Origin of the sequence: Rhizobium oryzihabitans (assembly GCF_010669145.1) — a bacterium.
Lineage (GTDB): Bacteria > Pseudomonadota > Alphaproteobacteria > Rhizobiales > Rhizobiaceae > Agrobacterium > Agrobacterium oryzihabitans.
Genome location: NZ_CP048635.1, coordinates 1 through 57,671, shown reverse-complemented (window position 1 = coordinate 57,671; position 57,671 = coordinate 1). Strand labels below are relative to the sequence as shown.

At 59.0% G+C, this 57,671-nt stretch carries 49 protein-coding genes and 3 pseudogenes; 22 read left to right on the top strand and 30 right to left on the bottom strand.

Going from position 1 to position 57,671, the window contains the following annotated elements; all coding sequences use genetic code 11:
* Positions 1-52 precede the first annotated feature (52 nt).
* Entirely contained in the window at positions 53-340 is a 288-nt protein-coding gene (locus G3A56_RS17115) for a hypothetical protein (protein ID WP_139786444.1), read from the top strand.
* 220 nt (positions 341-560) lie between these two features.
* On the opposite strand, the gene G3A56_RS17110 is transcribed toward G3A56_RS17115, so the two are convergent.
* The 7 genes from G3A56_RS17110 to G3A56_RS17080 form a co-directional block, all read right to left on the bottom strand.
* Positions 561-1,682, bottom strand: a complete 1,122-nt coding sequence (locus tag G3A56_RS17110; RefSeq protein ID WP_082185922.1) for a sn-glycerol-3-phosphate import ATP-binding protein UgpC — start codon at positions 1,680-1,682, stop codon at positions 561-563.
* A gap of 40 nt (positions 1,683-1,722) precedes the next feature.
* On the bottom strand, positions 1,723-2,607 hold the full coding sequence (locus G3A56_RS17105) for an ABC transporter permease subunit (RefSeq protein WP_003499752.1): 885 nt from the start codon (positions 2,605-2,607) through the stop codon (positions 1,723-1,725).
* A 7-nt stretch (positions 2,608-2,614) separates the two neighbouring features.
* Positions 2,615-3,505: a carbohydrate ABC transporter permease gene (locus G3A56_RS17100; protein ID WP_082185923.1), complete on the bottom strand. Its 891-nt coding sequence runs from the start codon at positions 3,503-3,505 to the stop codon at positions 2,615-2,617.
* Between the two features lie 86 nt (positions 3,506-3,591).
* A complete protein-coding gene (locus tag G3A56_RS17095) occupies positions 3,592-4,935 on the bottom strand; it encodes an extracellular solute-binding protein (RefSeq protein WP_082185924.1) in 1,344 nt (447 codons plus the stop codon).
* A gap of 260 nt (positions 4,936-5,195) precedes the next feature.
* Positions 5,196-5,669, bottom strand: coding sequence for a VOC family protein (locus G3A56_RS17090; RefSeq protein WP_164056751.1), 474 nt, complete (start codon positions 5,667-5,669; stop codon positions 5,196-5,198).
* A 165-nt stretch (positions 5,670-5,834) separates the two neighbouring features.
* Positions 5,835-6,182, bottom strand: a complete 348-nt coding sequence (locus tag G3A56_RS17085) for a methyltransferase family protein (RefSeq protein WP_164056750.1) — start codon at positions 6,180-6,182, stop codon at positions 5,835-5,837.
* A 17-nt stretch (positions 6,183-6,199) separates the two neighbouring features.
* On the bottom strand, positions 6,200-6,424 hold the full coding sequence (locus G3A56_RS17080; protein ID WP_164056749.1) for a hypothetical protein: 225 nt from the start codon (positions 6,422-6,424) through the stop codon (positions 6,200-6,202).
* 293 nt (positions 6,425-6,717) lie between these two features.
* On the opposite strand from G3A56_RS17080, the gene G3A56_RS17075 reads away from it, so the two are divergent.
* From G3A56_RS17075 to G3A56_RS17065, 3 genes are all read left to right on the top strand, one after another.
* Positions 6,718-8,502: a methyl-accepting chemotaxis protein gene (locus G3A56_RS17075; protein ID WP_082185927.1), complete on the top strand. Its 1,785-nt coding sequence runs from the start codon at positions 6,718-6,720 to the stop codon at positions 8,500-8,502.
* Between the two features lie 240 nt (positions 8,503-8,742).
* Positions 8,743-9,636 carry a transglycosylase SLT domain-containing protein gene (locus G3A56_RS17070; protein ID WP_082186095.1) on the top strand — a complete coding sequence of 298 codons (894 nt, stop codon included), beginning with the start codon at positions 8,743-8,745 and terminating at the stop codon, positions 9,634-9,636.
* 149 nt (positions 9,637-9,785) lie between these two features.
* Entirely contained in the window at positions 9,786-10,199 is a 414-nt protein-coding gene (locus G3A56_RS17065; RefSeq protein ID WP_137067584.1) for a hypothetical protein, read from the top strand.
* Positions 10,200-10,244: 45 nt separating this feature from the next.
* On the opposite strand, the gene G3A56_RS17060 is transcribed toward G3A56_RS17065, so the two are convergent.
* The 3 genes from G3A56_RS17060 to G3A56_RS17050 all read right to left on the bottom strand — a co-directional run bounded on the left by G3A56_RS17060 (position 10,245) and on the right by G3A56_RS17050 (position 15,503).
* The gene (locus G3A56_RS17060; RefSeq protein ID WP_246231379.1) at positions 10,245-13,670 is read right to left on the bottom strand and encodes a TonB-dependent receptor domain-containing protein; all 3,426 of its coding nucleotides are present in this window, start codon (positions 13,668-13,670) and stop codon (positions 10,245-10,247) included.
* A gap of 313 nt (positions 13,671-13,983) precedes the next feature.
* Positions 13,984-14,907: a FecR family protein gene (locus G3A56_RS17055; RefSeq protein ID WP_082185929.1), complete on the bottom strand. Its 924-nt coding sequence runs from the start codon at positions 14,905-14,907 to the stop codon at positions 13,984-13,986.
* An 86-nt stretch (positions 14,908-14,993) separates the two neighbouring features.
* A complete protein-coding gene (locus G3A56_RS17050) occupies positions 14,994-15,503 on the bottom strand; it encodes an RNA polymerase sigma factor (protein ID WP_082185930.1) in 510 nt (169 codons plus the stop codon).
* Positions 15,504-15,756: 253 nt separating this feature from the next.
* Here G3A56_RS17050 and G3A56_RS17045 point away from each other — a divergent pair, with 253 nt between their 5' ends.
* The 6 genes from G3A56_RS17045 to G3A56_RS17020 all read left to right on the top strand — a co-directional run bounded on the left by G3A56_RS17045 (position 15,757) and on the right by G3A56_RS17020 (position 22,150).
* Positions 15,757-16,737: a 3'-5' exonuclease gene (locus G3A56_RS17045; protein WP_082185931.1), complete on the top strand. Its 981-nt coding sequence runs from the start codon at positions 15,757-15,759 to the stop codon at positions 16,735-16,737.
* A gap of 213 nt (positions 16,738-16,950) precedes the next feature.
* Positions 16,951-18,036: an ABC transporter ATP-binding protein gene (locus G3A56_RS17040; protein WP_082185932.1), complete on the top strand. Its 1,086-nt coding sequence runs from the start codon at positions 16,951-16,953 to the stop codon at positions 18,034-18,036.
* A gap of 30 nt (positions 18,037-18,066) precedes the next feature.
* Entirely contained in the window at positions 18,067-19,356 is a 1,290-nt protein-coding gene (locus tag G3A56_RS17035) for an ABC transporter substrate-binding protein (protein ID WP_082185933.1), read from the top strand.
* A gap of 239 nt (positions 19,357-19,595) precedes the next feature.
* Positions 19,596-20,507, top strand: coding sequence for an ABC transporter permease (locus G3A56_RS17030; RefSeq protein ID WP_082186096.1), 912 nt, complete (start codon positions 19,596-19,598; stop codon positions 20,505-20,507).
* A gap of 3 nt (positions 20,508-20,510) precedes the next feature.
* Positions 20,511-21,329, top strand: coding sequence for an ABC transporter permease (locus tag G3A56_RS17025; protein WP_082185934.1), 819 nt, complete (start codon positions 20,511-20,513; stop codon positions 21,327-21,329).
* Positions 21,330-21,340: 11 nt separating this feature from the next.
* Positions 21,341-22,150: an aspartate/glutamate racemase family protein gene (locus tag G3A56_RS17020; RefSeq protein ID WP_082185935.1), complete on the top strand. Its 810-nt coding sequence runs from the start codon at positions 21,341-21,343 to the stop codon at positions 22,148-22,150.
* Here G3A56_RS17020 and G3A56_RS17015 read toward each other — a convergent pair.
* A complete protein-coding gene (locus G3A56_RS17015) occupies positions 22,105-22,917 on the bottom strand; it encodes a hypothetical protein (RefSeq protein WP_139786445.1) in 813 nt (270 codons plus the stop codon). The genes G3A56_RS17020 and G3A56_RS17015 overlap by 46 nt on opposite strands.
* A 341-nt stretch (positions 22,918-23,258) precedes the next feature.
* Between G3A56_RS17015 and G3A56_RS17010 the strand changes: the two genes are divergently transcribed.
* The 5 genes from G3A56_RS17010 to chrA all read left to right on the top strand — a co-directional run bounded on the left by G3A56_RS17010 (position 23,259) and on the right by chrA (position 29,111).
* The gene (locus tag G3A56_RS17010) at positions 23,259-24,410 is read left to right on the top strand and encodes a hypothetical protein (protein WP_246231378.1); all 1,152 of its coding nucleotides are present in this window, start codon (positions 23,259-23,261) and stop codon (positions 24,408-24,410) included.
* A gap of 50 nt (positions 24,411-24,460) precedes the next feature.
* The gene (locus G3A56_RS17005) at positions 24,461-26,329 is read left to right on the top strand and encodes a tyrosyl-tRNA deacylase (RefSeq protein WP_167373939.1); all 1,869 of its coding nucleotides are present in this window, start codon (positions 24,461-24,463) and stop codon (positions 26,327-26,329) included.
* 231 nt (positions 26,330-26,560) lie between these two features.
* Positions 26,561-27,103: a hypothetical protein gene (locus G3A56_RS17000; RefSeq protein WP_082185939.1), complete on the top strand. Its 543-nt coding sequence runs from the start codon at positions 26,561-26,563 to the stop codon at positions 27,101-27,103.
* Between the two features lie 132 nt (positions 27,104-27,235).
* A complete protein-coding gene (locus G3A56_RS16995) occupies positions 27,236-27,718 on the top strand; it encodes a hypothetical protein (RefSeq protein ID WP_082186097.1) in 483 nt (160 codons plus the stop codon).
* Between the two features lie 184 nt (positions 27,719-27,902).
* Positions 27,903-29,111, top strand: a complete 1,209-nt coding sequence (gene chrA, locus G3A56_RS16990) for a chromate efflux transporter (protein WP_082185940.1) — start codon at positions 27,903-27,905, stop codon at positions 29,109-29,111.
* On the opposite strand, the gene G3A56_RS16985 is transcribed toward chrA, so the two are convergent.
* Positions 29,106-29,996 carry a LysR family transcriptional regulator gene (locus G3A56_RS16985; RefSeq protein WP_035243394.1) on the bottom strand — a complete coding sequence of 297 codons (891 nt, stop codon included), beginning with the start codon at positions 29,994-29,996 and terminating at the stop codon, positions 29,106-29,108. The two genes, chrA and G3A56_RS16985, sit on opposite strands and share 6 nt — an antisense overlap.
* Positions 29,997-30,128: 132 nt before the next feature.
* On the opposite strand from G3A56_RS16985, the gene ampC reads away from it, so the two are divergent.
* From ampC to G3A56_RS16970, 3 genes are all read left to right on the top strand, one after another.
* Positions 30,129-31,286: a class C beta-lactamase gene (gene ampC, locus G3A56_RS16980; protein ID WP_082185941.1), complete on the top strand. Its 1,158-nt coding sequence runs from the start codon at positions 30,129-30,131 to the stop codon at positions 31,284-31,286.
* 252 nt (positions 31,287-31,538) lie between these two features.
* Complete coding sequence (locus G3A56_RS16975; RefSeq protein ID WP_035243439.1) at positions 31,539-32,861, top strand: solute carrier family 23 protein; 1,323 nt, start codon at positions 31,539-31,541, stop codon at positions 32,859-32,861.
* Positions 32,862-33,054: 193 nt separating this feature from the next.
* Positions 33,055-34,641 carry an ABC-F family ATP-binding cassette domain-containing protein gene (locus G3A56_RS16970; protein WP_082185942.1) on the top strand — a complete coding sequence of 529 codons (1,587 nt, stop codon included), beginning with the start codon at positions 33,055-33,057 and terminating at the stop codon, positions 34,639-34,641.
* Between the two features lie 163 nt (positions 34,642-34,804).
* On the opposite strand, the gene ehuA is transcribed toward G3A56_RS16970, so the two are convergent.
* The 11 genes from ehuA to G3A56_RS16915 form a co-directional block, all read right to left on the bottom strand.
* A complete protein-coding gene (gene ehuA / locus G3A56_RS16965) occupies positions 34,805-35,584 on the bottom strand; it encodes an ectoine/hydroxyectoine ABC transporter ATP-binding protein EhuA (RefSeq protein WP_082185943.1) in 780 nt (259 codons plus the stop codon).
* Entirely contained in the window at positions 35,581-36,273 is a 693-nt protein-coding gene (ehuD, locus tag G3A56_RS16960; RefSeq protein ID WP_035243392.1) for an ectoine/hydroxyectoine ABC transporter permease subunit EhuD, read from the bottom strand. The genes ehuA and ehuD overlap by 4 nt, the downstream gene beginning before the upstream one ends.
* 13 nt (positions 36,274-36,286) lie before the next feature.
* Positions 36,287-36,952 (bottom strand): ectoine/hydroxyectoine ABC transporter permease subunit EhuC, encoded by a 666-nt coding sequence (gene ehuC / locus G3A56_RS16955; RefSeq protein WP_082185944.1) that lies wholly within the window; start codon positions 36,950-36,952, stop codon positions 36,287-36,289.
* Between the two features lie 60 nt (positions 36,953-37,012).
* The gene (gene ehuB, locus G3A56_RS16950) at positions 37,013-37,864 is read right to left on the bottom strand and encodes an ectoine/hydroxyectoine ABC transporter substrate-binding protein EhuB (protein ID WP_003499676.1); all 852 of its coding nucleotides are present in this window, start codon (positions 37,862-37,864) and stop codon (positions 37,013-37,015) included.
* 61 nt (positions 37,865-37,925) lie between these two features.
* Positions 37,926-38,939 carry a N(2)-acetyl-L-2,4-diaminobutanoate deacetylase DoeB gene (gene doeB / locus G3A56_RS16945; protein ID WP_082185945.1) on the bottom strand — a complete coding sequence of 338 codons (1,014 nt, stop codon included), beginning with the start codon at positions 38,937-38,939 and terminating at the stop codon, positions 37,926-37,928.
* A gap of 4 nt (positions 38,940-38,943) precedes the next feature.
* A complete protein-coding gene (doeA, locus tag G3A56_RS16940; RefSeq protein ID WP_082185946.1) occupies positions 38,944-40,122 on the bottom strand; it encodes an ectoine hydrolase DoeA in 1,179 nt (392 codons plus the stop codon).
* Entirely contained in the window at positions 40,119-41,132 is a 1,014-nt protein-coding gene (eutC, locus tag G3A56_RS16935) for an ectoine utilization protein EutC (protein ID WP_082185947.1), read from the bottom strand. Before eutC ends, doeA begins: the two co-directional genes overlap by 4 nt.
* Positions 41,129-42,148 (bottom strand): hydroxyectoine utilization dehydratase EutB, encoded by a 1,020-nt coding sequence (eutB, locus tag G3A56_RS16930; protein ID WP_164056747.1) that lies wholly within the window; start codon positions 42,146-42,148, stop codon positions 41,129-41,131. The genes eutC and eutB overlap by 4 nt, the downstream gene beginning before the upstream one ends.
* 67 nt (positions 42,149-42,215) lie before the next feature.
* On the bottom strand, positions 42,216-43,664 hold the full coding sequence (gene ehuR / locus G3A56_RS16925; protein ID WP_082185948.1) for a MocR-like ectoine utilization transcription factor EhuR: 1,449 nt from the start codon (positions 43,662-43,664) through the stop codon (positions 42,216-42,218).
* Between the two features lie 176 nt (positions 43,665-43,840).
* Complete coding sequence (locus G3A56_RS16920) at positions 43,841-45,244, bottom strand: aspartate aminotransferase family protein (protein ID WP_082185949.1); 1,404 nt, start codon at positions 45,242-45,244, stop codon at positions 43,841-43,843.
* Positions 45,245-45,258: 14 nt separating this feature from the next.
* Positions 45,259-46,737, bottom strand: a complete 1,479-nt coding sequence (locus tag G3A56_RS16915) for an NAD-dependent succinate-semialdehyde dehydrogenase (protein ID WP_164056746.1) — start codon at positions 46,735-46,737, stop codon at positions 45,259-45,261.
* A 121-nt stretch (positions 46,738-46,858) separates the two neighbouring features.
* Between G3A56_RS16915 and G3A56_RS16910 the strand changes: the two genes are divergently transcribed.
* Positions 46,859-47,326: an Lrp/AsnC family transcriptional regulator gene (locus G3A56_RS16910; RefSeq protein ID WP_003499661.1), complete on the top strand. Its 468-nt coding sequence runs from the start codon at positions 46,859-46,861 to the stop codon at positions 47,324-47,326.
* Positions 47,327-47,359: 33 nt separating this feature from the next.
* On the opposite strand, the gene G3A56_RS16905 is transcribed toward G3A56_RS16910, so the two are convergent.
* Positions 47,360-48,643: a cystathionine gamma-synthase family protein gene (locus G3A56_RS16905; protein ID WP_082185951.1), complete on the bottom strand. Its 1,284-nt coding sequence runs from the start codon at positions 48,641-48,643 to the stop codon at positions 47,360-47,362.
* A gap of 126 nt (positions 48,644-48,769) precedes the next feature.
* Here G3A56_RS16905 and G3A56_RS16900 point away from each other — a divergent pair, with 126 nt between their 5' ends.
* Complete coding sequence (locus G3A56_RS16900) at positions 48,770-49,228, top strand: Lrp/AsnC family transcriptional regulator (RefSeq protein WP_082185952.1); 459 nt, start codon at positions 48,770-48,772, stop codon at positions 49,226-49,228.
* A 55-nt stretch (positions 49,229-49,283) separates the two neighbouring features.
* Here G3A56_RS16900 and G3A56_RS16895 read toward each other — a convergent pair.
* Positions 49,284-50,347: pseudogene (locus G3A56_RS16895) on the bottom strand (class I SAM-dependent methyltransferase).
* A gap of 240 nt (positions 50,348-50,587) precedes the next feature.
* Here G3A56_RS16895 and G3A56_RS16890 point away from each other — a divergent pair.
* The gene (locus tag G3A56_RS16890) at positions 50,588-51,400 is read left to right on the top strand and encodes a nickel-binding protein (RefSeq protein ID WP_003499655.1); all 813 of its coding nucleotides are present in this window, start codon (positions 50,588-50,590) and stop codon (positions 51,398-51,400) included.
* A gap of 150 nt (positions 51,401-51,550) precedes the next feature.
* Here the strand turns inward: G3A56_RS16890 and G3A56_RS16885 are convergent.
* The 3 genes and pseudogenes from G3A56_RS16885 to G3A56_RS16875 form a co-directional block, all read right to left on the bottom strand.
* Positions 51,551-52,758 (bottom strand): annotated as a pseudogene (locus G3A56_RS16885) (MFS transporter).
* A gap of 514 nt (positions 52,759-53,272) precedes the next feature.
* Complete coding sequence (locus tag G3A56_RS16880; RefSeq protein WP_164056745.1) at positions 53,273-54,265, bottom strand: SIR2 family NAD-dependent protein deacylase; 993 nt, start codon at positions 54,263-54,265, stop codon at positions 53,273-53,275.
* Positions 54,262-54,684 carry a hypothetical protein gene (locus tag G3A56_RS16875; RefSeq protein WP_164056744.1) on the bottom strand — a complete coding sequence of 141 codons (423 nt, stop codon included), beginning with the start codon at positions 54,682-54,684 and terminating at the stop codon, positions 54,262-54,264. Before G3A56_RS16875 ends, G3A56_RS16880 begins: the two co-directional genes overlap by 4 nt.
* Before the next feature lie 196 nt (positions 54,685-54,880).
* Between G3A56_RS16875 and G3A56_RS16870 the strand changes: the two are divergent.
* Positions 54,881-55,433, top strand: a pseudogene (locus G3A56_RS16870) (tyrosine-type recombinase/integrase).
* Between the two features lie 557 nt (positions 55,434-55,990).
* Here G3A56_RS16870 and G3A56_RS16865 read toward each other — a convergent pair.
* Complete coding sequence (locus G3A56_RS16865; RefSeq protein ID WP_164056743.1) at positions 55,991-56,746, bottom strand: hypothetical protein; 756 nt, start codon at positions 56,744-56,746, stop codon at positions 55,991-55,993.
* Positions 56,747-56,787: 41 nt separating this feature from the next.
* A complete protein-coding gene (locus G3A56_RS16860) occupies positions 56,788-57,012 on the bottom strand; it encodes a hypothetical protein (RefSeq protein ID WP_164056742.1) in 225 nt (74 codons plus the stop codon).
* Positions 57,013-57,671 lie beyond the last annotated feature (659 nt).

Here is a 57,671-nt window from a genome sequence, read left to right as displayed (position 1 = left end):
TTTTGGTTTGGCGATGATCCCGTCACCGTCGCCGAGGTTTGGTTCAGCCTCGGTGAGCGCGGGAATCGACGGGCGGAACTTCACTTCCTGTCGTCCGAGGGCAGAGCATTTCCTTGGAAAATGTCGTGCAAGCGGTGATGGCTGGCACAGCGGATATTGGCGCGATCAGTCGGTCATCTACGCGGTGGAACAGCTGGTGACCACCGCCAGAGGGATCGTGTTGGATATCCCGCAGGCTGTGGTTTTTATGAAATCTTATAAATTCAGTATTTTAATTGAGTTAGTTAATGTAATTTTTATCCGGCGTGACGGGCAGCCGTCATATAAATTTTCCTTCTGAATATCCTCCCAGCCGCCAGTCAAAAGTAGCGTCGGTGCGGCTTTTCGAGATTGAGGGAAAATTTCATGGCGCGGTATGCCCATCGCGGCAATGCGGGAGCGTGGACAGAGGCGTCCCGGAGAAACTTCATTCAGTGGGCTGATGAGGTTGCTCCTCTTGTAGGAGCGTAGAGCGAAAAAAGAGGCGGGCCGGCGATATCCGACCCGCTCTCACTCTGCTTTCAAACCGCCAGCAGCTTCTCGGTGCCGATGCGGGTGGTCTCGATCGCTCCTTCCGTCTCGATCCGTTTGCCGGTGGCCGGGTCGAAGAAGTGGAGGTGGGCGGCGGGCAGGTCGAGGTGGATGCGCTGGCCGGGTTTTACCGAGAGATCCTCGCCGATGGCAGCGGAGAAGGTCTCGCCGGCGATATCGGCATGCACGATGCGGCCGGAGCCCAGTTCTTCGACGAAATCGACCGTTGCCGGCACGCCGGCGCCATCCGTGCTGACCAGGCATTGTTCCGGGCGGATGCCCACGATCACATCACGGCCGCGCAGTTCGAGGCTGGTTTCAGGAAACAGTTTCACCGGCGTGCCCGCCAGCATCACGGAAGGAGATTCGACCTCTACCCGGGTTGTGAAGAGGTTCATGGCCGGTGAGCCGATGAAGGAGGCGACGAAGGTGCTGGCCGGGCGATGATAGATATCGAGCGGATGGCCGACCTGTTCGACATTGCCCTTGTTCATCACCACCAGCCGGTCGGCCAGCGTCATCGCTTCCACCTGGTCGTGGGTGACGAAGACAGAGGTGGCGGACAGGCGCTGGTGCAGCTTGCGGATTTCGGCGCGCATGGTCACGCGCAGCTTGGCGTCGAGGTTGGACAGCGGCTCGTCGAACAGGAATACCTGTGGTTCGCGGATGATCGCGCGGGCCATGGCGACACGCTGGCGCTGGCCGCCGGAAAGCGCGGCAGGCTTGCGCTCAAGATAATCGGAAAGGCCGACGATCTTTGCCGTCTCTTCGATGCGGCGCAGGCGCTCGGCTTTGGGCACGCCTGCGACCTTCAGCGCATAACCGATATTGCCGGCCACCGACATATGCGGATAAAGCGCATAATTCTGGAACACCATGGCGCAACCGCGCTCGCGCGGCTCCAGCGTGTTGACGACACGGCCGCCAATGGCGATTTCACCTGACGTGATCTCCTCCAGCCCGGCGATCATCCGCAAAAGAGTGGATTTGCCGCAGCCCGAGGGGCCGAGGATGACGACGAACTCGCCGGATTGGAAAGAAAGATCCACGCCGTGCAGGGTCGGGGTCTTGCCGTAGGATTTGCGGACCTGGCGAATATCGATCTGAGCCATGATAGGAGAACCTTGTTGTTGAAAGCCACGCGACCCGTCGTCACTTGTCGGACGAGACGAGGCCGCGGACGAACCAGCGTTGCAGGAAGGCCACGACGAGAAGCGGCGGCAGAATGATGATGAGGGAACCGGCAAGCGTGACGTTCCAGTCCGGTATGCCGTCCTCGGCGGGCAGAAGCGCGCGCAGCGACATCATCACCGTCTTGTAGGAAGGGTCGGTGATCATCAGCAGCGGCCACAGATACTGGTTCCAGGCATAAACGAACATGATGGTGGTGAGCGCCGCCATGTTGGTGCGCGACAGCGGCAGCAGCATTTCCACGAAGAAACGCACCGGGCCCGAGCCATCCATGCGGGCGGCTTCGGCCAGTTCGTCGGGGATCGTCATGAAGAACTGCCGGTAGAGAAACGTGCCGGTCGCCGTGGCGACCAGCGGCAAGGTGAGGCCGGAATAGGAGTTGAGAAGGTTCCACTCGACCGAGACCTCGATGCCGAACAGCCCAAGAATGGAGCGGAACGGCTGGAATAGATCGGCGGCCACCGAATAGGTCGGCACCACGCGCACTTCGAGCGGCAGCATCAGGGTGATGAAGACCGTCCAGAAGAAGAAGTGTTTCAGCGGCGAGCGAAAGAACACGATGGCAAAGGCGGTGCAGGCCGAAAGGGCCACCTTGCCGATCGTGACCAGCGTGGCCATGATCATGCTGTTCAGGAGGGCATTGCCGAGATTGGCGCGTTCCCAGGCCGTGGCGGCATTGGTGAAAAGTTCGCCCTGCGGCATGAAGCTGAACGGCACGCTGTTGACCTGCTGCACCGACTGGCTGGCGCCGGAAATGACGACGATGAAGGGGCCTATGAGCAAAAAGAAGCCGGCGACCATGAGAACATAGGTCAGGGCATCGGCAAAGGGGGTACGCTGGATCATCGCGGCCTCACTTGTAATGAACCTGCCGCTCGACGAAGCGGAACTGGATGAAGGTGAAAACCATGATGAGGCCGATGAGAACGATGCTCTGCGCCGAGGCGCCGGAGTAATTCAGTCCCTCGAAGGCTTCACTGACGATACGGTAAACCATCACCTCGGTGGCGCGGTTGGGGCCGCCTTCGGTGGTGGTGGCGACGATGCCGAACGTATCGGCCCCGACGAAACCCTCGGTCATCATGATGACGGTGAGGAAGAACAAAGTGGGGGCAAGCAGCGGTACCTGAATGTCGATCGCACGGCGAACGGGGCCGGAGCCGTCCATGGCGGCCGCCTCCGTCAGCGAGCGCGGCACCGATTGCAGGCCGGCGAGCACGAAGATGAAGGTGTAGCCCGCCCATTTCCAGATGAAGATGACGATGACGAGGATCAGCGCGTGTTCACCGTATTTGGCCGGGTTCCAGATGTCCGGCCACCAGGCGTTGAGCGAGGCGGCAAGACCGCGTTCCGGCGACAGGATGAAGCGGAAGGCCATGCCCGCGGCGGGTCCGGCAATGGCGTAGGGGAGGATGTATAGAACCCTGAAAAAGCCGGAACCGGGCAGCGCGCGATCGACACAAAGCGCCAGAACGAGGCCGATCAGGATGGTGAAGACAGGCCCGGCAATGGCAAAGACCATGCTGACGAGCACCGAATGCCAGTAAAGCGGATCGAGAAAGGTTTCCTCGAAATTGGCGAGGCCGACGAACTCCGCCGCGCCACCGAAAGGTGGTTCGAGCGTGAAGGCCCAGTTGATGACCGCTGCCACGGGCCAGTAGAAGAACAGGAAGATCAGCAGAAGCTGCGGCAGGGCGAACAGCACGGGCAACCACGTGCTTTTGAAGACGGCGCGCTTTTCCATGAAAAAACCGGCATTACTGGAGAAATGGGCGGACTTGCCCGTGAAGCGAGGCGTCGCGGGCAAGTCCTTCGAAGTAGGGCAGAAGCTTAGTTCAGCTTGGAGCCGGCATAGGTCTTTTCAAAGCGGCGAAGAGCAGCATTCGAGCGCTCGACAGCCTTGTCGAGTTCGGCCTGGATGTCGGCGTTCTGCATGAAGATGGCTTCGAGCGAGGTGGCGACTTCCTTGCGGATCTGCGTGAAACCGCCAAGGCGGATGCCGCGGGTATATTCGGACGGCGGCGTAAACGTCAGGCTTTCGATCGCCTTTTCACGGCCCTTATACGGAGCCTTGTCGTAGAAGCCGTTGGCCTTCATGGCGTCGAAGCCGGTCTTGGTGACCGGGATGTAGCCGGTGACCGTGGACCACCATTCAACCATGCCCGGCTGGGCGATGAAGTTCAGGAATGCGGCTGCACCCTTGTATTCGGCATCCGGACGACCGGCCATGACCCAGAGCGAAGCGCCGCCGACGAGCGAATTGTGACGTTCGGTGCCCTTCCAGACCGGCAGCATGGCGACGTCCCACTTTGCGCCTTCCGGCATGGTCTTGCCGACGGTGCCGTGGTTGGCGATGGAGGTCATGAACATCTGGCAGGTCTGCGAGGTGAAGGCGGGCAGGATGTCCATGCCGAGCTGCTTCGTCTTGACGACGAACAGCTTCTCGTCCTGCATCTTCTTGAAGAACTTGACGTGATCCACGAACTTCGTCTTGTTGATCGTCAGTTCGGCATCAAGGCCCTGATAGCCGTTGCCCTTGGTGGCGATCGGCTGGTTGTGGATGGCGGAGAACTGCTCCATCAGCATCCAGGTGTCGAAGTTGAAGGCCAGCGGGCATTCGAAACCGGCGGTCTTCAGCTTTCTGGCGGCTTCTTCAACCTGTTCCCACGTGTCGGGCTTGAAGGTGATGCCGGCTTTCTCGAAGGCGTCGACATTGTAATAGAACATCGCCGTGGAGGAGTTGTACGGGAAGGAGTTCAGCTCACCCGAGGCCGTCGCATAATAATTGGCGATGCCGGGGAAATAGTTGTTCCAGTCGATCTTGTAGCCATTGTCGGCCATCAGCTTCTTGGCCGGAACGAAAGCCTTGGACAGCATCATGTCCAGCGTGCCGGCGTCGTAGATCTGGGTGATGGCGGGCTGCTTCTTGGCGCGGTAGGCGGCGATGGTGTTCTGCAGCGTGGCGTCATAGTCGTTCTGCGAGGTGCAGACGATTTCAAATTCAGCCTGCGATTCGTTGAACTTCTTGCAGGTGTCCTGCACGCGGTCGCCGAGATCGCCCGAAAGGCCGTACCAGAATTCGAACTTGGTCTTTTCTGCGTGGGCGGCCGTGGCGCCGAAGGCGGCCGCGATGGCGACGCCGGCCACGAAAGAGGTCAGAGCGGAAGATTTCATGAGTTGAGCCCCGTTGATGGATGGATGGCATGATCGGCAAGAACATCATGTTCCCAGCACGAAGCCACGGGCTCTGCTAACAGCCGTCTTTGACGGATCGCTTACATTTTGTTGAACGTTTTATGATGACTGGCCGCGCAGAGATATCTGCGCGGCAAAACAGGCGCGATAAAAGCCGGTAAAGAGAATTTTCCCTTATTTTTCAGAGGATTCCGGCTTGCAGGTCATTCCGCTACTTGCTGCTGAATAGTCTCTCGGAGTCAACCGCGGCGTGCGGTCTCAATGGCGGCGACATCGATTTTCTTCATATCCATCATCGCGGTGAAGGCTCGTTTAGCCTCCGCACCGCCGGCTGCCATGGCCTCCATCAGCACACGCGGGGTGATCTGCCAGGAAATGCCCCACTTGTCCTTGCACCAGCCGCAGGCGCTTTCCTCACCGCCTTTGCCGACGATGGCGTTCCAGTAGCGGTCGGTCTCTTCCTGGTCTTCGGTCGATATCTGAAACGAGAAGGCCTCGCTATGTTTGAACGTCGGTCCGCCATTCAGGCCAATGCAGGGCACGCCGGCAACGGTGAACTGCACCATCAAAACGTCGCCTTCCTTGCCGGAGGGATAGTCGCTCGGCGCCCGGTACACATGGGTGACGGCGCTGTCGGGAAAGGTCTCGGCATAAAATCTGGCGGCGGCCTCGGCATCCTTGTCGTACCAGATACAGATCACATTCTTCTTCATGGCGTGTTCCTCCAAATTGAAAGCTGATTTTCGCCCTGCCTGTCAGCGGCAAGGACATTGACCGGCCGGTGTCGGCTCCCCCATTCGGCATAGAATGCAGCTGCCGGGCGAACGTTCCCAGGGGTTGGGCAACAACGCCATTTTTCAGGGAACTGCAGGTCGCCGTCACAACCACCGCCTCACCCTTTGGCGGTAGGCGTCATAGGAGGGGCCGAGTTCCTTGCTCAGCACCCGTTCCTCAATCTTCACCTGCAGCATCACGGCGATGACGAGGACAATGGCGATAGCAAGCTGCAGCACCGTTGTGAACACCAGCACCAGCCCAACAAACAGCGCGATCTGCCCGACAAAGACCGGGTTTCTGGAAAGGCTGAACGGGCCGGTATCCACGATCGCGCCAAGGTGACCTTCAGCCGCGCCGATGCGCCATGACTTGCCCATGTAATGCTGCGCATAAAGCGCGATCAGACCTCCGGCCAGAACCATCGCCATACCGGCAATGCGGATTGCCAAACCGAGATCGCAGCGGCTTAGAAGAAAGCCGGATTGCTGCGGCCCCAGCCACAGACTGACGAGGGCAGAATGGCACCCAGAAGAAAGGCAAGACGGAAGAGCATGGCAGGGATAGCCTGCCTTTCGCGGCCTTTTGCAAAAAGCCAGACAGGCTCACCCGTCTGTTTCGCCAGTCGCGCCGTCAAGAGCAGAAACCCGGCGATATATGCCCAGACTGCGAGCACGGCTATGATGTCAATCATGGTTCCCCCAAACATTGGCAAGCTCCACCGTCCCAACGTCAAGGACAGCGTTTTTCGACTCGCTCATATCGGGAGTATAGATACAAATATCCATCATTATTACTTCACTCGCGTGACTTGAAGGCTGTGTAGGATTCCCTCTGAAGAACAGCGGACGACCCGAAGATCGCCGGTAGCAATTAAATCCGCACAGAGAGCATAAACCTTATCATTAAGTATTATTTAATGAGGAAAACGTAGTATTCGATAATTATTTCAGCGGAAACCATTTAGCTGCCATCGGAGGATCGCACGTGAGTTTTCTTGATCGTGGTGCCAATGCTTTCGCGGTTATGGCCGCGCTCTCTAAATCTCAAGCCATCATAGAATTTGATCTGTCCGGAAAGATTCTCACCGCCAATGAGAACTTCTGTCGCGCGCTCGGTTATGAGCTTTCGGAAATCGTCGGCAGGCATCACAGCATGTTTGTCGAGCCCGCTGAGGTGTCTTCGCAGGATTACAAGACCTTCTGGGCAAAGCTTTCGGCAGGCGAGTTCGATCAAAGGCAATATAAGCGTATCGGCAAGGGCGGCAGGGAAATCTGGATCGAGGCCTCCTACAATCCGGTGTTTCGCCGCGGCAAGCCGGTGAAAGTGGTCAAGATTGCCACCGATATTACCGCGCGCGAGCTGAAGGCGGCGGAAGATGCCGGCAAGATCGATGCCCTGTCGCGGGCGCAGGCCATCATCGAATTCTCCCCGAGCGGCGAGGTGCTGGCGGCCAACGAGAATTTTCTGGCCGCCCTCGGTTATTCGCTGGCGGAAGTGCAGGGCAGGCATCATCAGATGTTCTGCGAGCCCGCCTACACGCAATCCGCCGACTATGCGCAATTCTGGAAAAGGCTCGCCGGGGGTGATCTCGTGGCGGATGAATTCATGCGGCTCGGCAAGGGTGGCCGCAGGGTTTTCATTCAGGCCTCCTATAACCCGATCTTCGATCTGAACGGCAAGGTGTTCAAGGTGGTCAAATTTGCGACCGACGTGACCGGCCGCGTGGAAAATGTCGAAACACTCGCACAGTCCCTGACCGAGCTTGCCGAAGGCGATCTCTCGCAGAGCATCGACAAACCCTTCATTCCTTCGCTGGAACGACTGCGGACAGATTTCAACGCGGCCTCGGAAAAGCTGAAGAAGGCCATGACGCTGGTTTCTGAAAATGCCGGCGCCATTTCTTCCGGCTCGAATGAAATACGGTCCGCGGCCGACGATCTTGCCAGACGCACGGAGCAACAGGCCGCCTCCATCGAGGAAACGGCCGCGGCGCTTGAAGAGATCACCACCGCCGTCAATGATTCAAGCCGCCGGGCGGAAGAGGCGGGAAAGATCGTCACCCGTGCCCGCGACCATGCCGAACATTCGGGCGCGGTGGTGCGGGATGCGATCGGGGCGATGGACCAGATCGAAAAATCGTCGCGCGAGATTTCCAATATCATCGGCGTGATTGACGAGATCGCTTTCCAGACCAATCTGCTGGCCCTGAATGCAGGTGTGGAAGCCGCGCGTGCGGGTGAGGCGGGCAAGGGGTTTGCCGTGGTCGCGCAGGAGGTGCGCGAACTCGCGCAACGTTCGGCAACGGCCGCGAAGGAAATCAAGAGCCTTATCAACGCATCCGGCGCGCAGGTGGAAAACGGCGTCGGCCTCGTCACCAGAGCGGGCTCCGCCCTGCAGGAGATTGCGGCGCAGGTACGCGATATCAACACAAACGTCGTGGCGATCGTGGAAGCCGCGCGTGAACAGTCCACTGCTCTTGCCGAAATCAACCAGGCGGTCAACACTGTCGATCAGGGAACGCAGCAGAATGCCGCGATGGTGGAGGAGCAGACGGCCGCCAGCCATAGCCTTGCACTGGAAGCGGCGACCCTGTTCGAGCTTCTCGGGCAATTCCGCTTCGATGACGCGACGCGATCGGCATCGTCTTCGCGCATCAGCTTAGGGCAGCAAACTGCGCCGATCAGTTCGCGACGTCCCGCATCCCGTGCGCTTGCGGCACGCGGTTCGGCTGCAGTCGCTGCCAAACATGAGGAATGGCAGGACTTTTAGAGCGCTTCGCGTATAGGTGGGTCCAGTTTGAGGCCGTGACATTCGTGAACCGACGTCCCGGCCTCCTCATTTTTTGTGAAGGCACAGGAATGAGGAAAGGCCGAGAAAAGACCGAAAAACCGAAACTTCCGTTGAAGAACAGCCGAAGCTCTGGGCATATCGTATCGATTGGCTGATAATCGGCACATCGCGTGTGGAGTTTTCGGGGACGTTCGCTTGGCAGGGATATCGACTGGCCGCCTGGCTTTTGCCTTCTGTCTGCTGGCCATTAGCTCTGGCGTAGCCGGGGCGGAAGAGCCGGCAGAGGAAAAGGCGTCCTGCGCCTACACCCACGACGTTGCGCCGGAATTGTGCATCCGCGTTGGCAGCTACAATACTGATCTGTGTCATGCCATGGAGGTTCTGGCCGGGCGCCATGCCGTTCCGCCGGATTATTTCGCCCGGCTCATCTGGCGGGAAAGCCTGTTCCGGGCCGATGCCGTCAGCCCGAAGGGCGCCGAGGGCATCGCCCAGTTCATGCCGGGAACCGCCAGGCTGCGCGGCCTTGAAGACAGTTTCAACATCATCGCCGCTCTTGAGGCATCCTCGCGTTACCTGTCGGAGCTGAAGACGCAATTCGGGAATTTCGGTCTTGCGGCGGCGGCCTATAATGCGGGCGAGGCGGGACTGCGGACATTCATCGCCACCGGTCGCCTGCCGATGGAAACCCGGGACTATGTCTTTGCGATTACCGGATATCCCGTTGAAAACTGGAAGGACAATCCGCCGGAAAAGGCGGCCCCGGCGCTCGATGACAACAGGTCCTTCATCGATGCCTGTCTGCGTCTGGCCGATACCCGTACCATGAACGATCCTGTGCTGATTTCCTCGGCCGACTGGGCTCCCTGGGGCGTGCAGCTTGCCGCGCATTATAACCCGGCGGTGGCAAACCGGCTTTTCACCCGCGCGATAGGCCAGCTTGCGGAACCGCTTAACGCTGAACGCGCCTTGATCGTGCGCCAACGCGGCGGGAATTTCGGTTCGCGCCCGCGTTATGCCGCCCGCATCGGCCGCGAAACACGTGGCGAAGCCAATCAGCTTTGCGGTGCAATCCGGCAGGCCGGCGTTCCCTGCACCGTGTTTCGCAACAGGTAGGCGACTGTCATTTTAAGCCGATCATAACAAGTTGATCGGCATTTCGTTTGCGCCTCCTTCCAGCGGCAAACCATCGACCCTAGATTTGCGCCCGGGCCATGGTCGCGTCTTGTGCGACCACAGGCATTTTACGAGGGGAAGCATTAAAAATGAGATGGCTTGAAACCGGATGCCTTACGGCTGCGCTGGCAATCGTCAGCGCCTGTTCCTCCACCGGGCAGACGGAGATTTCCCGCACCGTCGCAGGCTTTGTGGGACAGCCCCGCGATGCCGCCATCGCCAGACTTGGCCGTCCGAACAAGGTCATCATCGAAAACGGCGCAACCGAATCCTATTGGCTGAAGGTCGATGTCGAGACCTATGCCGGCCTCAGCAACAGGCGCGAATATAAGACCGTCAATGGCCAGGCGCAGATATCGGAAACCGAGGGCATGAAGATCAAGGAGCACCGCCGCGACTGCATCATCAAGATCACTGCGGACGCCGCCTCCACCATCAGGACGAGCGAGATCATCGGCAATCCCGCCAGTTGCGAAAATATTCTAAATCGTCCGGCCTCCTGAACCGCGCTCCGGGGCGGAACGCAGCTCAGGAGGTTGCAAGGGGGCTCAGAAGCGATAGTTCAGCCCGACCTTGATGGCATGCATGTTCAGCGAATTCGAGGCATTGCGGCCGTTTGCTATTCCCGAAGTGCCGGCGTGGTCGACATATTCGTAAACCGGCGATTCATAGGGAGCGCAAACTTCCGGATAGATGGCGCAAAGCCAGGCCATATTGGGATCATTGGCCAAACCGGGGTCGATCATCTCGGTGCCGGTCTGCTCGCTCGTCTGGTAGTCCTTGCCGGTGCCGGCGCGGGCATTCTTGAACTTGAAGGACTTGGCGCGGAAATGGCTGTAGCTGTAATCCGCCCTGATCGACCAGTTTTCGTTCAAGGCATATTCCGCGCCGAGCCCGATGGTGAAGCCGGTTCGCGTGCCCGAAGCCTTCTCTACGAAGAATGCCGTTGTTTCGGAACCCATGGGGTTGGTAGCGCTCGCACTGTCTGAGACATACTGGTCGCGCCATTGGGTTTCCCGGGCAAGCGCCAGACCGGCGGTCGAATAAACCAGCAGCCTGTCGTTGACGGCATATCCGAGTTTTGCGCGCAGCCCGGCAGTCCAGTCGATGTCGTAGCTGGTGGTTGCGTCCACATGCCCGTTTTTCGCCAGTGTGGCATCGGTGGAGGCGAACTTTTCGATGCCGCGAAGATAGGTTTTGGTGTAATCGGCCTCGACGCCGACGACAAAGCCGTTTTCGAGCTGCCGGTCATAACCCGCATGCAGCCCGAATGCGCCGCCGCGCATGTTGAAATCGGCAGATTCCCGCGCGGCTGCATCGCTGAACGTTCCATCCAGAGAGGTCGTATTTCCTGCGATATTCAGGAAATCGCCGCCCGCATGAGCACCCACATTAAAGCCGGTCCAGTCGCGAACGAAGGCGCTGTCCGTCGGGCTGCTGAAGGGGGAGAGGCCGGGCAGGGCTTCGCCGCCGCCAATGGTTGCCGTGAGGCTGGCATAGATCGTCCGGCCCGGTCCCGGCTGTGTGACAAGGCCGAGAGGATCGACATAGAAACGATCGAACAGGTTTTCCACGCGCAGGCTCGCGGTCATGTTGTCGTTGATCTTGTATTCGGTAAACAGGTCGACCAGCGTATAGGGTTCCCAGTCCACGAGAGCGATGAATTCGGAGGCGCCCTGCGCCGTGACATCGCCATGTCCGATGGCGCGCGGCCCGACATAAGAGATGCGGCCGCCGACCGTCAGCCGGTCCTCGAGGAATTTCTGCGAGAGCGTCAGGTCCACCGTATATTCCGGCTGAACATGGTTGGTCGCATAGTCGCCGTAGAGGGACTTGCTGTCGCAGGTCTGGGTCGTGCGGCAATATTCGACGTTCAGGAAATAATTGGCCGAAAGGTCCGCCGAAAAGCCGCCATTGGTGTAACGGCCGGAGAGTTCGAGACCTGAAAATTTAGCCCGGGGAATGTTGCCGATATTGAGGGTCAGCACCGGTTCGGTCACCACCGTGCGCGATATGTAATTCTTCACGTCCCAATTGAAATAACCGAACTTGATCATGGCGGTATCGTCGTCGGACAGAATGCCGTCGCGAATGATGTTGGTGCCGATTTCCCAGTTGCTGGACCGTTCCGGCTGGACGCCGGCATTGGCGATCACGCTGTTGAAGGCGGAGACGGATTCGATGATGGATGGCGATCTGAGCGTATTCGAATAGTTGGCGTAGAACTGCGTATTGTCGAACGGTTCCACCGTCACGCCGGCAGACGGGCTGAAACCCCCGTCATCCACCGTCAGGCCGATGGGTTTGCCCTGGGCCTGATATTTTTCGTAAGGATCAAATCGATCCTTGAGCCAATAATGCGAGTATCGCAGGCCGCCATTCAGGGTCAGCCAGTCAACGGGCTTGTAGGCTGCCTTTGCGAAAGCGGCACCTTCATGACGAATGGCATCGCGCGGCGTCAGCCACCCCTCGAGAACAGCGGCGTGCTCGCTGCCATTGGTGTCCTCGGCCCGGTAGGAAATGCCGTAGTTCAGATCGAGGTCACCGTAATCCGAGCTGAATTGCGAGCGGTTGGTAATTTCCGCTCCCCACATATTGGTGTCGGTGCCGACCCGGAAACCGGATGGCAGGCCGATTTTTTCGGGCGTCAGTCCTCGCCCGCCGCGCACGGGATTTCGGACTTCGAGATGGTTGAAGTAGAAATTCGACTTGAAGTCGATGAGATCATTATCCTCGGGGTTCCAGTTGTATCTCGCCGTGAACGTGTCGAGGCTGGTGCTGACCGTCTGCTCCTGTTGCTGCGCCTGTCCGGTATTCGAGGTCAGCCGCGAGGCAAGCCGGTCCCCGGCCTCGCTTCTATATCCCATATAACCGATCTGGAATGTCTGGTCGTCCGAAAGGCGCGCGGTCACTTTTGCCAGAAGAGATTGCGTTTCCAGCTCGGTGTTGAGGACTTCCTCGCCCCCTCGGTAGTTGACCAGGCCTTCATTGATCATCGTGTTGGGAAGAATGCCGCCCCAATATTTCGTATTGCCGATGTTTTTCGGGGAGGCGACGGGGCCGTGGCTGCCGGCGTGATAATTGCCCTGGCGACGATGCGCATAACCCGCAACGACATCGATGTCCTCGCCCTTATAGGCGCCGATCACACTGCCCGAGCCGGTCGTTGGCTTGAGGAAGGCGGGGCGATCCATCCCGTCGGCAGATGGTGTCGCGGTGCCCACGCCGGACTGATAGCTGTAGCCGCCCAGCGCGCCATCCTTCGGGCTTGAAGAATTGGTGCCAAAACCGCCCTTGACCTTGAGGCCCCATTTTTCACCGTCCTTGACGATGTCATCGGCACTGACCGTCCTCATCGCGACCGAGCCGGCATTGCCGAAGGAAGCGGCGTCTGCCCCCTTGGTAATGTCGACGCCGGCGATGAAATCGGGATCGACATAGGTGCGGTTCGAGACGCCCTGATAGCCCTGATAGACCGTCACGGAATTCTCGGCGCCGTCTATCGTGGTGGCGACGCGGCCCATTCCCTGCATGCCGCGAATATTGACGTCGATGGCGCCCGCGCCGTTGCGCGCCTCGCCAGACATGACGCCAGCCGTGCCGCGAAACATGTCGGCAGGGCTTGAGCCGCGGAAGCGGTCGATATCCTCGCCCGAAATATAGGCCGTCGGCGCGTCGGTTCCGTAGGGTGCGTCGGGGCTGCCGTATCGCCCGCTTTTGCCGGTGACGGTGATTGTTTCCAGCACGAGCGAACCGTCCGCCGAGGTCGCCTCCTGCGCCTGCGATGCGTTGGAGACCGTCACGCGATCGGGTGCCGTGAAGCGGAAGCTCAGGCCGGTGCCGTCCAGAAGCTTGCCGAGCGCATCGCGCGGCTGAAGGGCACCGGCTGCGCCGGAGGTTTTCAGCCCCTTCGTCAAAGACGCATCGTAGAGAATCTGTATGCCGCTCGCCGCGCCAAATCGCGTCAGGGCCACGTCGAGAGGGCCCGCGGGAATGGAAAACTGGCGCAGCTCCTGCGCATGAGCCTGGGTGTGAGCCTGGAAAGAGACGGAGCATGCCAGCGATGCGCAGAATGCCGCCAGCCTCAAGCGTGCTGCGTGACTACCGGATTTTTGTCCCGCCGCCAATAAAGTCATCCCCGTAACCCCTTCAGTTTCGCCGCGACGATGCGGCCTCTGATAGGGAGGACGACCGAGGCGCAGAAACCCGAAAAGATTTCTGGAGTTTTTTGGTAATATTTTTCGAATCCTACGAAATCTCTTGCAGCGAAGCGGTTCTGAACCGGTTTCAGACGAGAAGAAGTATCCCGCCGGCACCGATTGCCCGCAGATGCAGGGTCTCTTCAAGATGGGCGATAATGTCCTGTGGCCGGTTGAGCTGGAAAACGCCCGAGACATGCAGGGACCGAAGGCTTTCGCGTGTGATGATGATCTTGCCGCGCCGGTGCCGGTTCAGGCTGGCGACGATGTCTTCGAGGGGGCGGTTGTTGAAAACCAGCAGGCCTTCGCGCCAGGCGGAGGCGGTTTCAAGGTCGATTGCGGATTTTTCCCTGAGACCCGAACTCGCATAGGCGATTGCCTCGCCGAGAAGGAGCTGCGCATTGCCGAGACAGTGCACGGTAAGCGGGCCGGACAGGCATTCCACCGTTACGCCGCTGGCGTTGTGTGTCACGCTGAACGAGCCGCCGGAGGCCTCGACATAACCGGCACCGGCATTCACGACAAATGGCATGTCGGATGCCTGCCTGACGGTGAAGACCGCAGCGCCCGCCGTCAGATCGAACCGCCGTTCACCGTCGAGAGACAGGGCCGTGCCACCATCGAGAAAGGCGGTCGACCCGTCCGGCAGGGTCACATTCTGCTGCTCGCCAACCCCCGTTGAAAAATCTGCAAGCAGTGCGCCCATGGACGGCATGTAACCAAGTTCCGGCAGCGCGACGGCGACGCCGGCAAGGCCGGCTACCAGGCTGCCGCCAATCATGAAAGACCGTCTGGAGGTGACAGCTACACGCGTGCGCGTTTCGGCTTGCAGAGCCGGACCGAGATTGCGCCAGAGCGCCGATGCCTCGATAAAGGCGCGTTCGTGGTCAGCACTGAGGTTGCGCCAATGGCTGAGCGCCTCCGTATCCTCAACCGTTGCCGCGCCGGAGTGCAGCCTGACGATAAAGGATGTGGCCTTCCTTCTGAGCGCATCGGATCCGTCGTTCAACACTCAACCCCTATCAAAAGCGCGCCTTGGTGCAGGAATTTCACATGAACCTCATTAGCTCTAACGATTGGCAACCGGAAATCCGAAAATTATCTGCGTCGCTCATGTCCCATTTTCTCCATGCAGTAATTGATCGCGCGGTTGATTTCCATTTCCACCGTGCGGGTCGAGACATGGAATTCCTCCGCGATCTCGGCATGGGGGCGAAACTCCAGCCGGGCTGCGACAAGCATTTTTCGCTGGCGATCCGGCAACTCGCCGATGACGCGCATGAGTTCCCGGATCTGGTCGCGATCGATCACCTGCTGGTCCGGTCCCGGCCGTTCGTCGCGAATTGAAAGGGCATCCTCGATCTGTTCGGTCGTTGCGCGGTGCTTGCGGCCCCGCCCGTGATCGATTGCAAGCGACCTTGCAATCCGCTTGAGATAGGGCACGGGGGCTTCGGACGCATTCGAACTGTTCCTCGCCAGCTTGATCCAGGCTTCGTGGGCAAGATCCTCGGCATCCTCCCGGGAACCCGTCATCCGCGTCAGATATCGCTTGATGTCCGACTGCGTTTTCAGGAATGCCGAAAGGAATTTGTCGTCGCGTTGCGTCATGACCGACCTGAGGATTGCGTTTGAGGCGATACCCCGCACGGCGCGTCATTTCAATACTTAACTGAAATAATCATGTTAAAATGGTTTGGCTGATTGCCGTGGTGCTGCGCCATTGACCGTGCTTTGGCCACGCCCTTCCAGCAGATGTGACCCGGTTTCTGTGGATGACGGTAACCGCTGTTGTGACGTTAAGCCTCTGCGCATATGCTGGACTACTCAATCTCGATTTCCGGCCAAGGCGGACAGGACCATAATGACCTCCCAGTTGGATTTTTTCGCTCCCGCAGCCGCGCGGCTTCCAAAGGCCGAAAAAGAGCGAAAAGCGGCTGGACGGGAAACGACACAGAAGGCGGTTTCTGACGATGAGGCTCTGGCCGGATATCTCGAATCCACCGGCAACTACCGTATCCTGCGCAGGCTGCAGCCCCGCGCGGTCATCGAGCGGCCGCGGCCGGGTTTCCCCCGCCGAGGCGTGATCCTCGATACCGAGACGACGGGCCTCAACCATCGAACCGATGAGATCATCGAAATCGGCGTCATCGCCTTCACATTCGATGATCAGGGTACAATCGGCGATGTCACCGGCATCTATGGCGGTCTGCACCAGCCGGGCGTTGCCATTCCCGAAGAGATCACGCGCCTGACAGGTATTACCGATGCAATGGTTGCCGGACAGACGATAGACATCGACCGGCTGACCTCGCTTGTCACAGATGCCGATCTGATCATTGCCCACAATGCCGGCTTCGACCGTCCCTTTTGCGAGACCTTCTCGCCGATCTTCCGCGACAAGGCCTGGGCCTGTTCCGTAAAGGAGATAGACTGGCGGGCGCGGGGCTTTGAAGGCACCAAGCTTGGATATCTGATTGGACAATCCGGTTATTTCCACGATGGCCACCGCGCCGTCGACGATTGTTTTGCGCTGCTGGAAGTGCTGGAACAGGAGCGGCCCGGCCAAACCGGAACGCCATTTTCGGAACTCCATGAGGCAAGCCGGTTGTCGCGGGTCCGCATTTACGCGGAAAACAGCCCGTTTGACATGAAGGATCACCTGAAAAAGCGCGGCTACCGCTGGTCGGACGGTTCCGACGGCCGGCCTAAATCCTGGTGGGTGGAACTGCCGGAGGAAAGGCTCGAAGAAGAGCTGCATTTCCTCCGGACTGAAATCTACCGCTGGGATGCCGATCCGACGGTCAAATATCTGACGGCGTTCGATCGGTTCAAGACCGGGTAGGATAGCGGCAACTTGGCGTATGCCGATCAGCCTCGCCGCGTAAATCCCCCGGCAAGATCGCATACAATTTCTACAGTCAATCGAAAACAATCGCTGCAAATTTGAGCAGCCGAGCGGTCGGGTCCGCAAGCCGTTCTGAAATCGCCTTTTAGATCAATGGCAAAGCGGATTGGCACGCCTCCTGCATGACAAGGTTGTCGCAGGAGAGTGTTCATGAGCAAAGCCGCAGCAATCGACATCGCTTCCGTTTCCAAGATCTACGGCAACACCACTGCCGTGCATGCGATAAGTCTCAAGATTCCGGCGGGAAGCTATTGCTGCCTGCTTGGCCCCTCCGGCTGCGGAAAGACCTCGACGCTGCGAATGATTGCCGGCCATGAAAGCATTTCCAGTGGTGATGTCCGGCTGGGCAATGTGGTGGTCACCGATCTGCCGCCCGCCCGGCGCGGCACGGCGATGATGTTCCAGTCTTATGCGCTGTTTCCGCATCTCGATCTCGTCGACAATGTCGCCTTCAGCCTCAAGATGAAGGGTGTGGACAGGGAGACGCGCCGCACCAAGGCGCTCGATATGCTGCGGCTGATGCAGCTTGAACCCTATGCCAGCCGGCGGCCGGCCCAGCTTTCCGGCGGGCAGCAGCAGCGCGTGGCGCTGGCGCGCGCGCTCATCACCGATCCCGAGGCGTTGCTGCTGGATGAGCCGCTGTCGGCACTCGATCCTTTCCTCAAAATTCGCATGCGCGCCGAGTTGAAGAAGCTGCAGACCTCGCTTGGCATCACCTTTGTTCACGTCACGCACAGCCAGGAAGAGGCCATGGCGCTGGCAGATGTCATCGTCGTCATGAATGATGGCCGTATCGAGCAGGCGGCGACGCCACGCGAGGTGTTCGAGCGCCCGGCGACCGCTTTCGTCGCCCGTTTCATGGGCGACCACAATGTCATTTCCGGGCGTTTCAAACAGAAGGCCGACGAATTCGTCACGCTGGAGGTGGCTGGCGGCGGCGCATTCACGGCCAGCGGCACCGCCCCTGATGACGGCGCGGTCGATATCGCCATCCGTACCGACCGCGTGCGCGTGGGGGAGGCGGATCAGCCGGGCTTCGGTTTTACCGGCATCGTCTCGAATGTCGAATATCGCGGTGCGAGCGTGAAGATCGCCGTCAGCGGCGCGGGTATCGAGGATTTCAACGTCATCCTCAGCGATGCCGCCTTTTTTGAAAAGCCGGTCAGGACCGGCGACGCCATACCGCTTTCATGGAATGCGGCCGATGCCATCGTGCTCGGCCGGGTAGAGAAGTGACCCCAAAAATAACCAGAGGAGAACTTTGAAATGACCGATACCTCCAAGATCAAGACCGGCCTTTCCCGCCGTGGCCTTCTCAAGGCGGGTGCTGCCGCCACGGGTGCGGCGATCGGCTCCGGCCTCATCACCGGCTTCCCGACCATCTGGGCGCAGAACCCGATCACCATCCGCCAGTTCGGCACTGGTGTGTCGAACCTCAATGCCATTGCCGAAAAGTGCAAGGCCGATCTCGGCATCACGCTCGAAATGACGGCGACGGATTCCGATGCCGCCGCCCAGCGCGCCGTGACCCAGCCGAATTCCTACGACATTGCCGATATCGAATACTGGATCCTGAAGAAGGTCTATCCGGCGGGTGTCATCCAGCCGATGGAAATCAAGAAGCTGAAATATTACGACAAGATCGTGCCGCTATTCAAAAACGGCAAGCTGAAGCCGGATAGTGTCGTGGCGCAGGGCACGGCCCCGCACACCGTCGGTTTCGTCGAAAAGCCCGGCGACAAGACGTTCGCCAAGGGCGAGACCGATTATTTCACCATGGTTCCGACGATCTACAATGCCGATACGCTCGGCATTCGCCCCGATCTCGTTGGCCGCGACATCACCAGCTGGGCCGATATCATGGACCCGAAGTTCAAGGGCAAGACCTCCATCCTCAACATCCCCTCCATCGGCATCATGGATGCGGCGATGATCATGGAGGCCATGGGCAACATCAAATATGCCGACAAGGGCAACATGACCAAGGAGGAGATCGACAAGACCATCGACTTTCTCATCAAGGCGAAGAAGGACGGCCAGTTCCGCGCTTTCTGGAAGAGCTTCGATGAAAGCGTGAACCTCATGTCATCAGGCGAAGTCATCATCCAGTCCATGTGGTCGCCCGCCGTCGCCGCGGTCCGCTCCAAGGGTATCGCCTGCAAATACCAGCCGCTGAAGGAAGGTTATCGCTCCTGGGGCGGCGGTCTTGGCCTTGCCAAGCACCTTTCGGGCGCAAAACTCGATGCGGCCTATGAATACATCAACTGGTACACGTCCGGCTGGGTCGGCGCTTATCTCAACCGTCAGGGCTATTACTCTGCCGCCATGGAAACGGCAAAAGAGCATATGTCCGCCGACGAGTGGGGTTACTGGGTCGAAGGCAAGCCGGCGCAGGGCGACATCATCGCCCCGGACGGCAAGGTCATGGAAAAGGCGGGCGCCGTGCGCGATGGCGGATCCTTCGAGGAGCGCATGGGCAAGGTCGCCTGCTGGAACTCGGTGATGGACGAGGACCGCTACATGGTCCGCCGCTGGAACGAATTCATCGCGGCCTGATGTAAAAGACAGAGGACTGGTGGCGGCTTGTCGTCACCAGTCCTGAAAGCGGCAGGCACCCCAACCTCTCCTCCGTCATCCTCGGGCTTGACCCGAGGATCTAACGAACCACCACATCGGACGTGGTTAGATCCTCGGGTCAAGCCCGAGGATGACGTCGAGAGTGCGGAGGACTTGTCAACATGCTCGCTGGCGACATCGCCGCCGGTGCTTCAGCAAATCCAGCGAAAGGCTTCATGATGGTGACGGTCAGACTCATCGGCGTCAGCGACAAAAAGGACAGGCCGCCCCGCAGCTTGGCGCTTCCGCAAAAGCTCGTGTCCTATATTCAGGCCACGCCGCTTTTCCTGATCCTCGGCTTCTTTCTGCTTCTGCCGATCCTCATGATCGCCCTCGTCAGCTTCTGGGACTATGACTTCGCCCAGATGTATCCCGATTTCGTGACCTTCAACTATCTGGAAACGCTGGGCTCCTGGGTCACCTGGCAGACCTATCTCAATACCCTGAAATATGCCGCCATCGTCTGGGCCATCACGCTGTTCTGCGGTTTCTGGATCGCTTATTTCCTCGCTTTTCACATTCGCACCACCACCATGCAGATGGTGCTCTTCCTTATCTGCACCGTGCCGTTCCTGACGTCGAACATCATCCGCATGATTTCGTGGATACCCGTTCTAGGGCGCAACGGGCTGGTCAACAGCACGCTGGTCAGCGCCGGCATCGTGCCCGCGCCGATTGAGTGGCTGCTTTATTCGGATTTCGCCGTGGTGCTGGCCATGGTGCATCTTTATACGCTGTTCATGGTCACGCCGATCTTCAATACGCTGATGCGCATCGACAAAGCGCTGATTGAAGCGGCGCGCGATGCCGGCGCGACGGGCTGGCAGACGCTCTGGAACGTCATCATTCCGCTTGCCAAACCCGGCATGGCGATTGGCAGCATCTTCGTCGTGACGCTGGTGATGGCCGATTTCTCCACGGTTCAGGTCATGTCCGGCGGGCAGAGCGCGTCGGTGGCGCTGATGATGAAGAACCAGATGTCGCTACTGCAATATCCGGCCGCCGCCGCCAACGCCGTCATCCTGCTCATCCTCGTTCTCCTGATGGTCGCGGGCATCCTGCGCATCGTCGATATCCGCAAGGAGCTGTGACCCATGCATTCGGAAAAACGTGGACGCGAATTTTACATCCTCGCCTTCTTTTTCACCCTCTTCGTGCTGTTCCTTTACGGCCCGCTGTCAGCAATCCTCATCCTTGCCTTTCAGGGGCCGAATGGCGGACTGACCTTTCCGCTGAACGGTGTTTCGCTGCACTGGTTCGCCAATCTCTTCGAACAGCAGGCGGTCGGTGATTTCGGCGGCTCGTTCCGCCGCTCCTTCGGGCTTGGGCTGATGGTCATGATCGTCACCGTCATCGTTTCGCTTCTGGCCGGCCTTGCCTTCCGGCGAAAATTCATCGGCGCGACACCGCTTTTTTATCTCTCCGTTGCCAGCCTGGTGGTTCCGTCAATCATCATTTCGCTTGGTATTGGTGTTCTTTTCCAGCAGCTTGGGCTGGAACCTTCATGGTATACATCAGCTTTCGGCGCGCATCTCACCTGGACGCTGCCATTTGGGGTGCTCATCATGCTGGCCGTGTTCAACCGCTTCTCGCCATCCTATGAGGAGGCAGCCCGTGACCTTGGCGCGTCCTCCTGGCAAACATTTGCCCATGTGGTGCTGCCGATGATCGCGCCGAGCCTGATCGGCGTCGGCCTGTTCGGTTTCACGCTCTCCTATGACGAGTTCGCCCGCACGCTGATGACATCGGGCACCTACAATACCCTGCCGCTGGAAATTTACGGCATGACCACCAATGTCACGACGCCGGTGCTTTATGCGCTTGGCGCTGTCACGACCCTGTTTTCCTTCCTGGTGATTGCGGGCACGCTCGGCCTGATCGTCACCCTGAACCGCCGCCATTTGCGTGGATGAAAAAACACACCATGCGCATCCTCGTCATCAATCCGAACACGACGCAATCCATGACCGAGACGATCGCCGATGCGGCGGTGCGTGTATCCAATCCGGGAACGGAAATCCTGGCCGTCACCTCATCCATGGGGCCTGTTTCCATCGAGGGATATTATGACGAGGTTTTCGCCGTGCCCGGCCTGCTGCTGGAGATTGCAAAGGCTCCGGCGCTCGGTGCGGATGCCGCCATCATTGCCTGTTTCGATGATACGGGGCTCGATGCGGCCCGTGCACTTGCCGATATACCGGTCATCGGCATTTGCGAGGCGGCGGTTTCCGCCACCGTCTTCATCGCACAAAGGTTCACCATCGTGACAACGATGGAGCGGTCACGGCTGCCGCTCGAACATCTCGTCCATCGCTACGGCATGTCTTCCCGTTGCAATGTGCGTGCCGCCGATATTCCCGTCCTGTCATTGGAAGAGCCCGGCTCGAATGCCCGCGAAAGGCTGCGCGAAGAGATTTCGCTGGCGCTGAAGAATGACCGTGCGGAGGCGATCGTGCTCGGCTGTGCCGGCATGGCCGACCTTACCGCCGAATTGCGCAGCGAATTCGGCGTGCCCGTCATCGATGGCGTCGCCGCCGCCGTCAAGCAGGCGGAAGCGCTGGTGGCAATGGGGCTTTCGACGGCCAAACGCGGCGCTTATGCCACGCCGGTCCTCAAGCCCTATCGCGGATTGCTGGAAACATTCCAGCCGGACAGAATGGTTGCTTCCTCAGGGAGCCATGGAGACCGTCAAGGTTTGGAACTCGCCGACCATAAAACAACGAAGGCGAGCTGATAGGCCAGATCGCGTTGCACATTTCGCAATGTCTGATCGCCCAGAACTATTCTGGAGCCGTTTCTCCGCAGGAAATTCAGTCGCTCTGCCCTCGCCAGGAGCGCCGTGACGTGGGCGCGGCTGATACCGTAGGCGCGTGCTGCCGCCTTGCGGGAAAACTCGCAGCCCGTTGCATCAAATGCGCTGGTTTTGGTGGCAAATACAAGGTCCAGCAGGATGGGGAACCCGGGCGCGTGCCCCATAAACATCCGTGTTTCCTCCGAGACCGGATGCAGTTCGTCCGTGTGCCTCAAAAGCCAGCTCACCCCCTCGATAAGGGCGCTTGCTCCGGCCGACATCATCCCGGGCGTCTCCGCCCTATGTTCGACCCAGGGCGAGGCTGCCGCGAGATAGGCCGTTGCCAGCGTCTGCACCGCGAGAACCAGCCAGCCATTCAACGACCATGGGCGCTCGCGGTTATCGTGGCTCGGCGGATGCCGCTGTGCCGTGCCCTCAAGCTCAAGCCAGTCGATCAACGCCCGTGTCCTGCGGCTGGAGACCCACCCTCTCGGGACGACGATCGCCTGAACCGCGGCCAATGTGAACTGTCGGCCATGGATAGACCCCAGCCCGAGAGCGCACACAACGGTGGCGAATGCGCCGAAATCGCCGATCGCACGAACAAGGCGTCGTTCCCGCCGAAACACGATCGATATCTGCGCGCAAAGGTGGGTGACCGCCTCATCAAAAGCCTCGTCGTTCAGAATCCGGTTCGCAAGTGGGGTCAACCTCTCGAGAAGCATGTCCGGCGGCGGCCGAACGGAATTCCCCTGCGGGAGCGGTTTTGAAACTTGCGAAATCTCTCTTCGAGATGCCTTTCTCCCGTAGGCTTCTAGGTCGTCACTACTTTATGGCGAAATCCAAGGCGTGAGTTTCATGCGCCGGCTACGCCCATTCATTGAAGGCGGGACAGCCCAGAATTTGCGGTCATGGGGATATGTGCAATTTGTTGCACTCCCCCGCCGTCTCATTGAACGGTATTAAAAAATACTCTCATAAATTGAATGTTAAAGGGCGCGTTAAAATATGTGTTCTTTTGAAACGGTTTATGGAAGTCGCGCTAACGAGAATGTTATCGCCTGTTTTTATTGCCTATTTTTATATGTCCGTGGATGCGAAATCTTTCGTTGGGTATCTGGAAACACAATCTTTGATGGTTGTTTTTTTGGGCTTGACGACGTTGCAGAGGATGCATCCCGGGCTAGCTGACATCCAGATGTTTCTACCGGGTTCACGGCGCGGTCGGCAGCGATGCCGGACGGCCACCGGCTTCGCAATGCCTTTTTATCCACCCCCCCAATTCTCCAAGGAGGATGAAGCGATGCAACTTCGACATGTTATTTTTGCCGGCCTCGTCGCAATCGCGGCGCAGTTCGATTTGCCGGCGATGCGCTATGTGGCACCTGCCGATGCGGCCACCCTGTCTGCCGAGCAGCTGGCCGTCTTTCAATCGAAACTGGAGCAGGCGGAAGCAAGCCGGGAGCTGCTCGGCCGTCGATCCGTGTGCCTGATGGAGCATCTGACGGCGCAGCAGCAGCTCAGCGCCGACCGCGAAAAGGCGCTGGGGCAGGCCAAGTATCTGCAGATCGAGCTGGAACGGCAGGTGGTGCAGTCCGAAAGCAGCGTGAAGGGCTACGAGGATCTCGTTCGATCCGAGAGCGAGAACGTCAGGGCGCGTCAGGCCACCTTCGAAAAAGCCCGAAGGGAAAGGGACGAGCAGGCCAAGAGAGTAAGAATATGCAGCGGGGTCCTCTTCTTCCTGCCGGGCATTTGCCAGGCCGGTGACGCCGCGGTGAAGGCGTTTGGCTGGATGAACGACGCGGAGAGGGACTACCGCACCGCGCTGCCGCGGCTGGACAATGCCCGGTCGGCTCTTGAAGGCGTTCGCAACCAGCTCGATAACAATCGCCGCCAGCTTGCGGCGGCAAAGCAGAGCCACGCGGAAAACGAGAATGCGGTGAAAACTCTGGAAGAGCAGATCACCCGGCTCAAAGCGGCGATTTCCACCATCAATGTCAAGGTGCAGGACTTTAACACTCAGGTCGGCAACTTCACCAATGCTCTCAAGGAAGCGCGCGAGGTCAATCCTGACGACGCGAAAATACGTCAGGTCAACCGGCTGTCCGCCGAGATCGACGGCCTGACCAACGACGTGCCGCAGTTCATTTCCTCCACCGAGGCCGGACTGCCTGATGACGCGAAGAAGCAGTGCGGATCGTAAACGATCAACCCCATGACTCTCCATAACCACCCATCAACAGGAGCATGAAAATGAACAATGTCGTTAATCTCGAAAGCCGGGAAGCCAAACTGAACAGCGCGATCGACGCCGATGTCGAGGCGATCGTGTCGAAGCCGGAATTCAGCCTTCCCAAAGCGGATACGGCGCTCGTCCGGTATTATGTCGACAAGATCCAGGGAACCTATGATGTCGAGCGCGCCAAGCGCGACACCGACAATGCGATCGACCTGCTCTACATCGCCTATAACACCACGCCGCAGGAAGAAGGCAAAATCCGCGGCCGCATCAGCGCCATCATGGACAGCCTGATAAAGGCGCAGCAGAACAGTGAAATCACCATGAGGCATGCGATGGATATTGCCAATCGCGTCCGCATTTCAGTCGACGATCTCTTCCCGGAGTGGCTGGACGTCCGCGAGGGAAATGACCAAAGCGAGATCAAGGCCTTCGTCTCCAACGATTTGATCAAGCTCGCGAAAAGCATCCGCGACAAGGCGTTGGAAGTGCGGGACGATCTCCTTAAGGTCGCCTCCACCTATGACGACATCATCAAGGCAACGGCGCAGATCACCGATGCCAGCGAAATGGTATTGAGCAAGCGTCTGGAAGACAAGGCGACGATGGAGCGGGAGATCCGCGAGGCCGACGCGCGTCGTCAGCAGCTTGAAGCGCTTGTGAATGATCTGAAGGCGCAGGTTGCGGAGTTCGAAAAGAAGGCCCGCGAATATGAAAGGCGGGCCAATACGGCCGAGGAGCGTGCTTTTATCATGTCGATCGTCCGGGTCGGCGCACAGATGATTTCAAGCGCCATCCCCGCAATCGCCATGGTGGCGGGCGGCCCGGCCTCCATGCTGGCCTCTTCGGTCGGCGGCGCGCTTCAAGGGCAGTCCAGGGGTGGCCAGGATGCCGACGGGCAGGGGCAGGGCGGCGGCTCGCGCACACCGACAACCGGCGGCGGAAAGTCGGATGGGGCAGCCACCCAGAGCAAGCTTTCCGAGCAGAAGGCAGAACTGCGCAAGAGCGAGGAAAAACGCGATAGCTTGAAGACGGACATCAAATCGCTGGAGGACAGCAGGTCGGCGCTGGCGAAAGACGCCGACGGCGCTGACCCGAAATCGAGCAAGGCCGTGGAACTTGCCGAACTCGATAAACGTCTGACCGCCCGCGCCGCGGAACTGAAAGCGCAGGAGGAAAAGATTGCAGGTCAGCAGACCCTGATTTCCAGCCTGCAGGCTTCACTCGACGCGCTCGACAAGGGGCTCGGCAAGCTCACCGACGAGCAGCAGCAACAGGCCGCAAGCCTGCGCGACATGCAGATGAAGATGATCGACAAGGCGGAAGCCTATGAGAACGAACGCCGCACCCAGGCCGCCGAACTCATAAAGATCAACGCTCTGCTCAAGGGGAAACAGGCCGAGGACGACAAGATCAAGCTTGCGGTCCAATCCCTCAATGTCAGCATTACGGCGCTGAAACGCATGAAGGAAATCATTGAAGAAATTGCCTTTTTCTTCAAAAGCTTCGCCGATTTCATGCAGGCCGTGGCCGACGATGCCGAGCACCAGATCAAGGCGATCGACAACGTGGCCGAACTGGAGGTCATCCGCAAGAACCGCCTCGCCCAGCTCGTCCGCTCCGTCAACGAGTTCTTCGTCAGGCAGACCGGCCAATGGTATGCGGTCGCGACCGTCAGCGACAGGTTCAACCGCAGCTTTGCGGATGGATGGTCGAAGCTCAACAAGCTGCAGGGGAAATATCTCACCGGCACTGATCTCACGAACTATATGGCGGAAGCCTCGGAAAAGGTCTCGGCCATCGTCGCCGAACGCGAGGCCGCGGCGGACGCAAAAATCGCGTCGTTGCAGGCCTATCGCCAGGATCTGAGCAAAACCGGCTGATCCTGTTCGCGACTGCACTTCCTGTCCCGGCCGGGCAGGAAGCGTATCCGTGGTCTTAAGCGGTACTCGTCCCCTCCGGAAGATCACGGGCAGTGTCCTGCCGGCGCATATGCCGGCAGGACGGCCAGCCTCACCGAAACCTCAACACCCACCCTGTGAAACATCAAAGCGGGTATCCGGTCGCCATCGAAGCGCAATCCGTGCCCCGTCATTTTCAAGAAGGAGAAGACCATGCCAACAGTCAACAACCCTCCCGCCTTGATCGCCCAGGCGACCGCCGCCTGGTGCTTTGCCGCCGTCGAACAGATGGTACGAGCCTATTACGGGCTCGGCCCAGCCACACAATACGAGATTGCGCGGCGCAATACCGCAGCGCTTGCGACCGTCGATCCGCAGGTTCAGGAGCGCTGGGAGCTGGCGCAGGTTCTGGATCAGTCCGCCAGCATCAATGAACTGGGCGGCGCCAATCCGAACAGCAATATCGTCAAGCTGGTTTCCAGCCAGTGGAATGCCTTCGATCACACGACGACCGGCGGCCACTTTGTCGACGGCCTGACGGCCGATATCGCCAGACGCGAAATCGATAACAACCGCGTCTTCGTCATCGGCACGCATATCCACTACTACCTCGTCTATGGCTACACCGTGAATGGCAAGGATCTGGATCTTCATATCCTCGATCCATGGCCGGCCGGACAGGGCGGCACCAGAACACGCATCGGCCTGCGGGAATTCCTGGAAATGCCAGCCCGCGTCGCCATCATCTTCGGCTAAGCGGCAAGCCTACCTTCTTTCCATCTGTCGCCGGAGATATCCCGGCACCCAGATCAACCCACAAATCCTGCCAACCGACCCTGCACATCAATGTCCGGGAACAGGTGGCTCATGCTCAAAAAGGAGATAAAAATGCCAATTCTCAGCAATTTCGTGGTCAAGCATATCCGGCCCTTCGGTGAAGCGGGCTACGATGCCTTCGGCAATGACCAGACCATCGAGTTCCTCTCAAGCCTTGGGCTCGATATGGACGATATCGCCGGTATCTTCGCCGCATGGCGCCGGGCGGCCCTGGCCGATCCCGTGGGTGAGAGCAATCTTCTCGTTGAGGCGGCAAATGCGCTGGCGCAGGCGCGATGGGAGAACCTCTATGAGACCGAGATGAGCACGGTGCTGTTCCTCGACGATGTTCAGCTTGAATCCCTCAGCCACCTCGCACCGGGGGCGAACCGGAACTTTTCGTGGCGATCCCCGACCCCCATCGCCGCCGCGGTGACCATTCACAGCGGCAGCAACAGGCATCACATCATCTGGGATGCCACGGGTTTCTCCGGCGGTACCGATGAAAATGGCTGGATTTCGCACTTCGCCGCATTGTTGCCGACCGAGCGATAGGCCCTTCGCCGGATAATTGCCAAAGACGCCGGAGAGTGAGCGCGACTTTCCGGTGTCGACCCAGCCAGCCCCTTCATATCCCTGTCGTAATAGTGTCTGATACCGAAATCATTTTGAGGCCGACAGTGTTGACGAGCAGCCGTTGCACGCAGGGAGTTCTTTCGTGAAATCGTCAACACAGGCCATGCGCACCGAAGCGGACAGCCATAAGCACGGCACACCCGGCGAGGTTTTCGCAACCTTCCTGAAACTCGGGGTCACCTCCTTCGGCGGTCCCATCGCCCATCTCGGTTATTTCCGCGATGAACTGGTCATCCGGCGCAAATGGATCGATGAGGCGGGTTATGCCGATCTCGTGGCGCTCTGCCAGTTTCTTCCCGGTCCGGCCTCCAGCCAGGTCGGTTTTGCGCTCGGGCTGCTGCGGGCAGGCCCGCTTGGCGCGCTGGCGGCGTGGACGGCGTTTACCCTGCCATCCGCCATCCTCCTCTTTTTCTTCGCCATGGTTGCCGCCTCCATTGAGGGGCCGGTCGGCACCGGCCTGTTGCATGGCCTGAAGATCGTTGCCGTCGCCGTCGTGGCGCAGGCGGTCTGGGGCATGGCGAAAAGCCTCGCCCCGGATCGTGAACGCGCCAGCATTGCGCTGGCAGGCGTCATCTGCGTCGTGTTTCTCGCCGGTGCCTTCGGCCAGATCCTCGCACTTGCCGTCGGGGCTATTGCCGGTCTCGCCTTCTGCCGCACGAATGCCACACGTCAGGCCGCCCATCTCGCATTCCGGGTGCCGAAAAGCATTGGATACATCGCGCTCGCCATTTTCGCGCTTCTGCTGGCTTTCCTGCCGGCTATTGCGGCAATGGCCGGATTGCAGGGCCTATCCCTGTTCGATGCGTTTTATCGTGCCGGCGCGCTCGTCTTCGGTGGTGGCCATGTGGTGCTGCCCTTGCTGCAATCGGAAGTCGTCGCAACGGGCTGGGTCACGGAAGATGCATTTATTGCGGGTTATGGCGCAACCCAGGCCGTTCCCGGCCCGCTTTTCACCTTTGCCGCTTATCTCGGTGCGGTGGTGGGGCCGCAGCCCAACGGCATTGTTGGGGCGGCCATTGCCCTTATCGCGATCTTCCTGCCGGGCATGCTGCTGCTCGTCGGCGCGCTGCCCTTCTGGGAAGGGTTTCGCAGGCATCTTATGGCGCAGGCGGCCATGCGCGGGGCAAACGCCGCCGTTGTCGGCATTCTCGGCGCAGCACTTTACGATCCGGTGTGGACAAGCGCCATCTTCACCCAGAAGGATTTCGCGCTTGCGCTGACCGGCTTCATCCTGTTGACGGTGTGGAAAACGCCGCCATGGATTGTCGTGGTCATCTCCGCCATTGGCGGCGTCCTGCTTGCCCTCTCATAGGCCGTCCTGCGCAGGACCAATATTGGCGAACATCCAGTCGGAAAAGGCCTGCATGGCCGCCGTCTGCGGTTTTGATTGCAACCGCGTCAGCCAGTAGCTGCCAAGCGATATGGTGATGGGAAAGGGCTGCAGGATCTCCCCGGAGGAAAGATGCCGCGAAAACATCGAGGGCGGGGCGAGCGCCACGCCCAGCCCCTGCAAGGCGGCCTCCATCATGCCGAGCGACGTATCGAAAACGATCCCGGCATTCACCTGAGCCACCGGTGCCACGCCAGCTGCCGCAAACCACGTGGCCCATTCGTCGGATCTGTAGCTGCGCAGCAGCGTTGCCTCCGCGAGATCGGCGGGTGATTTCAGCGTTTCCGCCAGTTTCGGCGTGCACAGGGGCGACAGGGGCGCCTCGAAAAGCCGGAAAGCATCCGTGCCGTGCCAGGAGCCCTGACCGAAGCGAATGGCAAAATCCAGCCCTTCGGCGGCCATGTCCACCCGGTTGTTGTTGGTGGAAACCCTGACATCGATGAATGGATGCTGCTTTTGAAATGCCTTCAGGCGGGGCAGCAGCCAGCCCACGGCAAAGGTTCCCACAACTCCCAGAAACAGCAGCTCGCGCACCTGTCCTGCCTCTATCCTGTCAAGCGTGGTCGCCATCTGGTCGAAGGAACTGGTGACCGTCGGCAAAAGGGCCTCGCCTTCGGCGGTGATTTTCAAACCTCTTGGAAGCCGCTGGAAAAGCGAAACCCCAAGCCGCTTTTCCAGCCCTTTCACCTGCTGGCTCACCGCCGCCTGCGTCACACACAGTTCGATGGCCGCGCGGGTGAAGCTGAGGTGCCGGGCTGAGGCCTCAAACGCCCTCAAGCCATTCAGGGGAAGAAATTGCCGAACCATTCGAGACCTAGATTTTATTATGTCTCCTCCGAGATATCATGATTTGTTCGTGCAATGTAGGGCGGTTAAACGTCTTTCGCTGGGGCGGCGCACGCGCCGAAAATCCACCTTAGGTTTTGGAGAAAGCGAAAGATGAAACTGAATCGCAGACATGTCGCACTGACCGCCTTGCTCTCGGCTGGCCTGTTTACGCAGGCACTCGCTGCTGATGATGCCAGGCTGAAGGCGATTGCGGATGCCGCGATCAAGCCGGTCATGGAGAAAAACGGCATTCCGGGTCTGGCCGTCGCCATCAGTGTCGGTGGCGAAAACCACATCTTCACCTATGGCGTCATGTCGAAAAAAACGGGCCAGCCGGTGACCCCGCAAACGCTTTTCGAACTCGGCTCCATCAGCAAGACATTCACGGTGGCACTCAGCACCTATGCGGAGTTGAATGGCCAGCTGTCGCTCTCCGGCAAGGTGGGTGACTATCTGCCGTCCCTGAAGGGCAAGCCCTTCGGCGATGTCGCCCTGATGCATCTTGGCACCCACACGGCCGGCGGCTTCCCCATTCAGGTGCCCGAGAATATCAAGACTGAACAGCAGCTGATGGCCTATCTCAAGGCCTGGAAGCCGTCCTACAAGGCCGGAACCCATAGAAGTTATGCCAATCCCAGCATTGGAATGCTTGGATATGTCACTGCAAAGGCCATGCGCAAAGGTTTTGACAGTGCCATGCAGGACACGCTGTTTCCCGCGCTGGGATTGAAGAACACCTTCACGACCGTGCCCAAGGCGAAGATGGCCGATTATGCGCAGGGCTATAAGAGAACCGGCGAGCCGGCCCGCATGACACCCGCCATTCTTTCTTCAGAGGCTTATGGCGTCAGATCGACAGCCGACGACATGATCCGTTTCGTCAACGCGAATATGGGTCTGGAAAAACTTGACGGGAAAATACAGCGGGCAATCCTCAACACCCACACGGGATATTTCAGCGTCGGCGCCATGACGCAGGATATGATCTGGGAGCAATATGCGTACCCGGCCGCCCTGAAGACGCTCACCGATGCGAACTCCGGCGCCCTGCTCAAGACAGTGCCCGTATCCGAAATCTCACCGCCGATGAAACCGCGGCAGGATGTCTTCATCAACAAGACCGGCTCCACCAATGGTTTCGGCGCTTATGTGGCGTTCATACCTGAACAGAAACGGGGCATCGTCATTCTGGCCAATAAAAACTATCCCAATGAGGAACGGGTTGCTGCGGCTTATGAGATTTTGACGGCGCTCGAGAAGGCGGAATAAGCATCGGTGCAGCGTCCCGGCATCGAAGTTTAAGGCGCGGGAGTTGCTCTCTCCCGCGTCAAAGCGCATTCGGCTGTACCCGACCCGATGACAGCAGCAGGCAATCGCGCTACCGGAGAAAAGATGCGCCGGCCACCGATTCGATCTCGGTCGACGGGCGCATATCATGGAAATACAAATCTTTTTGCCCGGCTGTGGACTGAAACGGAAAAGCCCGTCCAGCGCGCGCCGGCCGGTTCGTGGGGGACGATGATGAGCGATACGGGTGGCTATTTTCCGCGTTGGCGATTGAAAACCGAAGGGCGCATCATGCCGGATGAGCGGCTGCCTGCCGGGCAGACCGCGGTGCTTGGGTTGCAGCACGTCGTCGCGATGTTCGGCTCCACGGTTCTTGCGCCACTGATCATGGGCTTCGATCCGAATGTTTCCATCCTGTTTTCAGGCATCTCGACGCTGATCTTCTTCATCGCCGTTGGCGGCCGGGTGCCGAGCTATCTCGGCTCGTCTTTCGCATTTATCGGTCCCGTGCTGGTGGCGACCGGCGCGGCCGCGGGCGCTGCCAGCCCGAACATCGCGCTTGCACTGGGCGGCATCATTGCTGCCGGCGTGCTTTATGCGCTGATCGGCGTCATCGTCATGATCGTCGGCCATAACTGGATCGAGCGGCTGATGCCGCCCGTTCTGACCGGCGCGATCGTTGCTGCAATCGGTCTCGTGCTGGCACCCATTGCCATCGCCAGCGCCTCCGGCACGGGGCCGGGCAATCCCGATGGCGACCAGCTATCGCGCTGGATTGCGATTTTGACGGTCGCATCCGTCGGTGCAATTGCGGTCTATGCGCCGGGCATGGCGCGCCGGTTGCCCATCCTCATCGGTGGTGCGATTGCCTATATTGCCTATTTGGTTCTGGCCAATGGCTTCGACCTCGGCAAGCCCGTCGATTTTGCGGGCGTTGCGGCGGCATCCTGGTTCGGACTGCCCACATTCACCACGCCGGAATTCTCCGCGCCGGCCATTGCCCTGATCGCGCCGGTCGTTGTCATTCTGGTGGCGGAAAATCTTGGGCACATCAAGGCGATAGGTGCGATGACCGGTCGCAATCTCGACCCTTATCTTGGCCGCGCCTTCATTGGCGACGGCATCGCAACCATCTTCTCCGGCGCCTTCGGCGGAACGGGGATGACGACTTACGCAGAAAACATGGGCGTGATGGCGATAACACGCATTTTTTCGACGCTTGTTTTCCTCGTCGCAGCGCTGGTCGCCATCATTCTCGGTTTCTCGCCAAAATTCGGCGCACTCATCCAGACGATACCCGGACCCGTCATTGGCGGCCTGTCCGTCGTCGTCTTCGGCCTGATCGCGGCGACCGCCGGGCGTATCTGGGTCGAGAACAAGGTCGATTTTTCCGAGCCCCGCAACCTCATTACCGTGGGTATCGCACTGGTATTGGGCGCCGGCAACTTCAAGCTCAATGTCGCCGGCTTCACGCTGGATGGCATCGGCACGGCAACGATCGGCGCAATCGCCTTTTACCATCTGCTGGGTCTCGGCAGGAAGGCGCAAGGCAAGTAATCCAGTGAATACGGGGCAGGGTGGACGAGATATCGTGCACCCTGCAACTCACTAAACCCAGCCTTCTTTGCCACGACCATGCCATTTTTCACGCATAAAGAACTGTCGTCCGCAGCACGAACAGGATGGTGATCCATGGATTTTAACCCGACCGCAAAGCCACAAAGCCTTGTCATTCGGGGAAATAATATCCATGCCGCACGCCATCACTCTTTCGGACCTCTCGTGGTCGACGCCTGACGGTCATCCACTTTTTTCCAATATCAATCTTCGTTTCGGTCTCGAACGTGCCGGTCTGGTCGGGCGCAACGGTGTCGGCAAGACGACATTGTTGAAGCTGATCGCCGGTGAATTGTCGCCTTCCGCCGGCACTGTCGCCGTGTCCGGTCGTATCGGTGTCCTGCGCCAAAGCGTCCAGGTCAGCTGCGACAAAACCGTCGCGGACCTCTTCGATGCGCGCGACGCCCTGCAGGTTCTCGACCGCGCCCAGGCAGGAACGGCGACGCTTGACGAACTCAACGACGTCGACTGGATGCTGGAGGAGAAAATTGTCGATGCGCTGTCACGGGTCGGGCTTGATGCATCACCCTCGACGCCGCTTTCAGCCCTGTCTGGCGGGCAGCGCACAAGGGCCGCACTTGCGGCACAAATAAACGCCGCGCCGGATTTCTTGATCCTCGACGAGCCGACCAACAATCTCGACCGGGCCGGACGTGCCTTTGTCGCGGATTTTCTGGCGGCTTGGCGCGGCGGGGCGATCGTCGTCAGCCATGATCGGGAACTTCTCGAAACCCTTGATGCGATCGTGGAGATGACGACGCTGGGCGTCACGCGTTATGGCGGCAACTGGAGCCATTACCGTGCCCAAAAGGCGCTGGAACTGGCCGCTGCCGAACAGGATTTCGCAAACGCCGAAAAGCGATTGGCCGAGGTGAAACGCAGGTCGCAGGAGGTGGTGGAGCGCAAAGCACGCCGCGACGCCAGGGGTGCTGCAAAAGCTGCGAAGGGAGACATGCCTCGCATTGTGGTCGGCGGGATGAAAAGGCGAGCCGAAAAAACCAGCGGCGACAATGCCAATCTCGCCCACCGTTTGAGCGCAGAAGCGACTGAAGATCTGAAGGCCGCACGCGAGCGTATCGAAATCCTGCAGGGCGTTACCGTCACCTTGCCATCCAGCGGATTGCACACGACCAGAACCGTGCTGAGCCTTCAAAACTTGACCGCGGGGTATTCTCCCGAGCAGCCCGTCCTTCGCGATCTCTCCTTCGAGATCACCGGCCCGCAGCGCGTTGCTCTCAGCGGTCCGAACGGGTCGGGGAAAACCACGCTGCTTTCCGTGATTACGGGTGAGCTTTTGCCGCTTGCCGGGACAGTGCACCTTCCGGTGAAATCCGCATTTCTGGACCAGCAGGTCAGCCTGCTGGATGTGACGCTGTCAATCCGCGACAATTTTCTAAAGCTTAACCCGCAGGCGGGAGAAAATGCCTGCCGGGCAGCGCTCGCACGCTTCATGTTCCGCGCCGATGCCGCGTTGCAGATGGTTGAAACCCTTTCTGGCGGGCAGATGTTGCGGGCCGGTCTCGCCTGTGTTCTGGGTGGTCCTCAGCCTCCGCAATTGTTGATCCTCGATGAACCGACGAACCATCTCGATATCGATTCCATTGCAGCCGTAGAGGCAGGGCTGCGGGCCTATGATGGCGCATTGCTGGTCGTCAGCCATGACGAGGCATTTCTGAAGGGCATCAATATCAACCGGCGACTGGAGCTCGCTACTCCATAAACTGCCGTCCACGTTGCCTCTTGCTGGACACAAGCGCGCAGGACGGCTCAACCGGCCGCAATCCTGCTGCCATAGACCCTTAAACGAGATGAGTTTACGCCGGTGTATCGCACTCAGCCGCGCGCGGCTGGATGTTCCTTTTTCAACCGGAGTGAAGCGTCACTTACCTTAGTACCGAAGAGAGGAATTCGCGCGTCCGCTCCTGTTTCGGCGAGCCGAATATCTCTTCCGGCAGACCCTCCTCGCAGATGCGGCCTTTATCGAAGAAGCAGACCCGGTCCGACACTTCGCGGGCAAACCGCATTTCGTGCGTGACAAGCAACATTGTCAGGTCGTGCTCATGGGCGAGGTCACGAATGACGGAAAGGACTTCGCCCACCAATTGCGGGTCGAGTGCCGAGGTCGGCTCGTCGAAAAGCAGGACACGGGGGCGCATGGCGAGCGAACGGGCAATGGCGACGCGTTGCTGCTGTCCGCCGGAAAGCTGCACCGGATAGTGATCTTTCTTGTCCGCCAGTCCCACCATCTTGAGCAGTTCGATGGCGCGTGCTTCCGCTTCGCCACGGCTGATGCCCAATACGCGCACCGGCGCTTCAACGACGTTGCGCAGAACAGTCATATGCGGAAAGAGATTGAAGCTCTGGAAGACCATGCCGACGTGATTGCGGATCTGGCGAAGGTGCTTTTCCGAAGCCCTGAAAGGGCCTTTGCCTCCGTTTTCGTGATAGGAGATATCGGCCAGGGTAAGCTTGCCCTCCTGAAACGGTTCCAGCGTCATGAGAATGCGCAGGACCGTTGATTTGCCGGATCCGGACGGGCCGATCAGCGTGACTTTTTCACCCTTCGCTACACTGAAATTGAAATGGTCGAGAACCGTCAGAATGCCGAAGCGCTTCGTGACGTCGGAAAATTCGATAAGCGGCTGATTGATGATATTGGTCATCGCAACGGTATTCCTGCTTTCGGGAGCGCCTTCTGCAGGCGGTTGAGGCCTGCTGAGCAGATTAGTGTGAGAAGTAGGAAGATGAGGCCGACAAGCGTCAGCGGCACCAGATATTCGAAGGTGCGCTCGCCGATCATGTTGGCAAGCCCCATCATCTCGAGAACGGTGACGACGGAAAGGACCGGTGTCTCCTTGATCATGGCGACAAGGTAGTTGCCCATCGCCGGAACGATACGCGGGATTGCCTGGGGAATGATGATGTCCCGATAGGTCTGCATCTGCGTCAGATTGAGTGCAGTGGCTGCTTCCCATTGGCCGTGGTGCACTGCTTCGATGCCGCCGCGATAGACCTCGGACGTATAGGCCGCATATTGCAGGCCGAGTGCCAGGGCACCGGTCAGGAAGGCGGGAAGCACGATACCGAAATCGGGAAGCACGTAATAAAGGAAAAACAGCTGCACCAGAAGCGGCGTATCGCGCAGGAATTCGACAATCAGAGCGGTCGGCCAGGAAATCATCCTGACGCGGCTCCTGCGCAGGAGCGCAAAGACCAGCCCCAGCACCAACGCGATTGCGAAGCCGGCCGCGGCGGCCTTCAGGGTCACCGTCAAGCCAATCAGGATGATGGGCAGGATCGACGTTGTGTAGGTGAGCCAGGTGGTCGTGTCCCATTCGTAACCGTACATCATGACAAGAACTTCCTTACGAATGGCGGGTGCGCGGGAAGACGTTGCCACGTCTTACGAAATGCTCGATCACCCGGATGATTGCCATGAGGATGAGTGACATCGCGAAATAGCAGAGGAGCGTGATCGAATAGATGCTGGCGCTATCCAGCGTCAGGTTGCGGATCGACTGCGCCGCGAAGGTCAGGTCGGCGATCGAGATCAGTGATACAAGCGAGGAGAGTTTCAGCGTTTCGATGGCCAGATTGCCGAAAGCCGGCATCATCTCAACGACCGCCTGCGGCAGCGAAATGCGAAACAGCGTCTGCAGCCGCGTAAAGTTGAGCGCGCGGGCGGCTTCCAGCTGCTGCACCGAAACGGAGGACAATGCACCCCGCACGATCTCCGCACCGTAACCGCCGGCGTGGGCCGCCAGCACCAGAACGCCGGTGGTGATCGGATCGAAGCTCAGGCCAACCAGCGGCAGGGCATAATAGAACCAGAAGAGCTGGACCAGCAGCGAGGTGCCGCGAAACACTTCGGTATAACAAAGTGCGATTGCCGACAGGATTGGACCGCCTTCAACGCGTAAAATACCGAAGAAGAAGGCGAGCACCGTTCCGACAACGAGGGCAGCCAGCGTGATCGTCATGGTGACGACGGCGCCTTGCCACATCATCGGCAGGTAAGCTGTCATGTCCATCTCAAGTCTTCCCGAGTTGTTGACGAGCGGCGCCCCGCGAGAGCCGGGCGCCATCTGATGTTATTTGCCGGCGCAGAGATCGGCGACCTTCTTTTCGGCTGCCGCCGCGATGCTCTGTTCGGACAGGCCGTATTTGCTCAGGATTTTCTTGTAGTCGTCCGTCTTGCGAAATTCGACCAGGGCCGCATCGAAGGCATCGCGCAGTTCCTTGTCCTCCGGGCGAAATGCAAAGCCGCCGTAATTACGGACTGGCGCGCCCTTGACGACCGGATCCTCGAACGGCGTAACCTGCTCGACATTGGCCTGACCCTTGGCGAGTTCCGAAACGGTCAGTTCCGTGGCGGCATAGGCGTCAGCACGGCTCTGAACGGTGGGGATGGCATCCGCATTGGCTGGAATGAAGACGATCTGCTCATCCTTGACGCCAACCGCCCGCAGGAAATCGACATTATTGGCGCCGGACACCACGGCCACCTTCAACGATGGATCCTTGGCGATATCGGCATAGGTGGTCAGTTTTTTGGGATTGCCCTTCTTGACCAGCAGGCCTTCGCCATAGGATGAATTCGGTTCGGTGAACGCAACCTGCTTGCAGCGTTCGGGCGAGATATTCTGTTCCGCGGCGGCAAAATCGAAGCGGCGCGCCTTCAGGCCGGGGATCAACGTGCCGAACGGCGTCACGGTCCAGTTGACCTCTTCGATCCCCATGGATTTCAAGACGGCATTTGCCACATCCGGCCCTATGCCGGCAGAGGTGCCATCGGGCTGCATGTAGGAATAGGGTACTTCATTGGCCGTGGCGGCGCGGATGTATCCCTGTTTCTTGACTTCCTCGACGGTCAAAGCGCTGGCCGACGTCACGCCGATGGTGAGGGCAAGGGCAGACAGCCCCGCGAGTTTGTTAATGCGCATGTTCTTACTCCTCTGGTTGGGTTGCGTGGTCCGTTTTCGGATCTCACGTGGGTTCATTTGACTAGGGTTTCTCCGTTATCGTGGCGATGACGGAAAGGCAGTCGCCGGCCTTGATCAGGCCGGGAACGTGGCGCGCCGCAAGCACGCCATCAATGGCCGCGCGGTACTCGACGGGTGCAAGGCCGGTTTTTCCAACCGGATAGATCCGCGCGATCGTCTCACCTGCCGTGACCATATCTCCCAGATCACGGACAAAGGCGACGAGCCCGTCGTCTTCTGCAAAGGTGAAGCAATCGCTTGAGGGCATGTCCAGCCAGCGGCTTGCCAACGGGGCCGCCGCGCCGGTGAGTATGCCGACATGCCGCAGCAGGTTGAGACTGCCTTTTCGGGCGATGTCGATCGATTTTGCGCTGGCGGTTCCCGCCCCGCCGAGCTCGGTCGTGACAAAGACCTTGCCAAGTTCTTCGACGGTCGTGTCGAGCATGCCGACGGCATCGATTTCCAGCATCTTCATCGAATAGGGCGCCGCAAAAGCCGCCACCGCATCAAAGCAGCGGGCTTCCTGTGTCTTGTCGGGCAGTTCGTGGGCGGCGGCATAGGGCAGGAAGTCGAGCGTCTTGCCGCCGGAATGAAAGTCCAGAACGATATCGGCCAGCGGTATCAGGTGGCGGGTGACGTAGTCGGCGATCTTCTCCGTCACCGTTCCGTCGGGGCGGCCGGGAAAGCTGCGGTTGAGGTTTCCCCGGTCGATCGGCGAAGTGCGCGTCCCGGCTCGAAAAGCCGGATAATTCAGCGCCGGTACGATGATGATGCGCCCGCTCACCTCCGCCGGATCAAGGGTGTGGGCGAGTTCGAAGAGTGCGGCCGGGCCCTCATATTCGTCGCCATGATTGGCGCCGGTCAGAAGCGCGGTCGGCCCTTCGCCATTGGCGATAACGCAGATCGGTATCATCACCGAGCCCCAGGCGCTGTCATCGCGGCTGTAGGGCAGTCGCAGATGACCATGCTGCACGCCCTTCGCATCGAAATCGACGGAAGGCATGATCGGCGAGGGGCGAAGCGCGGTACTCAACATTGTCTCAGCCCTTCACGAAGAGTTGCCGCGGCACATTCGACAGGCATTCGACGCCGGTTTCGGTGATCGCGATGCTTTCGGTGATTTCGAGCCCCATATCGTCCAGCCACAGACCGGTCATGAAATGAAACGTCATGCCGGGCTGAAGCTCCGTGCGGTCGCCGGGTCGCAGGCTCATTGTACGCTCGCCCCAGTCCGGCGGGTAGGACAGGCCGATCGGATAGCCGGTACGATTGTCCTTGATGATCCCGTATTTTTTCAGCACGGCGAAAAAGGCGTTGGCGATGTCTTCGCAGCTATTGCCCGGTCTGGCAGCCGAAAGCCCGGCCTCCATGCCTTCGAGCGTCGCCTTTTCCGCGTCGAGAAACGCCTGTGTCGGCTTGCCGAGGAAAACCGTGCGTGATAGCGGGCAATGATAACGCCTGTAGGCGCCGGCGATCTCGAAAAAAGTGCCTTCCCCTGAGCGCATCGGTTTGTCATCCCAGGTCAGGTGCGGCGCGGAAGCGTCCGCTCCGGATGGCAGGAGGGGAACAATGGCGGGATAGTCACCGCCGAATTCGGCGGTGCCGCGAATGCCGGCATCGTAAATCTCGGCAACGAGATCACATTTGCGCATGCCCGGCTCAACGACATCGACGATACGCTTGTGCATCAGCTCGACGATCTTGCCGGCCTTGCGCATATAGTCGAGTTCGGTCGGGCTCTTCACCGCGCGCTGCCAGTTCACGAGACCGGCAGCATCCTTGAAGCGGGCGTTCGGCAGATGTTTCTGCAGCGATGCAAAAGCGGCGGCAGAGAAATAGTAGTTATCCATCTCGACGCCGACCGTCAGGCCGGACCAGCCCCGGTCTTCGATGATCTGCGATAGCAGATCCATCGGGTGCCGCTCGGTCGATTGAACGTAGTGATCGGGATAGCCGATAATCTTGTCATGGGCGAGGTAGGCCGTGCGCTTTGCGCCGTTGGCGTCCTGCTTGCGGCCGTACCAGATCGGCTCGCCATCCGGCGGCACGAGCACGCATTGATGCACATAGAAGGACCAGCCGTCATAACCGGTCAGCCAGTGCATGTTGGATGGGTCGGTGACAACAAGGAGATCGATGCCGGCCTTTTCCATGGCATTTCGGGTTTTGGACAGGCGCGCGGCATATTCCTCGCGCGTAAAATTCAGCGTCACGCTCACGCCGCATCTCCCATTTTGATAGTGTTTTCGATGGTTTTTCCGCTTTTCGCATCTCTTGCGCGGGCGACGGCCAGGTTGGCGATGGCGGTGTCCTGCACGCCCGCGCCGGTGAGATCGGCGAAGGTTATGTCTTCCCGTTGCATGCGGCCCCGCGCCTTGCCGGCAATGATGGCCCCAAGTTCGGCAAATTGCTGATCCGGCATCGCGCGCCCTGCGGTGATGGCATGGTGCAACTCGCCCAGAATGCGGGTCTGGCTGATCCGGTCTGCGACATAGCTTGCCCGGGCAAAAACGGCAGGATCGATCTCGTTCTTGTGTTCGGCGTCCGATCCCATCGCGGTCAGATGCTGGCCCGGTTGCAGCCAGTCCGCAAAGAGGATCGGCTTTTCCGATGGCGTCGTGGTCACGACGATGTCGGCGCCTTGCACGGCTTCTCGCGGATCGGCGACGGCGGTGACGTCAATGCCATGTTCAATGGCGAAATCACCCGCCAGTTTCTGCGCCTTTTCATGGCTTCGTGCCCAGATCCGGGCCGATCTTATCGGACGCACCAGCATCAGGGCTTCCAGCTGCAAGCGGGCCTGCATGCCCGCGCCAAGTATCGCGGCAACGCAAGCATCCTCGCGTGACAGGTGGCGTGCAGCAACAGCGCCGGCTGCGGCGGTACGAACATCGGTGAGATAACCATTGTCGAGAAGAAGCGCTTCCACCACTCCGGTTCGTGCGCTGAAGAGGATCATCAGGCCGTTGAGACTTGGCAATCCAAGCTTCGGATTGTCGAAGAAACCCGGGCTGACCTTGATGGCAAAACCTTCAAAGCCGGGCACATAGGCCGTCTTCACATCCACTTCGCCACGAAATTCGGGAATGTCGAGGCGCAGGATCGGCGGCATGGCGACGGCTTCGGTGGCGAGCGCTGCAAAGGCCCGCTCGACACAATCGACAGAGGACAGATCGAGCTTGATGACAGCGCGAAGATCGCTTTCCGTCAGGATAGTGATGCGGCTCATGCGTCGGCTCCGTCGATGATCAGCCTGTGAATTTTCGGATCTATGTTGCCGCCTGATACGATGATGACGGCAGGGCCGGTGATCTTGACCTTGCCCGACATGATCGCAGCGAACCCGACGGCGCCTGCACCCTCTACCGTCACGCCTTCCACGCTTGCCGCATGGCGAATTCCGGCCGCAATTTCGGCCTCGGAAACCAGCACGATCTCATCAAGGAGCGCACGGCAAAGATCAAACGTTACGCGGTTTGCGAGCCCTATGCCGCCTCCCAGCGAATCCGCCAGTGTTTCCTCTTCGCGCACTGTGACTGGCCTGCCGGCTGAGATCGATGCGTGCATGGCCGCACCCCGCTCCATGGAAATGCCGATTACCCTTGCCTGTGGTTTCAACGTCTTGACCGCAGCGGCGATGCCGCCGGCAAGGCCGCCGCCGGACAGGGGTACGAGCACGGTTTCCAGATCAGGCATATCCTCGACGACTTCAACGCCGATCGTTCCCTGACCGGCAACGACGTTCGGATCGTCAAAGGGCGGAATTGCAGTGAGGCCACGGCTTTCCGTCAAGCGCTCCACTTCTTCCTGCGCATCGTCCTGTGATGTGCCGACGATGCGGATTTCAGCACCAAGGGCGCGAATGGCTTCGACCTTGTTTGTCGGCACGAGCGACGACATGCAGATGGTGGCCGCAATGCCAAGTTCGCGCGCGGCATAGGCCACGGCGCGACCATGATTACCCGTCGAGGCAGTGACCAGACCGCGGTTGCGCGCCCCGCCATCCAGCGACAGGACGGCGTTCATCGCCCCGCGCAGTTTGAAAGCACCAATCGGCTGAAGGGTTTCCAGCTTAAGGTTGACGGGGCTTCCAACGCGTTCAGAGAGGACGAGGGAGTGAACAAGTGGGGTGCGCGCGACGTGTCCGTGGATACGCAACGCTGCCTGCTCGATCTCGGCCAAGGAGACCGGGAGCAGGATTTTGTCGGCAGATGGGGACAGGTTTTCGCTCTTCATGATTGTCATGTTGAGAGCGAAGTAAAATCATGTCAATTATTATATTGTAATGATTCAATGATTTTCGGGCGGCGGCTCAACCGATGGAGCCGATGTCGTAGACGGGCGGTAATTGCTCGAAGGCCTGACGCACGGTGGTCAATGCCTTGACGAGGGTCGGATGATTGAGGCGTCCGCCGAGACATATGCGGATGCCCCCGCCATGCCCCGGACCGGCGACGAAAGGCTCGGACGGCGTGACCGCGACGTTTTGGTTGGTCAGGGAGCGGACCAGTCCGTCCTCCGTCCAGTGTGGCGGAACTCTCAGCCAGGCGCAGAAGGAGAGGGGGTGGCTGGACGCGATATGCTCGCCGAGAATTTCCGCCGCGATTTTCTGTCGCGCGCGGGCTTCCGTACGCTGGACGTCCAGCAACCGGCGTGCGGTGCCGTTTTCGACCCAGCGTGTGGCGATTTCGGCGGTCAGATATGTGCCGCTCCAGCTAGACACACGCAGGATGGAGGCGGCGCGTATGGAATAAGCGGGTGGGACAACGAGATAACCAACGCGCAACCCGGTCAGCACCGTCTTGGTGAAGCTGGTAACGAAAAAGCCGAGATCCGGCAGCATTTCGCTGATCGATGGCAGGTCATCCTCGATCATCGGGCGATAGACTTCGTCTTCAATGACGAAAACACCGTATCGCTCCGCGATCGCGGCGATGTCGCGCCGCCGCTGCGCGCCGGCGACGTGACCGGTGGGATTGTTGAGGGTCGGTATGAGGACAAGTGCGCGCACGCCTCCGGCTTCACAGGCGGCTTCGAGCGCGTCCGGCAGAATGCCCTCATCATCGGTGGGTAGCCCCTTGAGGCTGAACCCCAGAATATTCGAAAGTCCGATAATGCCGTGGTCGGTAAGGTTTTCGCATAGAACAACGTCGCTCGAACGAACGATGCAGCTCAAGGCGAGGAAAATGCCGTGTGCCGCGCCGTTGGTAACGAGGATGCGTTCAGCACCGGCTGTGACACCCAGCATGTGCAGCCATGTGCGCGCTGTCTCGCGGTGGTTTTCCAGGCCTGCGACCGGACGGCAGGGACGCATGAAGCCTGAATTGTCGCCATCTGCCAATTCGCGAAGAATGGCGCGCGAGGCGGTTTCGTGGTCATCGAGATAGACGCCGCGGATAATGGAAAGATCGAGCACTTCTGTCGGGCTGTGATCAAGCATCATACGGCCAGCCCGGTCTGTTACCCGCGCCTTGACGAAGGTCCCACGACCGATTTCGCCGCTCAGATAACCCAGCCGTTCAGCTTCCTTGTAGGAAAGGCTGACCGTCTGGACGGAAAGGCCGAGTTCGCGCGCCAGATCGCGATGTGTCGGCATGCGGTCCATCGGCTTCAGGACGCCGGCGTCAATATCCGCAATGATGCGTTCCGTCAGCACGGAATGTTTCGTCTCGCCTTTTTGCTTGGTCAGGTTCGGTCGCCACGCCACCGGTTTCGTCGCGGGTACCGGGTCGAGGCTGAGCGGATTGGCTTGACGACGCATGAAATTGTCTCGTTTTTGGCGAATGTAATTTCATGACATTATGCACGGTTCTCCAAAAAGATGAAGCTCTATGCAGCGTGCACGACGAATGCACTGTGAATAAGCGCAGTCGTCGTGCCGGTGGCGCGCAAACAGGCAGTGGTGGTACGGCCCAAACGTGCAGGTTGGGAAGCGTATCAGATACTTTCGCCAGCCTGCACCAGGTCATCCATGACGCTGCGAACAGCACTTTCGGCGATGGCGATGATCTCGTCCACTTCCGCCTTCGTGGTGACGAGCGGTGGTGCAAAGCCAAGAATGTCGCCATGCGGCATCGCACGCGCAATGAGTCCGCCATTGCGCGCCGCCTTGGAAACACGCGCACCCACCGTAAGGCCGGGGGCAAAGCGCGTCTTCTTTTCACGATCCGCCACAAATTCGATTGCGCCCATCAGGCCCACGCCGCGCACTTCGCCGACGATTGGAAGCTGTGCGAACTTTGCCTTCAGCTGCTCCTGGAAATAGGTGCCGACGGCCTGTGCATTGCCCGGCAGGTCTTCCTTCTCGACAATGTCGAGCACCGCGTTTGCGGCTGCCGCCCCGATGGGATGACCGGAATAGGTGTAGCCGTGCGAAAAGGCGCCGACGCGATCAGCTCCTTCCTCCATCACCTTGTAAACTTTCTCGCCGACAATTGCGCCCGAGAGCGGGAAATATGCCGAGGTCAGCCCCTTGGCGACGGTAATCAGATCCGGCTCGATGCCATAATGCTGCGAGCCGAACATGGAGCCGGTGCGGCCGAAACCGGTGATCACTTCATCGGCGATCAGCAGGATATCGTATTTCCTGAGGACATTCTGAACGGCCTCCCAATAACCTTCCGGTGGAGGCGTGATGCCACCGGTACCGAGCACAGGTTCTGCAATGAAGGCACCGATTGTGTCAGGATCCTCGCGAAGGATGAGTGCTTCGAGTTCGTCGGCACGTCGTCTTGAAAATTCGAGTTCGGTTTCACCTGCTTCGGCGCCCCAGTAGTGATGCGGAGCGCCGGTGTGCAGGATTCCCGGGCGCGGCAGGTCCATGTGGTCGTGATAAAAACTCATGCCGGTCATGGAGCCAGAGACGACGCTGCAACCGTGATATCCACGCTCGCGAGAGATGATCTTCTTCTTCTTCGGTTTGCCGCGCAGGTTGTTGTAATACCAGACGATCTTGGCCTGGGTCTCGTTGGCGTCGGAACCGGACATGCCATAAAACACCTTGCTCATCTTGCCGGGCGCCATTCTCACCAGCCGATCGGAAAGGATCGCCAGCTCGTCCGTCGTATGCGCGGCATAGGAATGATAATAGGCAAGGCGATAGGCCTGACGGGAAATGGCCTCGGCCACTTCGGTCCGGCCATAGCCGACATTGACGCAATAAAGACCAGCGAAGCCATCGATCAATTGCTTGCCATGCGCATCCTGAATGCGGATGCCCTTGCCGGTTTCAACGATCGTCGGATCGCCGAGCTTGCCGCTGGCGAAATCCTTCAGCTGCGTAAACGGATGCAGAACCGCGTTTCGATCCATTTCCGCGATACGTTTGATGTCGATGGTCATAACGGAGTTTCCTTTCAGGCAGCAAGATTGCCGAAGCAGACATATTTGGGTTCGAGATATTCAAGCAGGCCGTGGCGCGACCCTTCGCGGCCAAGCCCGGATTGCTTCCAGCCACCGAACGGAACGGGTGCGCCGGTAAATTTGGGCGTGTTGACAGCAACCATGCCGTATTCGAGCCGATCGGTCAGGCGCATCGCACGGCCAAGATCGTTGGTGTAGACATAGGCCGCCAGCCCCATCTCTGTCGCATTGGCGCGGCGGATCACTTCCTCCTCGTCATCGAAGGGCAATATTGCGGCCACCGGCCCGAAGGTTTCTTCACGGGCGATCAGCATGTTGTCGGTCACGTCGGCCAGTACGGTCGGCGTGACGAAATTGCCGCCCAACGGGCTGTCCTGTCCGCCGCATACGAGGCGCGCGCCGGCAGAGACGGCCTGCGCAATCTGCTGGCGGCATTTCTCGGCAACCGACGGGCGCGTCATCGGTCCGATGTCGATATCGGGTTCAAGGCCGTGGCCGACGGTGAGTTTGGAGGTTGCGTCGGCAAAACGATCGATGAATCGTTCGTAGAGCGCGCGTTGAACGTAGATCCGGTTTGCCGCGAGGCAGTCCTGTCCCGAGGTGGCGAATTTGGCGCTGAGGCAGCCCTTTACGGCTTGGGAGAGATCGGAGTCCCCGAATACGATGAAGGGCGCATGACCACCAAGCTCCAGCGATGCTTTCTTGATGGTTGCTGCCGATTGCGTGAGGAGGATTCGTCCGACTTCCGTCGAGCCGGTGAAGGAAAAAGCCCGGACATCGGTGTGGTCCAGAAGACGACGTGCGAGTGGCGCGGCTTCGCCGGGAAGCACCTGCAGGACGCCGGCCGGCATGCCCGCTTCTTCCGCAAGTTTTGCCAGAGCCAGCGCCGACAGCGGTGTTTCCGGTGCCGGCTTGACGATCATCGTGCAGCCGGCGGCAAGAGCTGCTCCTGCCTTGCGGGTTATCATCGCCGAGGGGAAGTTCCACGGTGTAATGGCAACGGTCACGCCGATCGGCTGCATCCGGACGGAGAGGCTGCCGCCCTTTAAATGGCTCGGAATCGTCTCACCATAGGATCGTTCGCCTTCGCTCGCGAACCAGTCGAGAAAATTGGCCGCATAGGAAATCTCACCCAGCGACTCCGCCAGCGGCTTTCCCTGTTCAGCGGTGGCAATCGTGGCGAGATCGCCGGCATTTTCGCGCATCAACCTGCTCCATGCGCGCAGGATGTCACCACGTTCGACGGGCAGCTTTTCCCGCCAATGCAGAAAGGCGCGGCTGGCAGCGTCGATTGCATCATCGGCGTCATCGAGTGTACAGGATGTTACGCTGGCAAGGTGGTCGCCGCTCGCCGGATCGATGACGCTCAGCATCTCGTTGCGCGCCACCCATGCCCCGTCGAGAAAGGCACGATGCTCGACCAGATCGGGTCGATGCAGATTTTTCAACGCCGCGCTGGCGATACCTTTCATGAGCAGGCTCCCTTTTTGTTTGTCAGGAGCTTAGCCGCGGGGCATGATTGATCGACAGCGTTTATAATCTCTTGAGCGCAGGAATAATGCTTAATTTGATCAACCAACGCAGGAATTCTGCATGACCAGCATTGATCGAGCCGACAGGGCGCTGCTTGAGGCCGTCCAGAAAAACAACCGCCTGACCTCGGAAGAACTGGCGCAGATCGTCAATCTCTCGCCGACCGCATGTCAACGGCGCCTGAAACGCCTGCGCGAGGAGGGGGTGATAGAGGCGGATGTCGCGATCATCTCGCCCAAAGCCGTGGGGCGCGGCATCACCATGATCGTTCTCGTATCGCTGGAACGCGAGCGCGCTGACATCGTCGATCGATTCAAGGCGGCGATACGGGCAACGCGCGAAGTCATGATCGGCTACTATGTGACAGGAGATGCCGACTTCATCCTGGTGATCACGGCAAAGGATATGGAAGACTACGAGGCTTTCACGCGGAGGTTTTTTTATGAGAACCACGATATCAAAGGGTTCAAGACCATGGTTGTGATGGATCGCGTGAAAGCCGGTTTCGCCTTTCCGATAGAGAACTGACGGTCCTCCGACGGTTTTCTGCCCTCTGGATGCTCAGGCGGCATCCAGGGAAACGGTCAGGTCGGCGATCAGATCGTCGGGATGCTCGATGCCGATGGACAGCCGGATCGTGGAGTCGAGCACACCAATGCGCTGGCGCACATCCGCTGGGACGCCCGAATGCGTCATCGTTGCCGGGTGGGAGGCGAGGGATTCCGTGCCGCCAAGGCTGACCGCGAGTTTGAATATGGTGAGGGCATTGAGGAATTTGAAAGACGCTGCCTGCCCTCCCGTTATGTCGAAGGAGAAGGTCGATCCCGCGCCGGTGCATTGATCTGCAAAGACCTTGCCGACCGGGGAGGCCGGATCGTTGAACGGCAGGTAGTGGATTTTCTCGACCTTGGGATGCGCCTTCAGGAATTCGGCCACCAGTTGGGCATTGCTGTTTGCCCGCTCCATCCGGATCTGCAGCGTCTCAAGCGAGCGCCCCAGCATCCAGCACGAATGCGGATCGAGCTGCGTGCCGATTGCCCCGCGCAACGCCTTCACCTGCTTCATCACATCCTTGCGGCCAAGCGCTGCCCCGGCAATGAGATCGGAGTGGCCGCCAACATATTTTGTCAGTGAATAGAGCGAGATGTCGGCGCCGTGCTCGATGGGCCGCTGGAAGACAGGGCCGAGAAGCGTGTTGTCGCAGGCGATGATCGGCCTGTGCCCCTGCTTCTGGCCGATCATGTCGGCGACACGGCTGATCATCGGGATGTCGACGATGCTGTTCGTCGGATTGGCGGGGGTCTCGATGAGGATAACGGACACCCTGCCTTTCGCCATCGCCTCTTCCGCGGCGGCCACTACCGAGGCTTCGCTGACACCGTCGGCGAAACCCACGGCCGAAACGCCGAAATTGTGGAAGGTCTTTGCCAGCAGCGTCTCCGTGCCACCATAGAGAGGCTGGGAATGGAGCACGGTATCGCCGGGCCGCACGAAAGCGAACAGCGTCGTCGAAATGGCGGACATGCCGGATGAGAACAGCGCACAGCTTTCCGTACGCTCGTAGACGGCGAGACGATCCTCGACGATCTCGCTATTGGGATGGTTGAAGCGGGAATAAACGAGGCCGGCGCCCCGGCCTGCCGGCGGCTCCTTGCGTCCGGAGACATAATCGAAGAAGTCGCGCCCGTCCTCCGCTGACTTGAAGACGAAGGTCGATGTCAGGAATACCGGCGGCTTTACCGCGCCTTCAGACAACTCCGGATCATAGCCGTAATTGAGCATCTGGGTTTCGGGATGCAGGGCGTGGTTGCCGATATGGGTTTTCGACGGATGTGGTGCGGTCATGTCCGGTAGATCCTCCTCGACAGGCTTTGAACTCTCCGCAGCTTACATGCAATCCAGCCGAAATACCTTGCATTCTGAAGCGTATATATGTCTGATAAAGCAATATATTGCGGAGAATTTCCATTTATGTCGCAGAAAATTGCAGATGTGGTCGATAGACGGATTCTGAAAGAATTATCCGCCGATGCGAGGATCACCAACAATGAACTGGCCGAGCGGGTCGGCCTGTCGGCATCCGCCTGCCTGCGCCGGCTGCGACGGCTGGAAGAGATCGGGGTGATCAAAGGTTATTCCGCGGTCGTCGATCCGGCCATCGAGGGATGGACCATGACCGCCCTTGCCTCCATCCGCCTCAGCCGCCAGCACGATGATGAAATCCGCATGTTCGAAGCCGCCGTTCTGGACTGGGACGAGGTTCTCGAATGTCACCTCGTCACCGGTTCGAAGGACTATATGCTGAAGGTCATGTGCGGCGGGCTGGAGGATTATGAGCGCTTCATCAAGGAGAAGATCGCCAAGCTGAAATGCGTCGATACCATCGAGACCAGCTTCGTCATGAACACGATCAAGGCCCGGCGCATCTGAGCCCCGCCACCACCAGCTGGAACCATTTTCACCGGGCTCGGCCCTGCAGAACCTCCTAGGCCCGCGCCTCCAGCACCATGTTGAAAGGCCCGGTAAAGGCCCGCCTGACATGGGTAAAGCCACCCGAGCGGATGACCTCGGAAAGCTTCGTTTCCCCGGCCTGCGCCCCAATCCTTCACCCACCTCCTGGTCAAGCGATGTCGGCACGCAGATCATGGTGGATGCATTGTAGTAGAGGCGGCCGACGGGGTTCATATTGTCCGCCGGGCGGTCGCCCGCAATGGGCTCGACGATCATCCAGGTGCCGTCCTGTTTGAGAATGCGCGACATATGCCCCGCACAGCCACGCGGATCCCCCATATCGTGCAGACAGTCGTAACTGGTGATGAGATCGAAATCTGTATCCCTGATGTCCTTGGCCGTCGCCGCCACGAACTTCACCCGGTCGTCCACCCCATGGCTTCGGGCATGTTTGTTCGCCTCTTCTATGGATGGCTCATGGAAGTCGTAACCGATGAAGCTGGCGTTGCGATAAGCCTCGGCCATGAGAATCGTCGAGAAGCCAACGCCACAGCCGACATCGGCCACCTTGGCGCCTTTCACCAGCTTCTCCTCCACGCCCTGAAGGGCAGGCAGCCACGATTGCACGATATTGTTCACATATCCCGGCCGGAAGAACGCACCCGTTGCGCAGAACAGGCACCCTGCCGTGTCTCCCCACCGCACCCCGCCGCCGGTGCGGAAGCTGCGCTCAACCTTCGGCTCTCCCTCGATCATCGCGGCCACCAGATCGAAAGCGCCTTCCAGATAGACGGGGCTGTCCTTGTTGACGAACACCATCGCCTGCTCGGGTGAGAGGCTGAACATCTCGGAACCGCTGTCATAGTCGATATAGCCGTTCGCCGCCTGTGCCAGCGCCCACTCCCTCACATATCGCTCGGAAAGGCCGCCAGAAGCCGCCGCCAGGCCTGCGGAGGTCACCGGCCCCACCCGATGCAGCGCATCGAACAGGCCCAGCCTCAAGCCGATCCTGACGGTCGGAACGCTGAAGGCACCTCCGAGGTCACCCAGCATTTTACCAATGAAAGAATGTAGTTTTGTTTCGTCGAGCTGTGTCATCGCATTCCCCCCAATTCGCTTCGTTGGCGGGCAAAGGCTGACCGCAAATTGATTGCGTCAGTGAATGCTCGTAGACCACGTAACATAGCCGAATGCCCCGAAATTGTCACGCGAACGACCATCGCCCTTTCCGGTGAGGCCCTTATGTCAGGGTCACCCACGCGGGCGATAGACGATGGTTTGGGGAAGTCGTAAACTGGCTGGAAGAGCAGGCAACGATATACTCTCGGGAGGAAACCAATGCCTATCTTCATGGACCGGCACGAGCTTGCCGGAGTTTCAGCGGCGGATATCGCCGCGGCACACCTTAAAGATCTCAACATCCAGGATCAGTACGGCGTCAGGTTTTTAACCTACTGGTTTGATGAGAGGCGCGGCACCGCCTTTTGCCTTATCGATGCTCCGGATGCTGAAACCGCGCAATGCGTGCATCGGGAAGCCCACGGCTTTATCGCCAGCGAAGTGGTGGAAGTCGCCCTGTCGGCCGTAGAAGCATTTCTCGGGCGCATACAGGATCCCGTGGCGGTCGTGGCCGCCACGAAAAAAATGGATGCCGGCCACCGTGCGATCCTGTTCACGGATATAGTCGGCTCAACCGAAATGACGGCCCGCCTCGGCGATCGTATGGCGGCGGAACTCATCAGGGCGCACGATGCTCTCGTGCGTGGCTGTCTGGGGCGGCGCTCGGGACGGGAGGTCAAGCACACCGGAGATGGCATCATGGCCGTGTTCGCCTCCATCCCATTTGCGGTGGATTGCGCCATTGATATCCAGCGCGAGTTCCATCGCTACAACATCGATAGCGGCGAACCCATCCACATCCGCATCGGGCTGGATTGTGGTGAGCCAATCGAAGACAGCAATGATTTCTTCGGCACGACCGTGCAACTGGCCGCAAGGCTTTGCGCCGCCGCCGAGAGCGATCAAATCCTGATATCGGACAAGACCCTGCAGGAATATGGCAGCGCCGATGTCCTCGTGCATGGGGATCGTTACAGGCTGAAAGGCTTCGCCGAGCCGGTCCTCGCCTATCGTTGCGAGTGGCTGCACTAATAACGGTTGCTCGCATCGAATGCGATCACGACGAAACCGCCTGCCGGTAACGGCAAGCGTGGAAACCCGCGTGCTGGCGCAGGCAACGCCAGCACAATTGCGCTTGATCAGACGCCTTGCTCCAGATGATGGCAGGCGGCAAGGCTGTGATCATTCGGGGCGCTGCAGCAGGGCCAGAGCCACCGTGGATGCAGCCAGTATCGCGGTCAGCGCCAGCGGAGCCGTAGCACCGTAGGAGTCAACGATATAGCCGCCAAAAACCGCACCGATACTGATGGCCACCTGAAAGGAAACGACCATCAGGCTGCCTGCTGCCTCCAGCGCATCGGGTGCGCCGCGGGAAAGGTTGGTGGGTAGCACCACAGGCGCCATGCCGAAGGCAAGACCCCAAAGAGCGACGAGAGCAAATGCGGCACCGGTATGAACACCCCAGACAACGAGGGCGATTGTCGCAAATGCCATCAGGGCGGCGGTAACGATAAGTGCGAGGCGGATACTGGTGTCAGCCATCCGGCCCCCCAGCACATTGCCGATCACGGAAGCGACGCCAAAGCCGAGCAGGGCAAGAGCAATTGGCGTGGTGTCAAGCAGCGTCACCTGTTCGAGGAAGGGACGCACATAGACCGAACCGGCAAAATGCCCGTCATCAGCAAGAGGATTGCCAGCATCCCCAGTTGAACGCTGCGCCGCCGCGTCAGCCGCAGAACATCGGAAAGACTGTTGCTCGTACTTGCCGGCAGCGATGGCAGGCTGAGTATCTGCAGCAGCATGGCAATTATGGCGAGCCCCGCCGTCATAGACATGGCGATGCGCCATCCCAGCCAGTCGCTGATCAAGGCGCCCATTGAAGGGGCGGCGATGGTGGCAAGCGAAACGCCGAGGGTGACGATAGCCATACCGCGCCCGGTCGAATTCGCGCCAACGAGCCGCGCTACAACCGCAACCGAAAGCGCCCAGAAACCGCTGAGCGCAATCCCCAGTCCCGCCCGACCCACCAACAATAGCCAGAAATCGGCAGCAACTGATGCGAGAATGTTGGAGCCAATCGCCAGCGCGCTAAGACCGACAAGCACGGTCTTGCGGTTCAGTTTGCCGATGAGAACATTGCTCAGCAAAGCCGTCACGGCGCCTACGGAAGCTGTCGCCGTCACAACCTGCCCGGCTGTACCCTCGGTAATGCCGAGATCGCGCGCCATGGGCGTCAACAATCCCGCAGGCAGGAACTCGGCCGATACCAGCGCAAAACTGGTGGCCGCCATCGAAAGAACCGCGAACCAGGTCGCAGCGGTCCACGCGGGTTCCTCGGCGGCCTCCAGGGCAATTGTTGACCCATCAAATTCTGATGTCGTGTCCGTCATGGTCTCTCTCCTTGAGTTGGGAGAGTTTTAGACGAATTTTTCCGGATGATATGTATCTAAAAATCCGAATTTCATGCCTATTCCTCCGAATTTTGTGCGTTGCACAATGGGTGGCCGTGTCTTGAGCATGATATTGCTGCCACCGCTGACCTGCGCGGAGACGCCGTGAAATGTGGTCGAGGTTTGTCTCCATAAGCCCTCCGTCCAGCAGATTAAGCTCGGTGTTCGGTTTGGAGTTTGTTGTTATCGGGATTCTAGGATTGCGTTCCGAGGGCCGAATGCGTGGGGCTGCCTGTGTAACGGTGAACGACAATATAATTGCGATGCAGGATGACGTAAGGCGTACCGCAGATGAGCCCTGCCCAAAGGGGGAGACTTTCTCTGCGGCTCGGCGATTTGGGTCGATGGCTGTCTTGGCCGGATTGCGCCAACAGCGGACATAAGCGAGAGCCCGGTGTTGGCCGACGTGTCGGATCACTTGGGAAGCGGGCCTTAGACAGCGCTGACGACATTATCATTTGGCTTCGGCAGGAATCCCCATGTCGAGCTCATACTCTTCGCCATCCCGCTCTTTCCTCAACAGTTCGATCGCGTCTGCGCTGTATTTGTGGAAGACGGTTTTATTTACCTTCTCTGCGCGATGGTAGCGGTTGTCGCTTTTCTTGATGTCGACGCCTTTCTTCTGGGAAACTCGGTAAATAAGGGAATCGGCTGAATGCCAGCCCTTGTACCCCAGTGCCTTTCCAACCTCCGTGAGGCTAATGGGGTGGTACGCACCGGCCGCACTATAGTTGTTAATGTTGGCGATGCCAAAGAGCCGAGCGAAGGAATCGGAGCTTTCGACGGCCGATGTTAGCATCTTAAAGTCAGCTTCCACGGTCATCCGCGGGATGTCGGTTCGGACAAGCTCATAAGACCGAGCCATGAGAGCCCGGAGGACCTTTGTGTTGACGTGAGCAAGTGCCGGATTAGCAGCGAATGCGTCGAAAACCCAACTAAAATCGGAAGCGACGATCATCTTTACTCGCACGCTTCGGTCGTCTTCCGTCGGTATTATCCTATCGCGCTGCGGCCAGCTGTCATCTTTCAGGTTGGGGTCCCACTGGAGAATGTAGACGTTCGGTATCATGCCTCCTTTTTCGGGAAGTGCTTCGTCTATGTCTGAGAGGATCGCCTTAATATTCGGATCGCCGGCGTTGTACCCGATGAAAATCAGCGGATGCTCGTTAAAGAAGGTCAGCAGCTTGGCGCTTAGAAACTTCTTCTTCTTCTGCCACTCGGCGTAGTCGTCTTTCGTGAAGACGAGGCTATCGTGGTCAGTCACGCAGCCGTGAATCTTGTATAGCTCGCCGATGCAGACCTGCTGTCCTTTTAAAAGCTGCTGTCCGACGATCCTTTCATGGTCAGGGAAGATCATCTCTAGCATTTCGTCATAATTGGTGGTGATGATTGCATGCGGCTTGATCTTGGCTAGCGCATCAATCTCAGGCTGGCAGTCAGCTTTCAATCCAGTGATCGCCCCGGCTTTATGCCCTTGAAAAACTCAGCAATCTTGTACTTGATATACGAATGCTTATTGACGTTATCGCCAAACATTTCCTTGGGGAATTCGTTGTTTCCCGCGGCCCACGCCCAGTCTTGGTAGAGTTTCGAAAACTCCTGCCCGATCTGGATCGGATGACCCAAGGATTGCTTGTAGAAGCCAAGTCCTTTGTCGATTGTCGAGCACTTGTCGGCGAGATAGCCGAGCAGCTCCTCCCAAGACGGCCCGTCCATGTAGCGCTTCGTTAGCCCCGAGCCGACGAACAGAATCGGCTGAACCCCAAACTCTTGCACGGTATTTGTTATGTCCTCGGTGATCTCCTCGACGTACCGCTCATACCGCGTCTGTTTTGCTTCCTGCTCGACCACCGTTTCACCTCCCATACAATTCTCCCTTCCAAATCGTTACTCGGGATAGATGATATCATCCATATTACCAATACAAGCCTCAGCTTGCACCGTCGTGAAGTCCGAGGTTCTGGAACAGTACTTGTCCGCTTTGGGCCGAGTAGCGACTAGATGTGTACTGCGTAATCTTTTTCCATGGAACAAGGGAATTTTGGTCGGACAGAAGCGACCGCTGCAGCCAAAGAACGTTTGGTCGATTCGCGTCAGGCTCGAAATGAGCGGGGCCATCCGAGAGCTGGCACTTTTCAACCTCGCAATCGACAGCAAGCTCCGCGCTCGCGACCTGGTCAAGCTGAGAGTTGAGGACCTATGGTCGGGTAGTTCGATCCGAGATCGAGCCACCATCATCCAGAAGAAGACGAAGCGACCCGTACAGTTTGAGGTGACGGAGCAGACGAAGACTGCGCTCGTGGCATGGCTTCCCTTCATTCGAAGGAATGGCGGCAGCTATCTGTTTCCAAAGCCGGTGGAAAGACTCTCAGCATCTGTCAACGAGGCAGTACGCGCGGATTGTCCAGCGTTGGGTTGATTCTATCGGACTTGATGCTAGCGCCTACGGCACCCACTCCATGAGGCGAACCAAGGCAGCGCAGATTTACAAGAAGACTGGCAACCTCCGGGCCGTCCAGATTCTGCTCGGTCATACGAAGCTGGAAAGCACCGTTCGCTATCTCGGCGTCGAGGTGGATGATGCCCTCAGGATCGCTGAGCAGATCGAACTATAAGGCAAAATGACCATCGGCACTAGCCGATGGTCTCCCTCGCGCCATCAGCGGACTTTGCGGCTGCTGCAAAACTCCTTATTCTGCGACGTTGCAAAAGTCAGGCAGACAAGTGTCGCTTCTATTGGACTTTCGCAAAGGCAACCGGGTGCGATCAAAGGCGTGAAGTGACGCTCCGGGACGAAACGGAGATGCGATAGCGCTTCGTTTCCCACTCCAAATTTCCCAAGCTGAAATTCGCGGCACGACATTGCATGAGGGGACTTCGATGTGGTCGTTATCGAGCATCGTCGTCAGAACATCGGCTGTGGCGACCGATATGTCTTGTGGAAAGATGCGCCGACGGACGTTCTTTCATGGCACGCCACTAACTGACATTCTTCAATGGTAAACGCGGCCGATCGTTTTGGCAGCAAACGACAGGATGAGGATCGCCCGGGGGAATGTCCGTGTACGGAACCGGTGGTGTTGGCGATCAACTTTACCGGCGGTTTGAGCTGGCCTGAACCCCTGTGACAGGCACAGGGGTGAAGTTGGGGTTGGCCACTTCTTGCACATACTCACCCCTTGCGCAGAATAAACGCCGCGAGGTCCCGCACGGATTTGTCGGGGTCGTTGGTTAGGTGTTGTGCGCAGGTGCGTGAAAGTTCTGCGGGAATTGTGTGGCGGTCGGCGCATTGCAGGACTGTGCGGCGCACGAAGGCGGAGCGGTCTGTTATTGCCATTTTGGCAATCAGTTCCGGCTGTAGGGCAATATCGAGGGTTCGGCTGGTGTAGACTGGAACGAGTTGGGTAATGTTGTAGCGTTTGTCCAGCCACTTGTGCTCATAACCGGAGCGCCATCGAGCCGTGCCTTGCAGCAGGGTTTCCACGGCAATAGCGCGAACAATGGGGTTTGTGGCGTGGCTGGCGATGTCACTTAGATACGTATCCAGCCACGGGGTTCTCAGCGCCAGCCGGAAGGCGGTTGGCACTGGCCCGGCGGTATTGGGCATCAGCAGCGTTGCAAACTCCGCGCTGATATCCGGTCTCGTCATCAGGCTTCTGGCAAGCGTTTGCCCGGCGTCATTCCAGCGGCCCCACTCGCCTTGACGGGGAAACAGCGTGAGCGCGACCTTTGCCAGCAGGTGTGGTGGCGTGACGGGCAGCACGCGCTCCACGCAGCGGTTGGCGCTTTTGCGCACCTGCACCGCCCAGTCATTCATGCGAAATAGCACGGCTGCCACCCAGAAGGGCGAGACAAGCCCTTGCGTGATCTTCTCCAGCGCCAGTTCACGCAACTGGCCATTGCCATGAAACAGGAACAGCAGCTCCAACCCCGGTGTGTTGTGCAGCTGGTCGCGGTGGCTGAGCGGTGTTACGAGGCTTTTCCAGAAGGCTGGGTTTTGACCGCACCGAACAAGTTTGCCTCGTTGCGAATGGCCCCTGACACAAGAGTGACGCTGAGCGGTGACAGGTCATCCAACAGGCGAATGACCGCCTCCACCTCACCCTGCAGCGCCTTGCCATTATAAAGCTTTTCGCCGACAGCATTGAGGGCTGCTTTCAATTCAACACTCATGACGGGAGGTTTGGTTTTCATGCTGCTGCCATTCCGTATGTGGCGCTGAGATATAAGCGCTGTTTGCCATTTATAACAGTGCGATGGGTTTGTCAGGGTGCAAATCGGCACGGGGTCCCAATGCCGATACGCATGATAACGCCTTGTTATCTCTCACGTTAGCGGGGTAATTTCTGTACGCTTAATCACAGAGCGTCAATGGCCACTATGAGGCTCGAAGCTGCCTCTTCGCATTCGGCAACAATGACTGGTTTGGGCCGGAAGTGGACATAATCATGCTAGCTTGTCGATGAAGCCAAAGTGAAAAGTTGTTTTGACTGGCTGCCATGGTTGCCGCCTGCATATTTCGACTTGAAAGGATGTATGTTTTCAACGAATTGACGCTGCCCCCCTAGCTTCTTTAGCTTTGAGGAAGGATTTTTGTTTCCCGTTCATCCCCGCCCTGTTTGCCTGAAATATACTGACCCTGTTCCGCGATGAACCGGGAAATATCCCGGTTTGAAGTGGAGCCAGCGCCGGCTGTGAGAGAAAGACGTCACTCTCATATTTCGGGGCCTGACAGGTAAAGTCCTCTGGCCGTGACCGGAGGAGAGATAGAATCGGGTTTGTGGTGGGCCTCTCTATTTCTCCGAAACGCTTTGGCTGAAGGATACACTCTGACAGGCATAATCTGCTGATGC

Excerpts from the sequence above, each read along its gene's own strand:
- G3A56_RS16920 (WP_082185949.1), bottom strand. The coding sequence starts at position 45,244 with ATGACCATCGACATCAAACGTATCGCGGAAATGGATCGAAACGCGGTT.
- G3A56_RS17005 (WP_167373939.1), top strand. The coding sequence starts at position 24,461 with ATGAACAATGTCGTTAATCTCGAAAGCCGGGAAGCCAAACTGAACAGC.
- doeB (WP_082185945.1), bottom strand. The coding sequence starts at position 38,939 with ATGTTGAGTACCGCGCTTCGCCCCTCGCCGATCATGCCTTCCGTCGAT.
- G3A56_RS17065 (WP_137067584.1), top strand. The coding sequence starts at position 9,786 with ATGAGATGGCTTGAAACCGGATGCCTTACGGCTGCGCTGGCAATCGTC.
- G3A56_RS17090 (WP_164056751.1), bottom strand. The coding sequence starts at position 5,669 with ATGAAGAAGAATGTGATCTGTATCTGGTACGACAAGGATGCCGAGGCC.
- G3A56_RS17095 (WP_082185924.1), bottom strand. The coding sequence starts at position 4,935 with ATGAAATCTTCCGCTCTGACCTCTTTCGTGGCCGGCGTCGCCATCGCG.
- G3A56_RS17080 (WP_164056749.1), bottom strand. The coding sequence starts at position 6,424 with ATGATTGACATCATAGCCGTGCTCGCAGTCTGGGCATATATCGCCGGG.
- G3A56_RS17035 (WP_082185933.1), top strand. The coding sequence starts at position 18,067 with ATGACCGATACCTCCAAGATCAAGACCGGCCTTTCCCGCCGTGGCCTT.
- ehuR (WP_082185948.1), bottom strand. The coding sequence starts at position 43,664 with ATGCGTCGTCAAGCCAATCCGCTCAGCCTCGACCCGGTACCCGCGACG.
- G3A56_RS16875 (WP_164056744.1), bottom strand. The coding sequence starts at position 54,684 with ATGGGAGGTGAAACGGTGGTCGAGCAGGAAGCAAAACAGACGCGGTAT.
- G3A56_RS16900 (WP_082185952.1), top strand. The coding sequence starts at position 48,770 with ATGTCGCAGAAAATTGCAGATGTGGTCGATAGACGGATTCTGAAAGAA.
- G3A56_RS16910 (WP_003499661.1), top strand. The coding sequence starts at position 46,859 with ATGACCAGCATTGATCGAGCCGACAGGGCGCTGCTTGAGGCCGTCCAG.
- G3A56_RS17040 (WP_082185932.1), top strand. The coding sequence starts at position 16,951 with ATGAGCAAAGCCGCAGCAATCGACATCGCTTCCGTTTCCAAGATCTAC.
- G3A56_RS16890 (WP_003499655.1), top strand. The coding sequence starts at position 50,588 with ATGCCTATCTTCATGGACCGGCACGAGCTTGCCGGAGTTTCAGCGGCG.
- G3A56_RS16985 (WP_035243394.1), bottom strand. The coding sequence starts at position 29,996 with ATGGTTCGGCAATTTCTTCCCCTGAATGGCTTGAGGGCGTTTGAGGCC.
- ehuC (WP_082185944.1), bottom strand. The coding sequence starts at position 36,952 with ATGGACATGACAGCTTACCTGCCGATGATGTGGCAAGGCGCCGTCGTC.
- G3A56_RS17110 (WP_082185922.1), bottom strand. The coding sequence starts at position 1,682 with ATGGCTCAGATCGATATTCGCCAGGTCCGCAAATCCTACGGCAAGACC.
- G3A56_RS17105 (WP_003499752.1), bottom strand. The coding sequence starts at position 2,607 with ATGATCCAGCGTACCCCCTTTGCCGATGCCCTGACCTATGTTCTCATG.
- G3A56_RS17000 (WP_082185939.1), top strand. The coding sequence starts at position 26,561 with ATGCCAACAGTCAACAACCCTCCCGCCTTGATCGCCCAGGCGACCGCC.
- G3A56_RS17020 (WP_082185935.1), top strand. The coding sequence starts at position 21,341 with ATGCGCATCCTCGTCATCAATCCGAACACGACGCAATCCATGACCGAG.
- ampC (WP_082185941.1), top strand. The coding sequence starts at position 30,129 with ATGAAACTGAATCGCAGACATGTCGCACTGACCGCCTTGCTCTCGGCT.
- G3A56_RS17025 (WP_082185934.1), top strand. The coding sequence starts at position 20,511 with ATGCATTCGGAAAAACGTGGACGCGAATTTTACATCCTCGCCTTCTTT.
- G3A56_RS17050 (WP_082185930.1), bottom strand. The coding sequence starts at position 15,503 with ATGACGCAACGCGACGACAAATTCCTTTCGGCATTCCTGAAAACGCAG.
- eutC (WP_082185947.1), bottom strand. The coding sequence starts at position 41,132 with ATGAGCCGCATCACTATCCTGACGGAAAGCGATCTTCGCGCTGTCATC.
- G3A56_RS16970 (WP_082185942.1), top strand. The coding sequence starts at position 33,055 with ATGCCGCACGCCATCACTCTTTCGGACCTCTCGTGGTCGACGCCTGAC.
- eutB (WP_164056747.1), bottom strand. The coding sequence starts at position 42,148 with ATGACAATCATGAAGAGCGAAAACCTGTCCCCATCTGCCGACAAAATC.
- ehuB (WP_003499676.1), bottom strand. The coding sequence starts at position 37,864 with ATGCGCATTAACAAACTCGCGGGGCTGTCTGCCCTTGCCCTCACCATC.
- ehuA (WP_082185943.1), bottom strand. The coding sequence starts at position 35,584 with ATGACCAATATCATCAATCAGCCGCTTATCGAATTTTCCGACGTCACG.
- G3A56_RS17030 (WP_082186096.1), top strand. The coding sequence starts at position 19,596 with ATGGTGACGGTCAGACTCATCGGCGTCAGCGACAAAAAGGACAGGCCG.
- G3A56_RS16975 (WP_035243439.1), top strand. The coding sequence starts at position 31,539 with ATGAGCGATACGGGTGGCTATTTTCCGCGTTGGCGATTGAAAACCGAA.
- G3A56_RS16915 (WP_164056746.1), bottom strand. The coding sequence starts at position 46,737 with ATGAAAGGTATCGCCAGCGCGGCGTTGAAAAATCTGCATCGACCCGAT.
- G3A56_RS17010 (WP_246231378.1), top strand. The coding sequence starts at position 23,259 with ATGTTATCGCCTGTTTTTATTGCCTATTTTTATATGTCCGTGGATGCG.
- G3A56_RS16860 (WP_164056742.1), bottom strand. The coding sequence starts at position 57,012 with ATGAAAACCAAACCTCCCGTCATGAGTGTTGAATTGAAAGCAGCCCTC.
- G3A56_RS17045 (WP_082185931.1), top strand. The coding sequence starts at position 15,757 with ATGACCTCCCAGTTGGATTTTTTCGCTCCCGCAGCCGCGCGGCTTCCA.
- ehuD (WP_035243392.1), bottom strand. The coding sequence starts at position 36,273 with ATGATGTACGGTTACGAATGGGACACGACCACCTGGCTCACCTACACA.
- G3A56_RS16905 (WP_082185951.1), bottom strand. The coding sequence starts at position 48,643 with ATGACCGCACCACATCCGTCGAAAACCCATATCGGCAACCACGCCCTG.
- G3A56_RS17100 (WP_082185923.1), bottom strand. The coding sequence starts at position 3,505 with ATGGAAAAGCGCGCCGTCTTCAAAAGCACGTGGTTGCCCGTGCTGTTC.
- G3A56_RS16995 (WP_082186097.1), top strand. The coding sequence starts at position 27,236 with ATGCCAATTCTCAGCAATTTCGTGGTCAAGCATATCCGGCCCTTCGGT.
- chrA (WP_082185940.1), top strand. The coding sequence starts at position 27,903 with ATGCGCACCGAAGCGGACAGCCATAAGCACGGCACACCCGGCGAGGTT.